Genomic DNA, 57671 nt, shown 5'->3' with positions numbered 1-57671 from the left:
GGTGCTCGAGTGCGTGGCGCCTGTGCTGGATGACATGGGTGCCCTGGTCGTCGACGGCGGGACCGCCTTTGGCGTCATGGCGGCGATGGGGCAGGCAAGGCTCAGCTGCCGTGCGCGCTTTCCGCTTATTGGCGTCGCTGCGATCGGCACGGTCGCGCCGGACAGTCGGCCACAGCAGGCGCGTTGCGCGTGCGTCCTCGGCGCGCACGCACTTGCCGCGCAGGGCGGTGCCACTCTCGATCCCAATCACAGCCATTTTCTCTTGGTGCCCGGCGAGCGGTGGGGCGATGAGTCGCCCTGGATCCAGGCCGTCGCCCAGGCGCTTGCGCTGCGGCGAGGCTCGCTGACCCTGGTCGCCGCCGGTGGTGACATCACGCGTCTGGACGTTGCCTGCTCGCTGGCCGCGGCTCGGCCCTGCGTCGTCTTGGGCGGTTCGGGCGGGACCTCGGATCTGTTGGCCGCCTGGGTGCGCGGGGAGATCGGACCGCCTGGCCCCGAGCTGGCCGATGCCGATCACAGCTTGCTGCGGATCGTCGATTTGGACGATGCCGCGGAGACCTTGCCCTGCCTGCTGCGCGACGAGCTTGAGCGGGAGGCGGGTGCCTGATGTGGTTCGGGCGGCGCAAGGTCGTGGTGTGTGGCGCCGAGCCCTTGGCCAAGGAGGTGGCCGATAGCCTGGGTGCAGCCGGAATGGGCGTGCGCCTGCTCGGCGAGGACGCGATCCTGACGCTGAAGCCGATGCGAAACGGGATCCTGGTCCTGGCCGAGCCGGCTGAGCCAAGCCGCTTGGTTGCCGAGCTGATGCGGCGCTACGCGCGCCCGCCTGGCCGGGCGCGTCGCGCTCGGACGCGCCTGCTCGTCATGCACCGCGCCGATCCGCCGCCCGAACTTCCGGTTCCCGCTGCCGACTCTGGTCTCATCGTCGAGACCTTGGGTGTCGAGGGCCGTGCAGCGCGCGCCCTCTTGACCCGCTGGCCGTTGCACCTCGCCATGGACCCGATCTTCGGCCAGGTGCCGCACCTCCTGATCGCCGGTTTGGCCCCGCCGGCTAGAGCCTATCTGCTGCAGGCCCTGAGGTTGATCCACTATGGCGAGGGGCGCCCGCGGGTGACGGTGCTCAGCGCGAGCCCGGAACAAGACGCGGCTGCCTTCACGGCCGAGTATCCCCAAGCCCGAGCCATTGCGGACCTTGAGTTCGCGTCCCTGGATGCGCTGGACCTGAAGGATAGGCCCAAGGTGACCCTGGCGTTCGTGAGTCTTGGCGCGCCGGCCGCGCATGCCTTGTCGACCGCGCAGACCCTCGCCCGGGCCATCGAGCGGACACAGCAGGCGTCTCCGCCGATCCTGGTCGAGATTGGCGAGGCCGGGCCGACTGGGCGACTTGCGGACTGGGACGGCCAGCTGATCCCGGTTTCCTATCTCGGCGAGGTCTGCCGTCCCGAGGTCTTGCTCGAGGGTGCCGGCGATGCCGTCGCCCGCACCATCCATGAGCATTACTGCGACACCATCGCGGCCCAGGGGCGCGATCCCGGCAGCGAACCCGCCGGCAAGCCATGGGAACAGCTCGCCAGCTCCTACCGTCAGGCCAATCGCCATCAGGCCGATCACCTGCGGGCCAAGCTGGCCGTGACCGACTGCCGGGCCCTGCCAGAAGAGATGGTCGAGTCTTTCAGCTTCAGCCCGCTCGAGATCGAGCGGCTGGCGGTCATCGAGCATGAGCGCTGGGCCGCCGATCGTTATCTGAACGGCTGGAGCTTCGCGCCGGAGCGCGACAATGTCCGCAAGCACCACCCGCAGCTCATCCCCTATGCGGCGCTCTCCACGGCGATGAAGGATCTGGACAGGTTCGCGGTGCGCGGCGTCCCGACCCTGCTTGCGCGCTCGGGGCTCGGCGTCGTGCGCACGCTGATCGTCGCGCTGCCCGATCCGGCCCCGGGCACACAGCTCGATCACCAGGCCAGGGGCGCGATGCCGAGGGTGCTCGAGCGCCTGCGTCTGCGGTATCCGGACCGCGCACTGGTCTTCGCGGCGACCCTGGAGCATGCGGATGTGCGGCTGATGGTTCGGCAGGCGCTGGAGCGCGCCGAGGCCGAACTCATCTGGCTGCTGACTGGCCCCATCCCCAAGCTGCTCGATCGACAAGCGGATGAGGCCGCACGGACGGATGTGCTCGACCTGGCAGCCCTGGCCTCCCGTAGGGTCATGCTGGACGGCTCGGAGCAGCTGCAGCGATGGATCGGCGAGCGGGGCGAGATCGTCCTGCAATTGGGCAGTGAGCAGCCGCTCTCAGGTCCGTCCAAGCGGATCTCCATCTCGGCGCGGAGCGCCGCGCCGACCTGGACCTTCGAGTACTGAGCGCCATGTCGAGAGCGCGCAGCAGTCGCCCCATTCCCTCGGATGCGAGGACTGCGCCCCTCTTCTCCGGGGCGACTGGCTGGATCGAGCGGATCGGGCTGGGCGGGCTGGCCCTGGTGCGCTGTCTCGGGCTCTACGGCCTTATCCTCCTCGGCAAGGCGCGTCTCGACCTGCCCGCCTTTGCCGCGTCGCTGCGACAGGCTGGGCTCTCCATCCTCCCGGCCATCACCCTGGTCACCCTGGTGGTCGGTTTGATCCTGGGGCATCAGTCGCAGAGCATCTTGGCGCGGCTGGATCTGCCCGGACTGGTCTTGGCCTCCGGCGCCTACGCGGTGGTCATGGAGTTGGTGCCCATCTTGGTCGGTATCTTGGTCGCCGGACGGGCCGGTGTGGCGCTCGCGGTCCGTCAGGCGAGCCTTGCGGTCAGCGGTGAGATCGATGGCCTGCTGATCAATGGCATCGATCCCATCCGCTTCACCCTGGGGCCGGTGCTCCTGGCCATGCTGCTCATGAGCTTCGCCTTCACGGTTTGGGGCAGCCTGGTGACGCTCGCCACCGCTGGGCTCTGGCTCTGGGGAATGGCGGGTCTCTCCCCGGCGAGTTTGCTGGGCGCCTTTGGGCGTGCGCTGGCGCCCGGAGATCTCATCGAGGCCTTGCTCAAGCCCTTGCTCTTCTCCTTGTTGGTCGCGCTCATCGCGACCGTGAATGGGACCGCGGCCGGTCGCGATCCGGAGGGTATCAGTCAGGCCGCGACCCGGACGATGATCGGTGCGGTTGCGGCCATCTTGATCGCGGATCTCCTCATCGTGCTGTTCTTGCGGTAGTCGGCGGGAATAGGCGGTGATGCAAGCGACTCCAGGCGCCATCGCCGACGAGCCGGTGCTTGAGCTGAGTGGCGTCTATCAGCACGTCAAGGGTCAGATGGCGCTGAGCGACATCGCGCTGTCGGTGCCGCGCGGCGAGTGGCTGCTGGTTACTGGCCCCAATGGCGCGGGAAAGACCCTGCTGGCGCGTCTCCTGCTGGGGCTGGATCGCCCGTCAGCGGGTAGAATCCAACTTCTCGGTCGCGCGCTGGACGGACTCGAGGGTGACGCCCTCAAGCGGCTGCGCGCCGATGTCGGCGGGGTCTTGCAGGGCGGTTCCCTCTTGGAGAGCGCGACCGTGCTCGACAATCTTCTGCTGCCGCTGCGTGATGAGCCGCTCAGCCGCAGTGCCATGGCGCGCGCAGCCCGATTGGTGATGACATTGCTGAATCTGGACGGACTCGAGAATCAGGTGCCACGGGCACTCTCGCTGGGGCAAAGGCGCTTGGTGGAGCTGGCGCGCGCGCTGATTCGCGAGCCGAAGATCCTGGTATGGGACGGTTTTTCCGAGGGGCTGGATCTCCCCGCCATGCGCGAGACCCTGGGCGTGCTGAGCAATCTGAGCCGCAATCGCGGTCTGACGCTGGTCGCGACCGACAACCGGCCGGACATCCTGGGTGATGAGCCGCACCGCATCGCCGTGCTGGCGCGCGGGCGGCTGCTCTTCACTGGGACCGCCGATGAGCTGGAAGACGCGCGCGACACCAATCTCGCGCTGCGCGCGGCGCTGGCGGGGACCATCTGAGCATGAAGGACGGCTTTTCGGGCAAGCGGCTGGATCGGCTCTATTCGCCCCCGGAGATCGGCGCGCCAGGCAAGCGGCGCGTGCGGGCGCAGCGGCGCGACCTGCTGTTGGCGGGCGGTTTCGTGCTGGCGATGGCGGCTGTGGTCCTGGTGACCCTGGCCTTTCTGATGCCGAGTCTCTTTGGCAGGGCCTATCGGCTCAACGCCTATTTCGAGGACGCGCAGGGATTGGAGGTCGGGATGCAGATCCTCCAGGCCGGCTATGTGGTCGGCTTGGTCGAGGGCGTGCAGCCGCTCTTCCGCGTGGAGGGTGGCGCCAGCGATCCCTGCGGGATCTGGGATGAGGAGTTCGGTTTCGATCCCCCGAGACGGCCCTGTTTCCGGGCGACACTGCGGATCCAGCGTGACTGGCCGATTCCGGAGGACAGTGTCGCTCAGATCGGCTCCGAAGGTCTGCTCAAGGGCGACGCCATCAAGATCCTGCCGGGCAGATCGCCGCGACTCCTCGGCGACGGCCAGATCCTGCCGGTTCAGTGCCAAGAGCCGGACATCGTCTCCCGTCTCGGTGGGCTCTCAGATTCCGTTCGGACGCTGGTCGATGAGTCCATCGCCCCCGCGGTGCAAAGCCTCCACGCCCAGATCCGGACCATCGAGTTCCTGCTTGGCTCGGGCGATGAGCAGGGCGAGAACCGCGAGCGGCTTGCCGGTGCCTTCGAGAATCTGCAAATCCTATCGCAGCGGCTCCGTGATGCGGTCGATCCCAATGCGGTCGCCGACATTCTGTCCTCGGTGAAGACGATGTCGGATAACCTGGTGGTGATGACCTCGGAGCTGCGCGGCAGCACGGGCGATATCCAGAATGCGGTGACCAACTATGGCGATCTGGCGGCGGACGTGCGGGGATTGGTCAAGGAAAACAGGCCCGCGCTGCAGGAGTCGCTGGACGACGCACAGTATCTGCTGCAAGAACTCTCGGCGGCCCTAACGCCGATCTTGACCAACATCGAGGATGCGACTCGCGACTTGTCGGCCGTGACGCGCGAGCTGCGCAAGGATCCCAAGTCGCTTCTGAAGGATCGTGAGGTCGAGGAACGGACCCCCTGGTTTCGATGAGCGGAGGCACTTTGCAACCGAGAACAGGCCCTGAGCCGCCAGTGCTTCGAGCACTGATGACCGTCCTAGTCGTCGCCTTGGTCGGCGCCTGCGGGACTGCACCGCCGCTGCCGCGTGATCGCTACTATTCGCTCGCGCCAGATGTCCAGGCGCCAGTGGCAGGCCAGCGCGTTGCGGCGATCCTGCAGGTCAACGACCTTGCGGCACGGGGCTTCTTGGGCGGGCGGCAGATCCTCTACCGCTTCAATGATCAGCCGCTCGTCGTCGAGCGCTACGAAACCTATCTTTGGGAGGAGCCTGTCCCTCGGGCCTTTGCGGCCGTGCTGGTTAGCGCCATTCGTGATGCTGGGGTCTTTCGGCATGTGTTGATCCCGGCCGACCCCGCCAAGCCGGATCTGCTGCTCGGCGGCGAGGTCGAGCGCTTCGAGCATCGTCCAACGGACGCCCCGCCGCGGGTCTCGGCGAAGCTCAGCCTGTCGTTGGTCAGGACCGACGACCGCCGCTCGCTCTGGACGCGGCAGTACAGCGGCGACGAGCCGGTCTCCGCCGATACGCCGGACGCCATGGCGGAGGCCTTCAATCGGCTTGCCGGACGTCTCGCCGCAGAGGTTACGCGCGACCTGATCAGTTTGGGCGCCAAGCTGGGGCCGCGCACGGGATCTTGATTGGTGGTCGGTGGTCGGTGGTCGGTGGTCAGTTGTCAGTTGTCGGTTGTCAGTTGTCAGTTGTCAGTTGTCAGTTGTCAGTTATCAGAGCTTAGAAAGTGACCATCAACAACTTCCCCCCTTTCGCAAAGGGGGGCCAGGGGGGATTTCGGGCGGCATCGCTCGCATCGGGAAACAATTGATGAGCGCTTTCTTACTGGTCACTGGTCACTGGTCACTGGTCACTGGCCCCCGGTCCGCAGTTGGTCTCGATATTTGGCGGCTTCTTCGATTAGGGCGAGTCGGCTGCGTTCTCGGCCCCAGTGATCGATGAGCTTTGCATCCGTGCTCGGTGCTTCGCTCCAAAGCCGCCACAGGAGGGCTGCGTTGTTCCAGTAGCCGGCGACGATGGTGTTGCCGCTGGGGCCGAAGGTCGCGCTGGTGATGCCCCCGAGATCAGCATCCATCATGAGATAGGGCTCCAGCGGCAGCTTTCGCGCACGCCGTGGGCGCTTCCAGATGGCGAGGGTGCCGTCGCGCGAGGCGGTCATGATCCACTGTCCGTCCGGGCTGAAACTGGCCGAGGTGACGCGATTCTCATGCCCGCTGAGTTCTGCTAGCAGCTCTCCTTCGATGGACCAGAGGTGAGCCTTGGCTTCGAAGGCAGCGGTCACGAACGCCTTGGCGTCCGGAGAGAACTGCACGTCATAGAGACGTCCAGCGTTCGGGTTCACGTAGCGCGGCTTGCCGCAACGCTCGTCCTCCAGCGGGATCAATGAGGCGCGTCCGTCACGGCCCGCGGCGGCAAGCCAGCGTCCATCCGTCGAGAGGCTCAGGGCATAGATGGAGGACCGATGGACGTCCAGACTGCACAGGCTCGACCAGCGCCCATTGTCGGCCAGTCTGCTGACATGGAGTCCACCATCCGCATCGCCGATCGCCATCAGCACCCCGCCCGCGGCGGTCGGTGTCAGGGCCAGGGCTCGGGCCGCGCCATGGAGGCCGGCGAAGGCCTCCGGCAGCGCCCTGCTGGCGCACTGCTCGGCATCCCAGAGCCGGACCGGCTGCTTGGCGTCGCTGGAGGCGGTGACGAGCCAGCGCTCGTCCGGCGAGAAGGCGACCTGGTAGACATCCGGGCAGTCGCCGGCCCCTGTGTTCGCGCCAGTGTCGGCGCATGCCTTGGGGTCCGATGACACTTGGAGCCGACAGCTTTCACCGGTCGCCAGCTCCCAGAGCCTTGCTGTGCCGTCCGAGCTGGCGCTGGCGAGCCACCGATGGGACGGCGAGAAGGCGAGGTGCCGCACCCGGTCTTGATGACCGTCCAGGGTGCGCTCCTTGACGGGTGCTGCGGTCCCGCGCGCATAGCCCCAGAGGTCGATGCGGCCGTCATAGGACGCGGTCGCCACCATGAGCCTGGCGCCGTCGTCCGCGTTCGAGCCGCGATCGGCGATGGCGACGGATCTGACGTGGTCATCCTGAGGGAGTCGAAACGCGAGTCCATTCTCTGGTGTGATCGACCAAAGTCGTGCCGAGCCGTCTCGGCCCGAGGCCGTGATGATGCGCTGGCCGTCACGGGTGAAACCTGCCTTGGAGATGGCGGTGTCGTGGCTCAGGACGGCAACCGGCTTGCCCGTCTCCAGCTGCCAAAGCCGCGCGGTCTTGTCCTGAGAGACGCTCAGCACCAAGTGCTCGCCGAGATGCGGGTCGATGCGCGGGCTGATGCTGAGGTCATCGATCGCGAGATCGTGCTCGCCGAGGATCTCCGCATCGCCATCGGCGAGATCCCAGCGCACCAGTTGTCCGGTTCCGTCGCCAGCGACGATGGCGCTGCCGTCCGGGCTGAAGGCGAGCGCACGGACCGAGGATTCGTGGATCCGGACGCTGCGGTCGCCGCGTTTGATGCGTCCCAGGACGCTGAGCTGGACGCCTTGTCGGTCGAAGACGCGAATCTGCTCATCAAGGGTGGCCACGGCGATGCGCTGGCCATCCTGGCTGAAGACCGCGCGTCTTACCGGTCGGTCGAAACGGCCATCCGTCGGCAGGGTGCTCAGCTGCTCGCCATCGGCAGCGTCGAGCACCAGCACGCGCCCCGCCCTGGAGGCGACCAGGATACGCTTGCCGTCCGGACTCATGGCGAGGTTCCAGATCGCGTCTTCGGGAAAGACCTTGCGCCACTTGGTGTCGCCCGGTTTGGTCAGATCCAGGAGACAGAGCGCATCCTGTTTGGCTTCGGTTTCATAGGAGATCAGCAGGTAACGCCCCTCGGTATCCATTGCTGCATCGAAGCTTTCTGGCACGCCGCAGGGCCAGGTAGGCGGCTGGTCGGCCTTGGCCGGGAGCTGCCAGATACCAGAGATGCCCAGGCCCAGCGTCTTGGCCCCATTGCCTTGACCCGCGATGCGCAGGCTGTGGATCGGCAGCTCAGGCCCGGAGAGATCATCCTCGGGTCGGTAACGTCCGGCCGTCAGACGCCAGCGCTGGGCGCCGTGCTCGCGTGAGAAGGTGACCAGGGCCTCGCCGTCGTCACGGAAGGCGGGCGCAATCGGCTTGGCCTGCGCGCCGCCCGCTGGTTGGGCCATGGCGAGGAGCCGATTGCCCGCGATGGCGTTTGCGATGCGGTCGACGGCCGCTTCTGGAAGATAGGGGCCAGCGTCCCAGGCGAGACCCATGGCCCGCGGCGTGTTACCTCGATCGATGGCGATATCGGCCTCATGCAGCTGGCTGCGCTGGACGTTGAGCTTGGCCTCGTGGCGCGCGTCCCAGAGTGCATAGGTCGCCACGCTTGCGAAGAGGAGCAGCAGGCTGAGGGTCGATCCGATGGTCAAGCGGTTGCGTCGGCGCTCGAAGTGGATGAAGGACTTGGAGTGGTCGAGAAACTCTCGCTCCAGTGGCTCGAGTTCATCGGCGAAAGACTCGGCGAAACCTTGGGCTGCCGCGAAGCCGACCTCACCGAGCAGATACTCACGGTTGCAGTCCGTGCGTTTCCAGAGCTGGGCCTGGCGTGAGATCTGGCTGCGCAGCGCGAGCCTGCGTCGATTCTCGGGGTCCTTGAGCCAGGCTTGGATGGGCTGCCACTGCTCGATCAAGGCCGGATGGGACAGCTGAGCGGTGGGCTGGTAGTCGCCCCGCTGGGTGCTATGCGGGCGATCTGTCTCGCCGTTTCGGTCAGTCGACGGCGGGGCGTCCAAGAGGGCGTCGAGTCCTTCGGTCTTGTCCTTCAGCCGGAGGCGCGCCCACCATTCGTCCCGGGTCTGGACAAGGGCGTCCCGAAAGTAGCCGAGCAAGCCAAGTTCTGGCGTCGGGCAGGGCCTTGATCTCGCGGTGTCCTCGCGCGCCTCCGCGACGACGAGACGGGCGTCGATGAGCAGCGCCAGCAGCTCGCTGCAGCCGGGATCTCGGAGCAGGGTTGCGAGGTCCGCCGCGCGGGGCCGGGGATGCGGCCCGCCCGCGCCGTCGACACCAATGAGGGCGCGGCAGAGCCTGGGCAGCGCGGCGCGGCCGTCCGCGGTCAATGTCTCCCACAGCCTATCCGCAGTGCGCACAACGGATCCGCGGAGCCCGCCCAGGCGTCGATAATCTTGCAGCTTCAAGAGCGGTGTCTGCTCGCCTTCCTTCGTGCTCGCCAGCGCGCTTTCATAGAGATCGGTCAGTGTCTGCTCCAAGAGCGGGAGCCAATGGGGCGTGACGCTGGCATCCGCCTCCAGGGCATCGGCCAATCCGGTCTTGGTCGTGCTCCCTCGCTCTTCGTATTCGATACCGGCGACGCGGGCTGGGATCTCCAAGATCTGCCGGATCCGGCTGGGCGCGGGCGGTTCGAGTCGGTAGAAGCCCTGGGTATCCAGCGCATCCAAGGCTTGAGACATCACTTGCATCCGTGGTAGCAGATCACTCCGCACGGTGGCGATGACCCAGATGCCGTCCTGCCGGGCGAGCGCGGACATTGCCCTGAACAGCGCCTCCGCCGCGCCGGCGGCTTGTCCCTCGGCGCTGAGGAGGGGGTCGAGTGGATCCAGGATGATCGCGAGCTGAGGTCCGCTGTCTGTTCCCGTGAGGACGCCGCTGTGCTCGCGCTCCGCCTGGTCCAGCGCGGCGCGGATCTGCGCCGCTCCAACCTCCGGCTCGGTCGCCAGGAGACGCGCGAGCTGCTCGGCGTCCAGTCCCAGCTTGGACAGCGCGACACCCAGGGCCTTGGGGGCTTCCAGCGCGTGCGTCAGGGCGACGATGGGGTCCACGGCTGTCTGCAGATCGACGAGGCACCAACGGCAGCTCGAGAGGCCGGAGAAGAGGAAGGGGCGCACGAGATGGGGCAGCAGTCCGGCACGCACCAAGGAGGACTTGCCCGCGCCGCTGGGCCCGGTGATCAGGAGCGGGCCTTGTCGCTGGTTTCGCATGGCGTCGAGCTTGGCGATCAGGTCGCGCGTCTCGGTCTCGCGCCCGGTGAAGATACGCTCGTCGCTGATGTCGAAGGGCCGCCCCGCCCGGAAGGGGCTGCCGCGCCAATCGCTGGTCCCGGCCGCGAAACGGCGCTCCGCACTGATGCGGCGGTTGAGGAGCTTGCGCAGCTGGGTCTCGACCAGATCGCGAAAGGCCGCGTCGCTATCGAACTGGCGGAAGGCGCGCCGGAAGCTGCCGTCCGGATTGAAGAAATGCGCGCGGAAGAAGCCTTCGAGCCGCTCGCGATCCGAGACGGCACCGCGAATGGCTTCCGGGTTGTTGATGTCGACAAAGCGCGGGGAGGTCTTCTGATAGACCAGCACTTCTGGGGAGCCGTCGCGCGCCGAGGCCTCGATCGCATCGACGAACTCCCACTCCGTCCCGGTCATGCCGCCGTAGGGATCATCGGCCAGCGGGGTGCCGAGTCGAGTCCAGAGCATGACGATGACGATCTCGCATTCGGAAGGGCGCAGCAGCCCCGCTTGGAAGCTTCGTACCGCGGTCAGTGCCTCTTCTTCCCAGAGCACGGCCTGCAAATTGAAGTAGGGCAGATACTCTTGGGCCAGGGTGTGGATGACGTCCTTGAGGAGGGCGCGCTCGTGCTCGACATCCGACGGGGAGGAGATGAAGATCCGAACATTAGGCTCTGTCATGTCTTGGGCTCTGTCATGGCTTGTGCTGTCTGCCGGTGATGCTTGTTGTGGGCTTTGTTTGGGAGATGCCTTTAGAAAGTGTCCATCAACAACTTCCCCCCTTTCGCAAAGGGGGGCTAGGGGGGATTTCGGGCGGCATCGCTCGCAGCGGGAAATAATTGATGGGCGCTCTCTTAGCTTGAAGGCTTGCTCCTGTCCAGCACCCGGCAGCGGAGCGGACGCCGCGCCTGGCTGGGTTTCGCGAAGGCGATCGCATCCCCTGCCGACACAAAGCCGGAATCGCAGGGTACAATGCAATTTGGTTGTATCAGAGGTGATAAGTGCCTCTAGGGAGACGCGAAGTGGATGCGATTTCGGTATTCGGCCGGCTCGCGATTGGCTCGCTGGGTGTTCGCGTCGCTCTGTTTTCAAAGGCTCCAAGGGCCTAAGCATGTCGGGCCATGCATGGCCTCTGTCGGCGCGGTGGTGGATGGGCGCTCACTTGGTCATGGTGAGGCGACACGAGCGGGCGTATCACAGTCTCAGCGATGCTTTCGAACCGCGTGGCAATGGAAGAATGGCGACCCTGATTCGCGGAGGTGGCCGTCCTCATCGGCAGCTTCCCACCAATGGAGGAACCTGAAATGTTCCACCAAGAGACGGCCGATGCCGAGCATTTCGAGCAGGTCATCGTAGCGGCGGTCAGAAAGATCCTGACGCGACCTGATCAAGACGCCTTCCTGGACTGGGCGCGGACAAGCATCCCCGAGACCCTCGGGCTGATGGATGCCCATCTCGATCTGCTTGAGGTCCAGCGGCTTGCGACGCTGCTCGCGACCGTGATCTGGAACGCAACGCCTCAGCCAGCCAATGCCTTCCAGCCCGTTCCCATGGATGCCCCGGCCCCCGAGGCACCCTGCTCCTGTGGTTCGGGCCTTAGCTACGCGAGCTGCTGCGGCAATGTCGATGATATGCCGGAACTCTCCAGCGAGCTGATCTGGGAGATTCTCCTCGACGAGCTGCCGGAGGGCGCACTGCGCGAAGCGCTGGCGCTGGATGCGGTGCCAGGGCCCTTGCTTGCCAAGATCGCCGATCGCTGGCTGGATGATGACCGGCCGGGGCGCGTGGTCGCGCTCCTGGAGCCGCTCTTCGCGGGTCCGCTCGATGAGCTGAACGCCCGCTTCGAGCCAGCGCTCGACATCCTCTGCGATGCCTACGACAGACTCGACCATTGGCGCAAGAAGCGCGTCTTTCTCGACCGCGTCTGCAACGAGGGCAGCCGCGATTTGCAGGCGGCGGCTTGGCAGCGTCGCAGCACCATCCATATCGATGAAGGGGATTATGCCGAGGCCGAGAGCGCCTTCACGGCCGCATTGCGCAGTAATCCGGACAATCCCAGCACGGCCCTTCTGGAGATCACCCTGCTGGCGGCGCAGCACAAGGATTGGCTGGCGCGCGAGCGGGCGCGCTTTTGGCTCCATAAGCTGCGTCGTTTGGGCTACCGCGACGAGGGCTTCATGGACTTCCTCGAGCGGGCCGTGCTCGACCCCCAGGACGCCATGGTGAGCAGCCATGCGGACGTTCTGGATCCGGCGCTCGTGGATTTCACGGATTGGATGGCGGTGATCGCGGCGAGGCCGTTGCCACACTACGCACTGGCTGCGATCAAGGCGGCATCCAAGGCGTCCGCGCGGGTCGAGCAGCCCGATCTCTTCGACATTGACGATGCTGGCGCGGCGGCTAATGTCCGCGGTGTCCCCAAGACGAACCCGGCCGATCGACCCTCGGTCGGCTCCATGATGCCGCGGGGCCTTGCCGTGGCGCTGCGACCGCCGGCAAGGTCGCGCCAATCCGAGTCTTTTTGGCGAGCCCTCTATCCGGTCGGAAAGCCTGTATCGACGCAGTTAACACTGCAAGTCGGGGCCGATATGTGGGAGGACTCGACCTGGGTGGACTACCTGCTCGGTCATCCGGAGTTGGCGGATAGCCTGGATGTGCTCGATGATCTGGCCACGGCGCTCTACGAGCATCCGGAAAGCTCCTTGCCGTGGATTTCCCACGCCTTGCTTCGGCCGCTGCTGGATCGCGCCTGGGAGATCCTGCAGGCCGCGCTACCCGCCGATGACCCGCGTTTCCTGCCATGGTCCTGTAAGGTCAATCGGCCGGCACTGCGGCTACTGTTCCGACGCTACCTCTCGCAATCTCAAGAAGGGCAGCACGCTGACGCCATCGGGACGCTCGAGACGTTGCTGCGCCTCAATCCGCAGGATAATCATGGGGCGCGAGCCGAACTCATGAACCACTATCTGCGCGATGGCGAGGACGAGCGCGCCGTGGCCTTGGCGCAACGTTTCCCGGACGATCTGCTGGCCGATCTCGCCTACGGCGAGGTGCTGGCGCTCTATCGGCTGGGTCGTCAGGACCGCGCGCGCAGCGCGCTGAAGACGGCGATTCGACGCTTACCTCGGATTCCTCAATACTTGACGCGCAAGCGCATCAAACAGCCGCGTCTGAGCCCTCTGGGCGTGGCCCCTGGTGGAGACGACCAGGCCTGGCTGTATCGGGAGGCCATGCTGGACGTTTGGGCTGCCGAGCCAGGCATTTTGGCTTGGCTGAAGCGCTGTACGGTCAGATGATGCTCCACCGACCACAGGAGACTTAACGTGGAAGCACAGTATCGAATTATCTACTCGGGCAATCTGCTGCCTGGGCAGGAGCTTTCCGAGGTCGTACCGCGCCTCGCGAAGAAATTTCGCATGAAGGAAGAAACCGCTCGCGACCTCATTCTGAAGGGGGGCGGGCGGGTGCTGAAGCAGAATCTTGGCGCCGAGGACGCCGAGCGCTATCGGGCGGCAATGACCGCTGTCGGGCTGGTGATTACGATCGAGCCGCAGAATACGGTGGCCCCCCAGGAGGCTTCGCTATTGCGACCTTATGCCGAACCGACGGAGAAGCCCAAGCCGCTGGGGTTGGCGAAGCGCACGGAGCGCAGCGCCAAGCCGAGCCCCAAGTCCGATGGCAGTTGGTCGGTCTGTCCGAAATGCGGTGCGGCCGAGGTGTCGGATCTAACCGGTGTCTGTCAGGCCTGCGGTGTCGTGGTGGAGCGCTACTTGGAGTCACACGGCCAGTCTCAAGGGGCGGAGAGCGGCGCTCAGAATCCCTATGCACCGCCTGGGGCCGATCTGACTCCGCCTCTGCTGGAGAGCGGCGGCGAGGATAGGCTCTATCCGCCGAGAGCCGTCGAGGCGGGGCGTGGCTGGGGCTGGATCGCTGAGGCATGGGAACTGTTCAAGGATGCGCCCGGCGGTTGGATCGGTGCCCTGCTGCTCTTCTACCTCATCGTGATCCTACTCAGCATCGTGCCATTCGTTGGCAGCTTGGCGACGACCATCTTGGGACCGATGCTGACCGCTGGCCTCATCATGGGTGCGCACGCCCAGCATCAGGGTGAGGGCTTCTCTGTCAGCCGTCTCTTCGCTGGGATTTCTGAGAAGCCGGGTCCGCTCGCCTTGGTGGGTGTCGTCTACCTGCTCTTCGCGTTTCTCATCGTGATCATCATCGGTGGGCTTTTTGCCGTCATGATCGGCACGTCCGGGATGATGGCGCCTGGTGCGACCATGAATCCGTCGGACCTGGAGTCCATGGCGACAGCCCCGAGCTTCCTGCTGCCGGTCCTCTTTGCGCTGCTCTTGGGTATCCCCTTGGCCATGGCGATGTTCTTCGCCCCTGCGCTTGTCGCGCTGAACGATGTGCCCGTGCTCCAGGCATTCAAGCTGAGCTTCATGGGCTGTCTGAAGAACATCCTGCCGTTTCTGGTCTACGGCCTCGTCGCCTTGGTGCTGGTCATCGTGGCTATGCTGCCCTTGATGCTCGGCCTGCTCGTCGTGATGCCGTTGCTGACCATCGCCCTCTATACGGCGTACCGCGACATCTTCTATCGATAGTTGGCTCGCAAGCGCTCCGGGCGCTGTCGTCGTGCAGAACTCGGCGGGGTTGATCGCGCTAAGGTTTCGCGCCCTTGAGGCGCGTCATCAAGAGGCGCAGAGGCGCGGTGAGACGCCAGGAGGTGGATTGACGCAGGGCGTGGACTTCCTGGTGCGCGGACTCCAGCTCCCTCGTGCACTGTTGCAGTCGAGCATGCGCCTCGGCGAGCCGTTGGCGCAGCGCCTCGGCATCACTTTGGGCATTCCGAAGTGCGGCGGTTTGCTCCTCCAGGACCACGGCTTGGCGCTGCGCCGATTGCTCGGCCGCGATTCGACGGGAGCCTTGCCAGGCGACGAGGGCGCGCATCTCGGAGGGGCTCCAGGTCGCTTGCCATTTGGCGAAGGCGGCATCGAGCGATGGATCTACGAAAGGCGCATCGAGCGAATTCGACTGAGCAGTCGCTTGCGCCTGCCGCCTGACACGAACGCTCGAATGCGCAACGGGCAGGCATGCAGTACGACGTGAGAGCTGTACGAGAAAGTCCCACTCGTACCCATGGTCGAGCGATTCGTCGAAGCGGCATTGGCCCTCGATGAGCTTGCGGGCGATCAGAAAGCGCGAGAGTGAAACCTGGGCGCCGCCCCAAAGCTCGAATCGCTCGATCAGCTGGCCAGGGCTCGGCTGCGGAAGGTTGTCCGTGGGTGCGCCGCTAGCCTCATGCACGCTCGAATACCCGCAGCCCGTGCATCCCGAGGCGGCGAGCGCCTCCACCATGACGCTGATATGGTCCGGCTCGAGCACACTGTCGTCGGTCAAGATGGCGATGAAGTCGCCGTTGGCTGCGTCCAAGGCCTGGTTGAGCCATTGTGCTGGAGTCGGTTGGTCCTGGGTGCCCAGTTGACGGACAGGAAAGCGCTTGTCCCAGATTGGCGGCTCCCCTGGCGGCATCAAGATCTCGATGTTCGAGTAGGTTTGGATTGCAATCGAATCCAGCGTATCCGTAGGATGACCGTCTTTGCTGTCGGCGACGATGATGGAGACCAAGGGGGGCGTGGCCGCTTCCCTCGATCCGTTTTGGGTGTAGTAGATTCCCGGTCGGATCGCGCGGATCGGGTCGCGACGCAGTTCGTCCTGATCGAGTATCCGATAGGCCTCTGCGGCGCGCACCTTCGATGGCAGCGTGTAGGTGCGGTAGGCATTGAGCGCCAGGATGTGCTCGTCGTAGCGCTGCTGCGCGAGCTGGCTCGCGAAGCAGGCGATGGCGGCCTCTTTACGCTCGACCAGATCCGTGATGTCGAGGAGGCGATTTGGGTGCAGGGGAACGCCGATCTCGTACATCATCAGCCGTAAGGGCCGCGAGCAGCGACGGATGGCTTCCGCCGTTGCGAGCGCCAGTACGAAGTGATCCGGATGCATCTCCCACCAAGAGGGTGCGTAAACAAGCTCCGCTCGCTGTGCCTCGATGGCGGCGAGAATCCGGCGGATCAGCGGCTCGCCGTAAGCCAGCCCGCGATCGGGCAGCTCCCAGAATTCGAGGTTGTCGTAACCCAGCACCTTGGCGGCACAACGGCTCTCATGCTGTCGGGTCCGCGTCTGATGCGCTCGGTCCTGCGCACTGCCGAAGGCGCCGTCCGTGACGATGGCGACCTGGATTGGGTCGTTTGCTGCGACGTGCCGCATAATCGCCCCCCCGCAGCCGAGCACCTCGTCGTCGGGGTGGGGCGCTAGGATGAGGGCGCTTACGCCAGGCATGGATCTCTCGGCGGTGTACGGAACGAATTCGTGTTCGCGGATTCTCATTAGCTTTTAGGTGGTTGCTTTGATCAACTATTCGGTTTCTTGGTCTTCCGCTGAGCAAACGCGCGGGAGCGTCGCTCGCGATCCGCTGCAGGAGGGGCTGCTCGCCCATCGTTCGGGGGACCTGGAGAAAGCGATCTCAGGTTACACGAATGCCCTCAAGGCGCGGTCGAATCGCGTCATTGCATCCTTCAATCTGGGTGTCGCGCTGCTCGAATCTAGCTATTTGGCTGCCTCGATTCCGCATTTCAGGCGAGCCTACGAGCAAGATCCTGCATCCGAGACGTTCGCCTCGGCCTTGCTGTTCGATTTGGTGGAGCTGGGAAGGGTCGATGAGGCCCTCGGGTTCGTTGCGTCACTCCAGGACAACGGCCGCATCGGCGATCTCGCCGCAGGTTGGCGTCCGGCCTTGGAGCGGCTGAGCTCTGGCGGCGATGCCAGCGCAAACCCTTTCGAGCCGCCAGTCACCCTGGATGCCGCTGCTGAGCTTCCAGACCGGTCTCCTGGGGGGAGTGTGGCAACGCCGCCGCAAACTTCGATGCAGGCGGAATTTGCGCAAGCCATCAAGTGCTATCAAGCGGGTCGGTTCGCTGAGCTGGTCGATGTCCTAGAGCCACAGCTGAAGCAGCACCCCGAGTGGGGGGAAGCTTACCACTTGCTGGGCTTGAGCTGGCTTTCGCGAGGTGATTTCGTGCAAGCTGCAGCATTGCTGCACCGCGCGGCTGACTTGCTCTCTGGTCGCGCGGAGGTTTGGGACCATCTCGGCGTTGCCTTGGCGCGCAAAGGGGACTCGACAGGAGCGCGCGACGCTTTCGAGCGCTCTCTCGCCCTCGACCCGCTGCGTGCGGAGACGTGGAACAACCTGGCAGACGCGGCCAGGATGCGTGGCTGTCCCAAGGAGGCGTTCGAATGTGCGCTGCGTGCGGTCAAGCTGGCTCCAACGCTGAAGCCCGCTTCCGCCTACCTGATTCAGAGTGCATACGAGGCGGATCAGGATGCGCCCGTGCACTCGGGGGCTTTGGCTAAGGGCGATCCCTTGCTGCCAGTGGCTATCCGCGAGGCGCGTGCCTTGGCTCGCCGCGGCTCGGAGCTTGTAGCCCATGTCGTCGAACTCTTGATGCAGATTGGGCACTATGCCGAGGCGAAGGAGATTCTTGAGCGAGAGATTGGGGTTGAGCGAGATCCTCCGCCCAAGCTGCTTGCCCAGTTGGTGACAGCGCAGCGTTATCTTTGCGATTGGCGTGACTTGGATGGTCGCGAAGTGAAGCTCTGCGAGCAGGTCCGCGAGGGTAATGCGTCAATCATCTCTCCTTTTTCAGCGCTTGCGGTCCGAGGGCTTAGCGCTGCCGATCTCCAGGCGGTCGCGCGAGTTTACGGTCAGAAGTATCGAGGATGGAGCGCCCGAGCGACTGAACTCGGGGATTCGGCTCCGCCGTCCAGCGCGAGACGGCTGAAAGTCGGGTACCTGTCCAACGACTTCTTTCAGCACGCGACCGCCTATCTGACAGCGGCACTCTTCGAACATCATGATCGCGACAAGCTCGAAGTTTTCGGCTATTCAACTGGGCCTGACGATGGTAGCGCGATGCGAACGCGGTTGCGCGAAGCCATCGAGCACTTCGTGGATATTTCCAGTCTGAATCATGTGCGGGCCGCTCAGCGGATTCGCGACGATGGGATCGATGTGCTGGTCGATCTGAAGGGCTATACAAGTAATAATCGCCTCGAGATCCTTGCGTTGCGTCCCTGTCCACTGCAGGTATCGTGGCTCGCGTTTCCCGGCGGGCTGGGGGTGCCCTTCATCGACTACCTGATTGCTGATCCGTTGATCGTTCCGCCCGAGCAGGCGACCTTTTATGATGAGGCGGTCGCCTACCTGCCCGATACCTACGCGCCTGTTGATCCTCACCGCTCAATCGCCGCTCAGCCGTCGCGCGAAGATGCAGGGCTTCCTGCCGATGTCTTCGTGTTCTGTTGTTTCAACGAGCCCTACAAGATTACGCCGGACGTCTTCGATCATTGGTGTAATCTCCTCCGAGCGATTCCTCAATCCGTGCTCTGGCTCTACGCGAGCCGGGAGGGTGTCAGCGAGGGTTTGCGGCGGGAGGCGGCTGCACGCGAGATTGCGCCGGAGCGACTCATCTTCGCATCGAAGCTCCCGCAGGCAGAGCACTTGGCGAGACTTGGTCTGGCAGACCTCTTTCTGGACACGCTCCCGGTTAATGCACACACAACGGCATCAGACGCGCTATCGGCAGGTGTCCCCGTGGTGACCTGTCTGGGTGGCACCTTCGCGTCACGCGTCGCGGCAAGCTTGCTCAAAGCGTCGGGCTTGGCGGAGTTGACGGTGCAGAATCTGTCGGACTATGAAATCCTCGCACGCGATTTGGCGACTGATCCGGCGCGCTTGACTGCGATCAGGCAAAAGCTCGTCGACGCTCGCGTGAAAGCCCCTTACTTCGATATTGCTCGCTTCGCGAGGAACATTGAGGGACTGTACCAGCGGATGTGGCGCAGGCAAATCGCTGGGGAGGCACCGACAATGCTTGACCCGATTGCCTGTCAAGCCGAGCGAAGTGACATCCCTGAGCGTTCCGCAGCAAATAAAGGCGGTTGTGCGAGGACTCACTGATCACAGAACATCCCAAGCACGGCGTGCTCAAGTTGGGCGCCCTTCTTAGCGATTGCGCCTTTTTATGTGCGGGTCCTGGACGTAGGCTGCTTCCAAAATGCCCCGTCAAGTTCGAGGTCGACACGCAGTATGCGCGATTATCGTATCGAAACAGCGTCCGCCGATGACGTGCCCGAGCTGATCGATCTGTTCGAGACCGTGTTCGGCGAGCGCAGAAGGCGCGAGACATGGCAGTGGAAGTTCCATGACAGCAAGGCCTTGTTGGGAGCGTTTAACGGGGCTCGATCGCTTGTCGCGCGGGACGCGTTGGGGCAGATCGTCGCGCACGCCGGGGCAGTCACTCTGCCAGGTGTTCATCGCGGCCGAATCATCCCTTTTGTTCAGGTTTGCGACGTCATGGTGCATCCCGCGCATCGCGGTGGGATCGGGCGGGCCAATCTGTTCACGCGCTTGCTGCGAGAGCTTTTGTCCCGCGCGGAGGCGGATCTACCGGGGTCGTTTCGCTATGGCTATCCAGGGCGGGGTCCATATCTGGTGGGTGAGCGGGCCGGTGTGTACGCGCAGATCGAAGTTGCCATGGAATCGGAGGTCGTTCCTCGAAAGTCGCGTTTCCACTTGTGGCGCGTCGCGCCGTTGCGTTGGGATGATGGCCGACTCGACAATTTTTGGCGCGCTAGAAACGCCGATTTGCCCTTGAGTCTGGTGCGTGATCGCCAATATCTCCAATGGCGGTATGCTTCATGTCCGCTTCGGACCTATCAACTTCTGGGAGTCTATCGCTTCGGCCGGCTCGTGGGATGGGTCGTCGCACGGTCCGATGGGGAGCGTTTTCTGCTGATAGATATTCTCTTACCGCAGTCTCTGCTGACCAAGGCGCTGCAAGCCGTGGCCTGGCATGTGCTCGACGGAGCGGCCGGCGGGGATGCTCGTGTCTGGCTGCCTCTGGGGTGGCGCGAGTGTTTCGACGCCGAGTTTAAGCAAACCCCGGTCGTGGCCGCACATATGTGCTGGGAGAGTGAATTCGAGACGCCGTATGCGAGAAGTACTCTCTACTACACCATGGGCGATGTTGATATCTTTTGACCCCCCGCGTCCGCTCGACGGCGAGTCCCCACGCGTCGCGCTCCTCCCATCCCGGGTGGGGCACGAGTTCAGGGCTCCCGCAGACCGGCATCCGGTGTGGCGACTTTTATGTCAACTGTTGCGTTGTTGCGACAATTGACTTGGTGGTCCGACTAGGAAACCGCAGTTGCAGGGTTTCGTCAGTGTTTTTACGGGCTTCGTCGCCTGCCTGAGCGTGGCGCGACGTCGCTTTTAATCGATCCTTGTGGGTTGACAACAACAATTTGTGGTGTAGACTCCTGATCGAGCCGCGAGCTAGCGTGGCATGCGTTTCAGATGTAGCGATGCGGCCTTGCTTTGCTACCGCCATTTCGGGTAGAGGTCAAAAATCCGAAATACGTTCAAAAACTCTAGTAGCTTATAGCGTGTGAATCACAGGAGAAATTCAGCAATGTTTGCAAAATCCACACTCGCATCCGCGGTTGCGGCGGCCATCGGCGCCTCGGCAGTCGGCATCCAAACCGCTCAGGCGGACAGCGTCTTCTTCCCGTATCTCGCGCTGAGCGAAACCGTTGCCTCGGTCGTGAGCGTCGTGAATACCGGACAGGCTGCTAACGAGCTGCACTACCGTCTCTACTACAAGAGCAAGGCCGCCGCCGAAGACAAGGCTGCTCCCTGCGTCGAGTTCGACGTGCGTCGTCCCACCAGCCCGAATGACATCCAGACGTTCGACGTCAGCGGCAAGTTCGGCTCCGAGACTCAGGGCGTACTGTTTAACGACCCGGGCATCAACAACGACTGGGGGACCGCTACCTTTGCTTTCGCCGCCACTCAGCTGCCGGCTCGCGCCTACCTCCTGGTTGACGACAACGACAGCAGCACCGGCGAAGACACCCTCAGCGGCGAAGTCTTCGTGTTCGAGTACGGCAGTGGCGCTGCGTGGGGCTACCAGGCCTATTCCAACGATGCGACTAATTACAACTACTCCGGCTACGCGTCCGAGTACGGCGCTCAGGTCAACCTGCTGCCGTTCGACGAATTCGAGACGGCATTCTTCGTAACTCCGGTCGGCGTCGACATGGCACCGAATGGTACTAGCAGCCTGGAAGCCACCATCTGGCTGGGCAGCGCCGGAACCACAGAGGTCTATGATCGCGACGAGAACCCGATCTCGGGTGCGCTGCCGGTCAACGTCGTCTGCGTTGGTCGCGTCGATGTCGAAGATCTGCTCAGCCCGATCACCTACGATACCCTGGAGCCGACCGGTGGTTGGGCGCAGGTTTATAACGAAGGTTCGGCTGCTGCTGGCGGAACCGGCGCTGTGGTTATCAAGCTCGAGTACAACATGGGTGATACCTTCAACGGTGAGCCCGTTGGCGGTACCTACAACAATGCCGAGATGATCGCGCCTATGTAAGAACGACCTCTTTGGTCGTCACTTCAGAGTTAGCGAAGAAGGCTTTGTGCTGATTCGCTGACTCGACGGTCATGATGCGATTCGAGGCCGCCTTCGGGCGGCCTCTTCTGTTGCACTTCCTGTCTTGGCCAGACCTGATTTCAAGGATGCTTGGTCGTCTTTTTTATTGCGGGGGACCTGCGTGAACATTCTAGGTTGGAGTACGAAGCACATGGCACGCCCGTTGTGCCTAGTCGGTAGTTTGGCCATTGCCTTTGCCGTCCAGGCCGCCGAGCCGGTCGAAGCCTTAACCGCGCATCCGCTGGGCGCTAAGAGTCAATGGGACTATCGTGTCGACGAAGGTGGTCGACTTTGGCTGGCCTACTACGACGCGAATCGCCGGCTTAGGCTCCGCTACCCGGATGGGCGCGAGCAGTCCTTCCAGCCGGAGGAGAGGGGGCAGGCGCCCTCGGGCCTCGGGCTAGAGGCGATGGGAGGTGGTGTCGATCTGCTTTGGCGCGACAAGATGCCGAAGAAGGGGCTCTATCTTGTTGACTCGACCCTTCCTGATATGTCGCCTCTCGAAATCGGAGCGGGTACGGAGCCTCTCGCCCGTATCCGGGCCGAAGCGGATGGAGCCGGTCTTCTTCACCTGCTCTGGTACGGTGAGGAGACGGGGGAGCCGACCGGCTCACCCTACAATCTTTACCATCGGACGTGGCATCGGTCGAGCGAAAGCCTCTCGCCTACGGAGCTCGTCATGCCGGGCATCTATCCGTCCATGGTGACGGATGAGACTGGCGGTGTCATGGTGTTTAGCTGGCTGCGAGACGCATCGCCTAAGCGTATCGTCGCGCGCTACCGGCCTGCGTCCGGCGGTGGTGAGGCGGATCAGGCGGGCTTTGGCCCGGCAGTGACCATCTCCGAAATAGCGACCATCGCCCCATTGCTCGAGTCGTTTCGCAGCGGGTCGCGGTGGTTTGTCCTTTGGGTTGGGCAATCTGGCGAGGAGCGAGCGGACTATCGACTGGAAGGTGCTTACTCGGACGACACCGGGAAGAGCTGGACTCGTTTTGGCTTCGAAGGACTTGAGGCTATGTCCATCGCTAGCCTGCAGCGTGCCGCGGACGGCTCGGGTCACATCATCCTCGCGATCTCGGCCCTTGAGCGAAAGGATGGCGTGAAATCGAAACGCGACGTCTTCCTTCTCCGCTCCGAGGACAATGGCACAACCTGGTCCAAGCCGGAACCTTTGCGTCGGCCAGCCCCGGCCGATGCAGGTGCGACGACTGACGGCAGCGTCGACCTTCGGGCGTTCCACGCCAAGGATCCTTCGGTCGCTTTTGGCTCCGAGCCCGGCCAAGTTGTGGTGGTTTGGGAAGATTGGCGCAATATTCGCGGATCACTCTACGCGAGCTTGTCCAAGGATTACGGTCGGACTTGGGCTGCTAGTAACGTGCGGTTGCCCGTTGATCCCGGCAAGAACTTTGGCATGGATGGCAAGCTGAACGGCATCTACAAGGACGGTAGTCACTTCGCAGTGCTTGCCGGTCGCTACGAGAATGACACCCTGAGCACTCGACAGATCGTGCGCGTTGGCCTCTCGTGGCCAGAACTGGCCGATTACACCGAGCCAGAGCCCGCCGATCTACCGACCAAAGCTGAGCGAGTCGAGGCGGTGCGCAAGCGTGCGCAAGCGTTCTGGACCGCCGTCATGAACGACGACTACAAGGATGCCTATGCCCTTCAGGATCCGTTTTTCAGGGCGCGTATGTCGATGCGGGACTATCTGACGAAGACCGGAATGATCAAGTACGAATCCGCAAAGATAGATAGCATCGATATCAATGGCGCAAGGGCGGAGCTGCAGGTGAAGCTGCGCGCATCCATCCCTTCGTACAAGCTTCCGACAACCGGTGAGGTCGTCAGCAAGCCGGAGAAAGAGGTAACGGTGAGCAGCGTGTGGCTGTGGGTCGATGGTGACTGGTACAAGGAGTTTCGTATCGAGTCCAAAGACATCGTCTTTACCGTCTACTAGCGCAATCGTACGGGCCGGGCTGCCAATGGGGCCCGGACATCTCCGCACTAGGCGATCTTGTGCTGACTGCATTGGTGGCCTGCAGGCTCCAGCGACCAACGTCTGCTGAGGATCTCGGTCGTCAGGCCCTGCGCGCCATCCTTCCTTGCTTTCCAGCGAGCCCGGTCGTCAGCAACCTTGGCGTGTCTCCTGTCTCCTGGTCTTGCTGCATGACCCGTTATCTGGCGGCCCCAGAATGCGTCTCTTGATCTTTCATCTGGCATCGGTATTCGGCGGTGCCGAGCGCACGACGCAGAATCTCCTGAGACATCTGGACCGGGATGTCGTCAACCACGTCACCGTCGCTGCGCCTGCGGCGCTGCGTGACCTACTCGCGTCGCCCATGGATTCCTTCGTCGATACGGGCCCGTCTATCAAAAGGGGCTGGTATTCGACTCCCAGCGACCTCCTAGAAGACGTTCGTGCAAGCGCGCGGCTAATAGATCAATCACAGCCGGATCTAATCCTCGGCATGATGCACTACTCCGCGGCACTTGCTGTCTTGGGGGCTCGGGCCGCGAGCGTATCGACCAAGACCGTGGCGAGCTACCGTGGGCCGGTCTTCGAGCACATGCGTCGCTACGAGTCTGGACTGCGCCGCAATGTATTCCTCCGCTTCGCGGTCGGCGGTACGGCTCGGCTGGCGAATCGTGTGGTTGTGCCGTCGGAGGGGACCGCGCGGGAGCTGTCTCGTCGGTTCTTTGGCTCGCGCAGACGGACTGTCGTGATTGCGAATGGGATCGACAGCGATGCTGTCCGGACCGCAGCTCGAGAGTTGGCGCCAGAGCTTGAGCGACTTCCTCGGGGTCTGCCGCGCCTATGTGTTGCAGCGAGGCTGGCCCCCGAGAAAGACCTGTGGGTCCTATTGAGAGCCTTCAAACTCCTGCAAGAGCGGCAGCCAGCGGCCTTGATCGTGGTCGGCGAAGGTCCTGATCGGGATGCAATGGAGTCGCAAGTCGAGGAGTGGGGGTTGGCGGGGCGTGTCGTGTTCGTGGGCCATCGCTACAACGTCTACCCGTACATCGGGCGCGCACAACTCTATGTGCACACCTGTCAGTTCGAAGGGTTTGGCTATACGATGCTCGAAGCCATGGCTTGCGGGACTCCGGTGATTGCGACGGACTGTCCCTATGGACCTAGGGAAGTCATTGGCCAGAACCATTTTGGCGTCTTGACCCCGCCTGGCGATGTGTCCGCTCTCGCGGACGCGATCGCGACATTGCTGGCGGATCCGGCGAAGCTGCAGAGGCTCTCGATGCTTGGGCGAGACCGCGCCGAGCAGTTGTCCATTTCGCGTATGGTTAGATCATATGAATCGGTTTTCACCTCGCTACACCCTGGGCACGCTTAACGAGTCAGACTCGATCTGGCTTATGTGGTCAGCGTCTTAGCTTCGGCCAAGGAGATTCACGTGGCCCTGCTCGCTCGTCGAATATTGGGAAGGTGGCGCCTGCCATTGAGCCTTCTTGTCGCGGTGCTCGGCGCCGGGCTCTGTCTGCTCGCATTTCTGTGGCTCGTCCAGCTCTCGACCGCTGCTCCGGTCTTGGTCCTCGCGGGCGGCGATCTTCAACTCGTTGCGGGAAAAGGTCGCGACAGCGCCAATGGCGTAACCGTCTTTGCGGCTTCCCCAAACAGAATCGTCACCGTCCAAGCGGCCGTGCGCCCATTTTCCGCTGACCAGTACGATCAGCTCAGCTGGAAGATCCAAGGTTTGCAGCATGGTCAAGAGCTTCGGCTGATTTGGTCGACCGCTGCGAGTCCGAAGCAAGTCCAGGATCGCCTACTCGCTGCAGAAGAACGCTCCAGCAGTCAGATCGACTTGAAGGCCGACCCTGATTGGTGCGGAAAGATTGTGGCGATTGGCCTCGTTATCGTGGGTGAGCTGAAAGGCCCGCTTGAAGTCGAGCGCTTGGAGCTGTCGCGCGATTCTGCACAGGATGTGCGTGACTTGTTTAAGCGCATCGAAAATGATTGGAGCCGCGACCCTGGTTGGACCAGCCGATCGATCAACTTCGCGTCCACCGGTACGCCATTTACGGGGTTTTCTCCCGTGGTGCTCGTTGCTCTCTGGTCTGGCTTTGCGAGCCTCGTCTTTTTCGGGTTGAATCCCTCGTGGCGCAGGCGCACGAGTTTGGCGCCCTATTTGATGATTTGGCTGGCGGGCTGGGCGCTCTTAGATCTCCGCTGGCAAGGCATGCTTTGGGATCGGCTGGCTCACGCCCAAACGCTCTACGCAGACAAGACGCAGCCGGAGCGATGGATGTCGAGCCGGGACCGGGCGTTCTATCCCTTTGTGGAATCTATCCGAGGATGTCTCCCGGATGATCCTGCCAGGATTCTGATGCTCTCCTCCGAGGCGGACGCCTATGGGCCGAGTCGGCTCAAGTATCATCTTCTGCCTCACAATGTTTGGCTGGGTGAGACACCTGACCCGAGCGCCAGGCTCGCAGAGGGTGACTACCTTCTGATCTTGCGTCCAGCGGTATCAAGTCAGAAGGATTTGCGAGGAGCAATCAGCCGGCTGCTTTCGGGGCAATTGAATGCCCGTCGTGTCTGCGCGGATCCGCGCTTCGGTGATCTGTTTGCGATCGAGAGGAGGTCGTGACGATGGGGTGGGGTGGTGTGGTTCTGGCGATACTGATCCCGTGGCTCAGCGGTATCGTCTGGATGCGCCTCTTTCTCGGAGCCGGACGGGCTGCCGTTTGGCCGATCTCCCTTGGGTATGGCTATTTCCTGGCAGCATTTGTCAGTGTGGTCTTGCTCCGATTGCTCTCCCCACTAGGCCTGCCGGTGGCCTTCTGGTCATCAATGATGGCGCTTGGGCTGCTCGCTCTGCTCGGCGTGCGACGACTTTGGCGTGGCTGGCCTGTTGGCTTCGGTGCGCTGCCACGTCCAAAAGCGCTGTCCTGGCAAGGCTTTGTCTACATCGGCCTACTCGCCTGGCTCCTCGCGCGCTTTGGTGCCCTGGCGTTGGAGATTTGGTGGGAGCCGCTGACGCCATGGGATGCGTGGACGACTTGGGCGCTCCGGGCCAAAGCGTGGTCAGAGATCGGGTGGCTAGCTCCTTTTGTATCGCCAGCGGATTGGCTCCAAGATCCATCGGGCCATTCTTATACGATTGCCGCTTGGCGATATCCCGACACGATCTCACTGCTGGCGCTTTGGCCGACACTTGGTTACGGGAGCTGGAGCGAAACGGCGGCGAACTTGCCCTGGCTGGGCTGCATTTTGGCCCTTGGTCTTGGCTTTTATGGCCAGGCTCGCGCATGGGGAGCCGAACCGCTGCCTAGTTTGGTTGCGACATGGACGCTTCTCTCGTTGCCGTTGCTGGATACTCAAGTCGCGCTGGCAGGCTATGCCGATATCTGGATGGCGAGCGTATTCGGTCTGGGGGCGATCGCACTTTTTCAGTGGGTGCGGAGTGGGGATTCCCGTCAGGCAATCCTGGCGCTGGGCTTTGCGCTCTTCAGTCCGCTGCTCAAGGCTGAGGGCCTTGTTTGGGCAATCCTTCTTGTTCCGGCGCTTCTTGCAGCCACGCTGAGCGCGCGCTCGGCTGCTCTCTTGGCTGTTGCGGCGACAATCGGCCCTGTGTTGGTCGTCGCTGCGGGGGGGCTCGCGCTGACGCTCCCTTGGATTGGATCCATCGAGCTATCGTCGAGCCAGATCAAAATCTCTATGCTCGGCCAGTTCGAGCTTGGCTTCCACGATAGCTGGGCGCCAACGGCAAACAGCCTACTGGTCTACGGAAATTGGCATCTGCTTGGATATCTGCTGTTTCCCGCGATTGCCGTTGGCATGTTCACGCTCGCCAAAAACCTGGGTAAGCGCTGGCTATGGGCGCAGCTGGCGCTTGTGCTCGGAAGCGTGATTGCTCTCTTCTTTCTGTTTTTCATGACAGATGCCTACCGCTGGGCAGAGCAAGGAACCAGCATTGGCCGGTTGCTTTTGCACTTCATGCCGGTCTACGTATTCTATTTCCTTTGTCTATGGCTGGCTTGGGGTCAGGTTGGCGCTGAGCGAGAAACTGCCGACTCCCGCCAAACAAGCGTGGTGCACTCGGGATAAGCTCAAAGCCCGTCATGCCTTGCGCTTGGGCCAAGCATCTCTCGATAGAGGGCCGAAAATTTCTTGAGCGACCCGCGCGATTCCCAGCCTATCCATCAGCGCGGCCCGTCCCGTTGAGCCCAGCTCGCCTCGCCATGGTTGGTATCCCCGCAGCCTACTGACCGCAGCCGCAAGCGCGCCGGCATCGCCTGGTTCGATCAGGAGGCCATTGCCGGCATAGCGGGCCATCCAGCCCATGCCGGAGCCAGGGATGTCGCTGATCACTGTAGGCCTCGCAAAGCGCATGGCTTCTAATTTAACGAGTCCGAAAGCTCTGTTCGCTCTATTGAAGGCAGGCAGACGACGTCGCACGTCCTCTGCAGCGCGCTAAGCCGAAGTTTTACTGATGCGAAGCGTTATGTGATTGATCCTGGTGGTGTTTCGATAGAATCTGGGCGTATGCGTCTGACTAGAGGCGGATCTGCTGGATCAGATCGAGTGCTTGAGCCTGGTTGGCGTTGGGGGTGGTATCGGTTGGCGGGACTGTGAAACCACTTGTCCATGCTCAGGCTCTGGAGAAAGTGAAGCTGGAATTCCTGCCCGCTCTCGGTGCCGTGGTCGATAGTCCGGCATTGTGCGATCGGGGAGCATCCCACGCTCGATGACGAAATCCATGACGGCCTCGCTGCCTTCCCCTGTCTTCAGATTGGTGAAGACGAAAGGCCGCTCCCCGCGCATCCGGCGGCTGTCCTGCTCCATCACCTCCAGCGAGGCGCCGACGTGTGGTGCGAGGTCGATTTTGTTGATGACCAGGAGATCCGAGCGGGTGATGCCGGGTCCGCCTTTGCGCGGGATCTTCTCGCCCTCGGCGACGTCGATCACGTAGATGGTCAGGTCCGCCAGCTCCGGGCTGAACGTTGCGCTGAGGTTGTCGCCGCCGCTCTCGACGAAGACGACATCCAGGTTGGGGAACTGCTGCTGGAGGTCCTCGACCGCGGCCAGGTTCATCGAGGCGTCCTCGCGAATCGCGGTGTGCGGACAGCCGCCGGTCTCGACACCGACGATGCGCTCGGCCGGCAGCGCCTGGCTGCGGATCAGGAATTCGGCGTCCTCGCGCGTATAGATGTCGTTGGTCACCACGGCGATCTCAAAGCGGTCGCGCAGGCGTTTGCAGAGCAGGTCGAGCAGGGCGGTCTTGCCCGAGCCGACTGGACCGCCGACGCCGACGCGCAATGGGGTTTGACTCATCTGGGGCTCCTCATGATCGGAAGAGTCGGGTGTATTGGGTCTCATGCAGACTGCTGGCGATCGCGAGCGCGGGCGAGCTGGCGCCGATGGTGTCGTCGTCCAGTGCCAGTGCCGTCTCGACCGCTTTCGGAATACGTGCGAGCAGCCGTGACAGGGCCTGCTGGCCCTGGGTCTGGCCCAGTGGAATGCTCTTGACCGCCGCTAGGACCAGATTCTCCATCCAGCTCCAGCCGTAACCGAGCAGGGCCTGCCGCTGGTCGATGCCCCACTGGGCCGCGGCGTAGGCGAAGCCGGTGACTTGGGTGCGGGCGAGCAAGGGCTTGCGCTCGGCGGCGCCAGCCACGGCCAGGGAGACGAGCAGGTCGGCCAGGGCGCGACCGCGGTTGGTCTCTTCGCACCTGAGTTCATGGGTTTCGCGACTCGCCAGCAGCAGGGCGGACCAACTGCCCAGGGCCGCGTCATCCTGGCGGATGGAAGCGTCGTGCAGCCGGGCGAGCAGCGGCAGATCGACACCCGTCAGGGTGGTTTGAACCTGGTCGCCCAGCCAGTTCTCCAGCTCGGCGACGCTCGTCAGCCAGCCGTGCTCGACGGCCCATTCGAGACTCTGCGAATAGGTGAAAGCGCCAGTCGGCAGCGAGGGGCTGGCGAGATGCAGGAGCCGCAAGAGCGCCAGATCAGTCGCCATGCTGATGGTGGCCATGACCCGTATGACCGCCGTCATAGGCGCCTGGCTCGGGCTCGAAGGGTACCTGCTCCAGAGCGACGGTCAGGCCGAGACCGCGCAGCATCTCGTCTAGCACATGGTCGTGCTGGTAGCGGAGCATTCCAGGCTGAATCTGCAAGGCGACGTGGCGGTTGCCCAGGTGATAGCAGGCCCGCGCCAGCAAGAGCGGATCCTCGCAGCGGACCGAGGAGAGGGCCTCGGCTCCCGCCCTGACGCGTACCACGAGACCCTCGTCGGACACCAGACAGTCGCCATCACGCAGGGTGGAACTCCGTTCCAGCAGGATGCCCGCCTCTCGCCCGTCGTCGAGGTCGACGCGCAATCGACTCCGGACCCGTTGGTCGAGTGTCAGCGTGACGCTGACCTCGCTTTCGAGTGGCTGGTCGCTTTTTTGGACGAGACGGATCATGGATGTCCGCCCCTCCGCCGTGCTGGGCCAAGTCCAAGCGCCAGGCGTTGCCGGTCAGCGACTTGGGGGCTAGCATGCCCGCATGCCCTGCCTGGGTCGATTCGGATCTCCGCGCTACCGACGATTCGGCCCCAAGCGGATGCTTCCCGAACTCCTCCCGCGCCTCGGCTATCGATCACGCCCTGCCCGGCCAGGGTTGCGCGCGGTTTCTCGATCCCAATCACGGGGCAATCACGATGGCCAATCCGGTGCTCGACGACATCCTGGAGCGCTTGCGCGCGACTCAACGTGAACTCGACCAGGAACTCGACCGTCTGGTCGAGGAGGGTCGCGAGCGGTTTCGCTACAGCCTGCGGCGTGGCAAGGTCGTCTTCGAGCGCAACATGCGTAGCCTGCATCGCCAGCAGCGGATCAGTCTCTGGCGCTACCTGAGGCGGGCGCCCCTCGCCTACATCCTGACGGCTCCGCTGATCTACGGCGTGGCGCTTCCCATGTTGATTTTGGATTTCTCGCTCACCCTCTATCAGCAGGTGTGTTTTCGCGTCTATGGCATCCCCAGGGTCCGCCGCGCCGACTTTTTCGTGATCGACCGGCATCGCCTCGCCTATCTCAACCCCATCGAGAAGCTGAACTGCGTCTACTGCGGATACGGGAACCAGCTCATCGAATATGCCCGGGAAGTGGCGGGCCGCACCGAGCAGTACTGGTGTCCGATCAAGCACGCCCAACGGACCATGGATCCCCATGCCCGAGTCCAGTGTTTCTTCGGCTATGGCGACGCCGATGCCTATCGCCAGGAACTCAAGGCGCTGCGTCGGGATTGGGACGCGCATGGCAAAGACGTCTGATTTTCCGTTCATCAGCGTTCGGCTTCAGAAGAGGAAATACCGCTGCGCCATCGGCAGCACGGTGGCCGGCTCGCACACCAGCAGCTCGCCGTCCGCGCGGACCTGGTAGGTCTGTGGGTCGACTTCGATCTTTGGCAGATAATCGTTAAGCACCATGTCCTTCTTACCGAGATGGCGGCAGCCCTTGACCACGCCGATGTGGCTCTGCAGCCCGATGCTGTCCTGAACGCCAGCCGCGATGGCCGACTGCGACAGGAAGGTCATGCGGGTCGCCGTTCGCGCGCCGCCGAGCGCCCCGAACATGGGCCGGTAGTGGACCGGCTGTGGCGTCGGGATGGAGGCGTTGGGATCGCCCATGGGCGCAGCCACGATCATGCCGCCCTTGATGATAAGGCTCGGCTTGGCGCCGAAGAAGGCCGGCTTCCAGAGCACCAGGTCCGCCAGCTTGCCGACCTCGACCGAGCCGACCTCGTGGGCGATGCCGTGGGCGATGGCCGGGTTGATGCTGTATTTGGCGATATAGCGCCGGGCGCGCAGGTTGTCGTGCTCGGCCGGATCGCCCGCGAGGCTGCCGCGCTGGACCTTCATCTTGTGCGCGGTCTGCCAGGTGCGGGTGATGACCTCGCCGACGCGGCCCATCGCCTGGGAGTCGGAGGCGATCATCGAGAAGGCGCCAAGGTCGTGCAGGATGTCCTCGGCGGCGATGGTCTCGCGGCGGATGCGCGATTCGGCGAAGGCCACGTCCTCGGCGATGCTCGGGTCCAGGTGATGGCAGACCATGAGCATGTCCAGATGCTCGTCGACCGTGTTGACCGTATAGGGTCGGGTCGGATTGGTCGAGGAGGGCAGCACGTTGGGCTCGCCGCAGGCCTTGATGATGTCCGGCGCATGGCCGCCGCCGGCACCCTCGGTGTGGTAGGTGTGGATGGTCCGGCCCTTGAAGGCAGCCATGCTGTGCTCGACGAAGCCCGACTCGTTGAGCGTATCCGTGTGGATGGCGACCTGGACGTCCATCCGCTCGGCGACGTCCAGACAGCAGTCGATGGCGGCTGGTGTCGTGCCCCAGTCCTCGTGCAGCTTGAGCCCGATCGCTCCGGCTCGGACCTGTTCCTCCAGCGCCTGCGGCAGACTGGCGTTGCCCTTGCCGAGGAAGCCCAGGTTCATCGGCAGCGCATCGGCGGCCTGGAGCATGCGGTGGATGTTCCAGGGGCCCGGCGTGCAGGTGGTGGCGTTGGTGCCGGTCGCGGGACCCGTGCCTCCGCCGAGCATGGTGGTGACGCCGGACATGAGGGCGTCCTCGACCTGCTGCGGACAGATGAAATGGATGTGCGAGTCGATCCCGCCCGCGGTGAGGATCTGGCCCTCGCCGGCGATCGCCTCGGTGCCCGGTCCGACGACGATGTTCACGCCCGCCTGGGTATCCGGGTTCCCCGCCTTGCCGATGCCCGCGATGCGCCCGTCCTTGATGCCGATATCGGCCTTGACCACGCCCCAATGATCCAGAATCAGCGCGTTGGTGATGACGACATCGACCACCTCGGCGGCGACCCGTTGGGACTGTCCCATGCCGTCGCGGATGACCTTGCCGCCGCCGAACTTGACCTCGTCCCCATAGACCGTGTGGTCGCGCTCGACCTGGATCCACAGGTCAGAGTCTGCGAGCCGCACCCGGTCGCCCGTGGTCGGACCGTACATCTCCGCATAGGCCTGCCGGCCGATCTTTGCCATCGCTCAGTCTCCAGATGGGTTCGGAGCGAGCGCGAGCCCACTCCGAGAATCCGTGAAATCCGCATGCACGCCGTGCGACGAGGGGTGATCTCGATCGAGCTGCCAAAGGCGTTGCATCGAGTCGAGCCGCCAGGCGCTCAGCGACTGGTTGACGAACGCTCCTGCGCATGCAAACGCTCATGCACCCATCGCAAGACCAGATCGGTTTCGGAAACCTGCTCGCGCCGAGCCTCTGCCCGAAGCGCTGAGGCGTCTTCAGCCGACAGGGGAATGGAGACTTGCTCGGCACGCTGGAAGAGAGGTTCGCTGATCTCTGTCAGCTCATCTTCGAAATCTGTCAGGTCGTGGGTTTGCCAAAATTCGGCAAGCTCCGAAATCGAATCGGTTCTTGGCAGGTTGGTCATCGTCTTCTCCACTGCTGGTAACGCTGTTTCTCGCGGTTTGTCATTGGGCGGGCCGTCACCGGATAGCCGTTGCCATCAGGAAAGTGAATTACGATACAGAGAAGGTGCCTTCGACTATGCGTTTCCCCAAGAACATGATAGACCCGGTTAGGTCCCTCGGACTTGGCTCGCAGCACCAGCGACGGGCCGAAGCACACCTCTTCGAACTCATCAGGGCTGACGTCGTGTCTGGCGGTGTGATCGATTCGATCCTCCGGCCAGAGAAGCGCCGTGATCATTGAGCTGATGCGCCTTGCATCCACAACGACATGCGCTGGCTTGTGCGACAGGCAACTGGAGAAGGTCCCTTGTCGCTCATTGCGCGTCCCCGCTCACAGCGCACCCATCACCTTGGCATTGAAGCCATACACCTTGCGCGCCCCGGCATAGGCCACCAGCTCCACCTCGCGGCCCTGGCCGGGCTCGAAGCGCACGGCGGTGCCGGCGGGGATATTGAGCCGATAGCCGCGCGCCGTCTCGCGCTCGAACTGGAGCGCCGGGTTGGTCTCGTAGAAGTGGTAGTGGGAGCCGACCTGGATCGGCCGGTCGCCGGTGTTCTCGACGCGCAGGGTGAGGGTGTCGCGTCCAGCGTTGATCTCGATCTCGCCGGGGGCGGCGATGACTTCGCCTGGAATCATGGGTGACCTCCGCTAGTCGTTGTCAGACGATCGGTTCGTGCACGGTCACCAGCTTGGTGCCGTCCGGGAAGGTCGCCTCGACCTGGACCTCCGAGATCATCTCGGGCACGCCTTCCATCACGTCCTCGCGCGTCAGCAGGGTGCGGCCGTGGTCCATCAGCTCGGCGACGCTCCTGCCATCGCGGGCGCCCTCCAGGATGGCCGCGCTGATGAAGGCCATGGCCTCCGGATAATTGAGCTTGACGCCCCTGTCCTTGCGGCGCTCGGCCAACAGGGCGGCGGTGAACAGCAGCAGCTTGTCTTTTTCGCGGGGTGTGAGCTCCATGGCGGATCCTCGGACGGTCTCAGGTGGCCCAGATGCGGGGCGGGGTCGCGGGGCGGCCCAGCAACGCTGGACGAATACTAGCCCAGATTGCGGTCAGCTTGGCACGGACCTGGTCGGTTGTCTGGCCCAGGGCGCGGGCGACGAGCAGGTCGTCGATGCGGGTGATGCCGAGCAGGGTTCGGTCGTCGGGCGTGGCGGCCGAGCGGGCAAGCTGCAAGGTTTCTTCATCGGCGCCCGTCGCGATCAGCGTGCCGACGACCGGCATGCCGCGCAGACTGCTCGATCCGTCCAGGTCATCCGCGCCCTGGACGCGCAGGCGGTCCCACAGGAGCGGCTCGCCATCGCGGTCGATGCGGAGCTGGAGATCGGCTCGGCCGGACTCGAAGCGCTGCCTGTTGGCGGGGAGGCCGAGGCAACTGATCTCCCAGCCGATGAATCGGGCTGTAGCGCTCAGGTCGATCTGCGTGCTCAGCAGGGCATTGGCTCCCGGGAACAGGATGTTCTCCTGCGGGAGCCATTCGAGGCTCGCCCTGTCGGAGATGCGCAGAACCTGATGCTGCTCGGCGCTCGGCCCCAGACTGCGATAGAACTTGGCCGCACCCGGTGTCGTGAGCATGGCGGCGGCACCTTCCTCGACCTCCACCTTGATATGCAGCCGATCCCCGCCGACCAGGCCGCCTGGCGGGTGCAGCAGATAGAGGTGGCAGACATCGCCCTCGGGATAGAAGGGGCGCTGTACCTTCAGCGGGCCGCGGTGCCGTCGCTCGACCAGGCTGGTGCGCGAGCCGCGGCGGGCGAATCGGAGGGCGAGATTGGCTTCCCAGCCGTCTTGGGTGCCCTCTGAGTAGAGCGACGAGCTTGCTAGCTGCATTGCGAGTGTCAATGGATGCGGGGACTTGCGTGACTTCGCTTCATTGGTCGCTTCAATGGTTTGACACTCGCCGAGCACATCGAGTGTAGTAACATATCTACTTTAATCCGATTTGAGGTATCCGTCGTCATGATCACCACCATATCAAGCCGCGAGTTCAATCAGCATGCGAGCGACGCCAAGAAAGCCGCCACGAAGGGGCCTGTCTTCATTACGGACCGGGGCCGGCCCGCTCACGTGCTGCTCAGCATCGAAGATTACCAGCGCTTGGCTGGCGGTCAGGTGACCCTCGCCGCTGCCTTGGCGCAGAAAGACGCTCCTGATCTCGATTTCGAGCCGCCGCGCCTCGGCGATCTCTACCGTGCGGCTGATCTCAGCTGATGTTCGTCCTCGACACCAATGTCATTTCCGAGCTGCGCCGGCCCGACAAGGCGGACGCTCGCGTTCTGGCTTGGGCCTCATCGCAGCCTCTGACGGGATTCTTCATCTCCTCGATTACCCTTTTGGAGATCGAGCTTGGCGCGCCTTTGCTGGAGAGGCGTGACAAGGCCCAGGGTGCCGTGCTGCGCGCCTGGATCGATCGGCAGGTCTTGCCCAGCTTCGAGGGGCGCGTCTTGCCGATCGACATCGCCGTCGCGCAAGCCTGCGCGCAACTGCATGTGCCGGACCCGCGTCCCGATCGCGATGCGCTCATCGCTGCAACCGCCTTGGTGCACGGCATGACTGTCGTCACCCGAAATGTCTCGGATTTCGAGCCCATGGGCGTTCCGACGGTCAATCCTTGGGCGTGCGGCTGAAGCCACTACCTGCTCGGCTCGTCACACCGTCAGATACTCCCGAACCAGCCCCTCATCCAGCTCATCCATCTCCCCATTCGCGACCGCTCGGCCGCGATCCAGGATGCAAAACCGATCCGCCACCCGCCGTGCGAACGGCAGCTTCTGCTCCACCAGAATGACCGTCAGCCCCAGCTCTCGGTTGAGCTTGCGGATGATGTCGCCGATCTCCTGCACGATGTTGGGCTGAATGCCCTCCGTCGGCTCGTCGAGGATGAGGAGCTTGGGGTCGATGCCAAGCGCGCGGCCGATGGCGAGCTGCTGCTGCTGACCGCCGGAGAGGTCGCCGCCGCGCCGGCCGAGCATTTCCTTGAGCACGGGAAAGAGCTCGAAGATGAAGGGCGGGATCTCGCGCTTGCGGTCCGGACGCGCGGGCAGCCCGATGCGCAGGTTTTCTTCCACCGTCAGCAGCGGGAAGATCTGCCGGCCCTGGGGGACATAGCCGATTCCTAGGCCGGCGCGCTTCTCGGCCGATTGCCGCAGCAGGTCGACGTCACGATAGAACAGGCTCCCAGATGCCACGGGCAGCAGGCCCATGACGCACTGCAGCAGCGTGGTCTTGCCCACGCCGTTGCGCCCCATGATGCAGGTGCACTGGCCCTCGGGGACGTCCAGGTCGAGGTCCCAGAGTGTGTGGCTCTCGCCGTAGAATTGGTTGAGCCCCGCGATCTTCAGCATCTGCTCAGTGCCCATCGCCGCCTCCCAGATAGACCTCGATCACCCGCGGATCATTCTGCACCTCGTCCATGGTCCCCTCGGCGAGCACGCTGCCCTGGTGCAGCACCGTGACCTTGTTGGCGATGGAGCGGACGAAGTCCATGTCGTGCTCGACGACCACCACCGTATGCCGTCCGGCGAGCGACTTCAGCAGCTCGGCGGTACGGTCCATCTCTTGATGGGTCATCCCGGCGACCGGCTCGTCGACCAGCAGCAGGTGCGGGTCCTGCATCAGCAGCATGCCGATCTCCAGCCACTGCTTCTGGCCGTGGGACAGGGCGCCGGCGCGGCGAGCGCGATGCTCCTGCAGACCGATGGTCTCCAATACCCCATCAATGCGCTCATGCTGCTCGGGCGTCAGGCGGGCGAGCAGGGTTGGCCAGACGCGCTTGTCCGCGGCCATGGCCAGCTCCAGGTTTTCCATGACCGAGTGATGCTCGAAAACCGTGGGTTTCTGAAATTTGCGCCCAATGCCGAGGCTGGCGATCTCCGGCTCGCTCAGGCGCAACAGGTCGATGGACTGCCCGAACCAGGCGGTGCCGGTATCGGGCCGGGTCTTGCCGGTGATGATGTCCATCATGGTCGTCTTGCCGGCGCCGTTCGGCCCGATGATGCAGCGCAGCTCGCCCGCGTCGATGTAGAGGTTGAGGTGATTGATGGCACGGAAGCCATCGAAGGTCACCGAGATGTCCTCCAGGTAGAGGATGGTGCCGTGGCTGATGTCCAGCTCCAGCCCGGTCTTGGGGACCATGATCTCCCAGACCTGATCGCGGCGCATGGTGGTGCGCAGGGTGTCCAACGTCTTCATGCCGTCGCCTCCTTGCGGCGCAGCAGGCCGGCGATGCCCTGGGGCAGTAGCAGCGTCACCAGCACGAAGAGCCCACCCAGGGCGAACAGCCAGGCATCTGGCATGACGCCGGTGAGATAGGTCTTGCCGTAGTTCACCAGCAGCGCGCCGAGGACCGCGCCGTAGAGGGTCGCACGCCCGCCGATGGCCACCCAGACGACGATCTCGATCGAGTTGATGGGCGAGAACTCGCCCGGGTTGATGATGCCGACCTGAGGTACATAGAGCGCCCCGGCGATACCCGCCAGCACGGCCGAGAAGGTGAAGACCCAGAGCTTGAACCGCTCCACCCGATAGCCGATGAAGCGCGTCCGGCTCTCGGCGTCACGGATGGCGACGGTCACCCGCCCCAGCTTGGAGGTCACGATATAACGGCACGCCAGATAACCACCGACCACGGCCAGGGCGCTGGCGATGAAGAGCCCGACGCGCGTGGCGTCCGACTGAAGATCGAAGCCGAGCAGGTCCTTGAAGTCCGTCAGGCCGTTGTTGCCGCCGAAGCCCATCTCGTTGCGGAAGAAGGCCAGCATCAGGGCGTAGGTCAGCGCCTGGGTGATGATCGACAGATAGACCCCGGTCACGCGCGAGCGGAAGGCCAGCCAGCCGAAGACGAAGGCCAGCACCCCAGGCACCAGCATCACCATCAGCGCCGCGAACCAGAAGATGTCGAAACCCTGCCAGAACCAGGGCAACTCCTGCCAGTTGAGGAAGACCATGAAGTCTGGCAGCTCGGGGTTGCCGTAGACGCCGCGGTCGCCGATCTGGCGCATCAGGTACATACCCATGGCGTAGCCGCCGAGGGCGAAGAAGGCGCCGTGGCCCAGGCTTAGGATGCCCAGATAGCCCCACACCAGATCGACGGCGATGGCCAGCAGTGCATAGGTCAGATACTTGCCGAGCAACGTCACCGTGAAGGTCGAGACATGCAGCGGACTGTCCGCCGGGACGGCCAGATTGAGCACTGGCACCAGCAGGGTGGTGAGGGCGAGCAGCAGCAGGAAGATCTGCCCGCCGCGATCGAGATGGAGTGTGCCGAGTCGCATGGCTGATCAGCCCTCCGCCGCCCGGCCCTTTTGCGGGAAGAGTCCGCGCGGCCGCTTTTGGATGAAGAGGATGATGAAGATTAGGACCAGGATCTTCGCTAGCACGGCGCCGGCCCAGGGCTCCAGGATCTTGTTGACCACGCCGAGCGACATGCCCGCCACCAGGGTCCCCCAGAGATTCCCCACGCCCCCGAAGACCACGACCATGAAGGAGTCGATGATATAGGCTTGCCCCAGGTTGGGGCCGACATTGGTGAGCTGGCTCAGCGCCACGCCCGCAACGCCGGCGATCCCGGAGCCTAGCCCAAACGTCAGGGCATCGACCCGCGCGGAGCGCACCCCCATGGCGCGCGCCATGGCGCGGTTCTGGGAGACGGCCCGCACCTGCAATCCGAGCGAGGTCTTGCGCATCACCAGATAAAGCGCGGTGAAGACGATGAGGCAGAAGGCGATGATATACATGCGGTTCATGGTCAGCGACAGCACGCTGTTGATCTGCCAGGAGCCTGACATCCAATCCGGATTGGCGACTGGCACGTTTTGCGGCGAGATGAGGGTGCGCACCAGCTGCTGCAGGATGAGGCTGATACCGAAGGTCGCCAGCAGCGTCTCCAGCGGGCGTCCATAGAGGAAGCGGATCACGCCCCGCTCGATGAGGATGCCGACCGCGCCCGAGACCAGGAAGGCCGCCGGGATCGCCAGGAAGAGCGCGAGCCCGATGTGCCCGGGCATCAGCTGCTGGACGATATAGGCGGTATAGGCGCCGAGCATGATGAGTTCGCCGTGGGCCATGTTGATGACGCCCATGACGCCGAAGGTGATGGCCAGCCCGATGGCCGCCAGCACCAGGACCGAGCCGAGGCTCAGGCCGAAGAAGAGGGTCTCTGCGAAGCCGTAGAGGTCGCGTTTGAATTGGATGGCTTCCAGCACATGCTCGGCGGCGGCGCGGACCTCCGCATCCTGCTCTTGGCTCAGCAGGCGCTGGATGCCGCCCTGAACCGCCGGGTGCAGGTTGCCCTCCAACTGATCCAGTGCCTCGATGCGCCGCGCCGGCTCCTCCGCCTCGAGGTCGGCTAGCGCGATGGCGGCGGTCATGCCCTCGCGCACCTGGGCGTTCTTCTCCTCGCCGGCCAGGTCTCGCAGCAAGGCCAGGCTGTCCGCGTCCAGGCGGTCGAGCATCTCGTTCACCGCAGTGAGGCGCACGACGGCATCCGGGTGAGTCAGATTGAGCGTCGCGACGGCTGTGCGGAGCTGAGAACGCAGCCGATTATTGATGCGGATGCGCTTGAGGTCACGCTGTCCGGCGACTCCCGCCGCTGCCTGGGTCAAGGGATCGATCAGGTCGTAACCGGCGTCGCTGCGGGTCGCGATGAAGAGCCGGCCGTCTGCCTTGCGGAGGTAGAGGTCGGAATCCTGGAGCGCCGCGAGCAGGCCGACGGCGCGCGGGTCGCGGCTGCTGGCGACCAGGGTGACCCCTTCTTCGACCTGATCGTACTTATTCGTCTTGATCAGCTCGATGCCCTGCTCGAACTCGGCCGAGCCGGCCAGGGCGGCTTGGGCGAAAGCGCAGAGCGTGAGCGCTATGAGGAGCCAGAGACGCAGCGCCGACAGTGGGCTGCGAAGCAATCGGGTTGGCATACCGGAACCTCGAGCCGCAGGAGTTAGGAATGCGGCCCTGCTGGAGTTGGGTGACTGAGTGACCGGGACTCGTCGTGATAGGGGGGCGCCGCAAGTCGCTGCGGCGCCTTGCCGAGTGGCCTGGTAGCGTCAGCGGTCGTCAGTGAGTGCGTGCGTCAACGTCGTGAAGCAGGGCCTCGTCACCAGATGGACGCACCATCCTGACCACCGACCACCGACCACCGACCACCGACCACCGACCACTCAGTAATTCTGCCCCGAGCACTTCTTGGTGACGGTGTTGTAGTTGCCGCAGGAGATCGGCGGCGTCCAGTCGGCGATGATGTCCTTGCTGCCGGGCAGGAAGTCGGACCAGGCGTCGCCCGGGACCTCCTTTTCCGTCTCCCAGACCACGGCGAACTGACCGTCGTCCTGGATCTCGCCGATCAGCACCGGCTTGGTGATGTGATGGTTCTTGAGCATCACCGCCTTGCCGCCGGTGAGATTCGGGGTTTCGAGCCCGATGATGGCCTCGATCACCTTGTCGGTGTCCGTGCTGCCCGCCTTCTCGACCGCCTGGACCCAGAGATTGAAGCCGATGTAATGGGCCTCCATGGGATCGTTGGTCACGCGCTTGTCATCCTTGATGAAGCTGTGCCAGGAGTCGATGAAGGTCTCGTTTTCGGGTGTGTCGACGCTCATGAAGTAGTTCCAGGCCGCGAGGTGGCCGACCAGCGGCTTGGTGTCGATGCCGGAGAGTTCTTCCTCACCCACGGAGAAGGCGACGACCGGGATGTCCTCGGAGGAGATACCCTGGTTGCCAAGCTCCTTGTAGAAGGGCACGTTGGCGTCGCCGTTGATGGTCGAGACTACGGCGGTCTTCTTGCCTGCGGAGCCGAACTTCTTGATGTCGGAGACGATGCTCTGCCAGTCGGAGTGTCCGAAGGGCGTGTAGTTGATCATGATGTCCTCGTCCGCCACGCCCTTGGCCTTCAGGTAGGCCTCGAGGATCTTGTTGGTGGTGCGCGGATAGACGTAGTCGGTGCCCGCCAGGACCCAGCGCTTCACGCCCAGGTCGTCCATCAGATAGTCGACGGCCGGGATGGCCTGCTGGTTGGGCGCGGCGCCCGTGTAGAAAACGTTCTTGGACGACTCCTCGCCCTCGTACTGCACCGGATAGAAGAGCAGGCCGTTCAGCTCCTCGAAGACAGGCAGGACGGACTTGCGCGAGACCGAGGTCCAGCAGCCGAAGACGGCCGCCACCTTGTCCTTCTCGATCAGCTCGCGCGCCTTCTCGGCGAACAGCGGCCAGTTGGAGGCCGGGTCGACGACCACGGCTTCGAGCTGTTTGCCGAGCAGGCCGCCCTTCTTGTTCTGCTCGTCGATGAGCATCAGCATGGTGTCCTTCAGCGTGGTCTCGCTGATCGCCATGGTGCCGGAGAGCGAATGGAGGATGCCGACCTTGATGGTGTCGGCGGCGTTGGCGAGGGACGTGATACCGAATGACAGAGCGGCAGCCAGGGTGGCCGCCGACGCGATACGCTTAGTCTTGGTCATGTGTGCGAAGGACTCCCGAGACGTGGTTGAGGGGATCGATCGGGTTGTCGATAAGCAATTTATGTGCCATATAAGTTCACGGCGAGCACTGGTCTGGCGGCAGCGCCTCCGAATCTGTGAACAGGGTCGCAAATCTTGGAAGTCGTGCACCGATTTGGTGCTCATCGCCCACTGCCGCGCGCGGCAGTGGTGCGTGACCTGAGCGGGAGGTCCCGAAAGGGGCTTGGATGTGCTCTCTAATGCCGGCTGAGACAGAAGCGGCGGACCCTCTCGTGCCTCTCCGACAGTCGCTATAACCGCTCGGCGGAGAAGGTATCGCAGGCCGAGAGTTCTCCGGACTGCAGTCCTCGCTTGAACCAGCGCAGGCGTTGGGCGGAACTGCCGTGGGTGAAGCTGTCCGGCGTGACCGTACCGCGACTCTGGCGCTGGAGGCGGTCGTCACCGATCGCGGAGGCCGCGTTCAGCCCCTCCTCGACATCGCCTTGCTCCAAGATGTTGCGCGCCTTGTGCGCCCGGTTGGCCCAGAGTCCGGCGAAACAGTCGGCCTGCAGTTCGAGCCGCACGGAGAGCGCGTTCGCCTCGACCTTGCTGGAGCGCCGGCTCAGGGACTGAACCTGATCGGAAATGCCGAGCAGGTTCTGCACGTGGTGCCCGACCTCGTGCGCAATCACATAGGCCTGCGCGAAGTCGCCGGGTGCACCGAACTGGCTGCGCAGTTCGTCATAGAAGGCGAGGTCGATGTAGACCTTTTGATCTCCAGGGCAGTAGAAGGGCCCCATGGCCGCCTCTCCCAGGCCGCAGGCCGAGCGGGTCGCGCCGCTGAAGAGGACCAGGCGCGGATCGCTGTAGCCTTTGCCGTGCTCGCGGAAGATCTGGGTCCAGGTGTCTTCCGTGTCGGCCAGCACGACCGAGACGAATTCGGCGAGCTGGTCCTGGCCGGCCGGATGGTCACTGGCATAGGGTGTCGTCTGATGACTGCTCGGCGTGCTGTCCATGGGTGGTTGCTCGAGCTGCGACAGCAGGAGGCTAGGGTCGACGCCGAGTAGGAGCAGGACCACGACTACTAATACGCCGCCGACCCCTCCGCGAATGCCGATCCGTGGTCCGAAGCCCCTGGGTCGGCCGCTGAAGCCCTCGCCCCGGCGGTCCTCGATGTTGTCGCTCCGACGACCGTCTTTCCAGCGCATTGGATGACCTATTCGATGGGTTGTGATCGGCGCCGTCTAGCTGAATGCCAGCCAGCGCTTCAGGCGCCCCTTGAGGCCATCTAGCATGCCAGCCGACCCGAGATCGGTCGAGATGCCCGATCTGTCTCCTGGGGATTCTCCGAGAGATCCGATTTCCTTGGTCGCCTTCAGCCGAACGCTCAGTGCGCCCAGCAGGTGTTTGTGATCCTCTGGGGTCGCAGCCCGTCGCGGGAAGGCGCAGCTCGGGCACAGCGGATGCGCGTAGCGTCTGATCATGATTTCCTCGCGGGTGAGTTCGAGATAAGGGCCGATCTCGAGCGCCGGGTAGTTGGGGTTGGCGCAGCAGAGCGAGACCATGCCGTTGGCGTCCACCGCGACCGTCTCCATGATCAGCGGGCAGACCTCGCCGTCGTGCATCTGAAGCCTGGCCGGTGAATAGTCCCGCAGCCGCTCCAAGTAACCCTCTTGGTGGGCGTAGTTGCTGATAGGGTTGTCGACCATTCCGACGCCCTGGAGCGGTTCGAAGGCGAATCCCAGTTGGCGCGCATAGTCCGCGACCAAGGGCTCCTCTCCCTGGTTGTGATCGAATCGCAGGAAGCGCAACAGGATCTGGGTCTTGATTGGTTCCCGGGCCATGAGTTGGGCCATGTGTTCCAGGTTGGCCTTCACCATCGCGAGATTGCCGCCTCGGTGGTTGATCTGGTGGAGTTCCTGGGTGAAGCCGGAGACCGAGACGATCAGCCTGTTCAACCCGGCCCTCAGTGACTCCTCGATCAGCGCGGTGCGTCCGCGAAAGGAGAGGGTGGTGGAGACCTCGCAATTGAGGTCGAGTGATTTGACCACCCGGATGTAGTCGGCGATCCGGGCGTTGAGAAAGGGTTCTGTCCAGTTGTAGAGACCGACGTTTTCGTAGCCCTCGTGCTTGGCCTTCGCGACGATGCGCTCGAATTGCGCCATCGGGATCCGGCGCGAGCTGTTCGGCAGCAATCGGGTGCCCCGGACGCAGGTGGGGCATTTCATGTGGCAGGCGTCGATCAGATCGACATAGATGATAGACATGGGCATCCTCCTGATGTGCTGAGTGCCTGGGCAATGCCTCTCCGACAGGCTGCCAGGCTTCCGGTTCGATCGAGCCTTGCCGTCGTGCGCGGTTTCAGCGCGGGCGCAGGCAGAGCCGCTGAATCAGCGATTGTAGGATGCCGAGCATGGGGTCGATGCGGTCGAGCGCCAGGTATTCGTTCGGCTGGTGGGCCTGGGCAATGTCGCCCGGTCCGAGCACCAGAGTCTCCATGCCGAGCTGATTGAAGAAGGGCGCCTCGGTGCCGAAGTTGACGGCCTCCGCGGCATGTCCAGTGAGTTCCTCGCAGACGCGGACGATGGCGGACTCGGCCGGCGTTTCCGCCGGCGGGATGGCCTCGAACAGGGGGCTGACGGACCACTGCAGCCCACGTCGTTCGCCGACCTCGGCCACGTGTCGGGTCAGCTCCGAGCGCAGTTCCTCGGCCGTCAGTCCCGGCAGCAGGCGCATGTCGAGGTGCAGCTCACAGTCGCCGCAGATGCGGTTCGGATTGTCGCCGCCGTGGATGTGGCCGAGGTTGAGGGTCGGGTAGGGGATGTGGAAGGCCGGGTGATGGTGTCTCTGCTTCAGCTCCTCGCGCCAGGCGAGTAGGGCGCCGATCGCCTCGTGCATGCCTTCTAGCGCGTTGTTCCCCAGGCTGGGGTCGCTGGCGTGACCGCTGCGTCCGATCAGACGAATCGCCTCGCCCATCACACCCTTATGCAGTCGCACCGGCCTGAGCCCGGTCGGCTCGCCGATCACCGCATAGCGGCCCAAGGGACGACCGGCATTCGCCAGGGCGCGCGCGCCATGCATCGCGGACTCCTCGTCCGCTGTCGCCAGGATCATGAGCGGACACTTCAGGTCGGCCGCCGCAAGCCCGCGCGCCGCTTCGATGGCGAAGGCGAAGAAGGACTTCATGTCGGAGGTGCCCAGGCCATAGTAGCGGCCGTCCGCCTCCGTCAGCTTGAGCGGATCATAGTCCCAGAGTGGTGCGTTGAAGGGCACCGTGTCCGTGTGTCCGGCGAGCACCAGCCCGCCCGGACCGCTGCCTAGGGTCGCGAGCAGATTGCATTTGTCCGGATGACCTGGGATCTCCAGGATCTCCACCTGGAAGCCGGCAGGCTCCAGCCAGCCCGCGAGCAGCTCGACGAGTGGGCGGTTGCTGTGGTCGAAATCGGGCGTCACGCTGCTGACCGACAGGGTGCCGATCAAGCCTTCGAGCATGGTCTGGAGAGAGGGAGCCTGAGCGGGCATGAAGTCGTCCTAAATGTGCGGGGTGGAGGCCGGATCGCGGTCATCCTATGTCCGGGCGGGCGCGCGACACAATCACCGGCGGCGAACTGCGCAGGGTCTGCAGCACGACACAGTAGCGCTCGGTCACGGCGATGACCTTGTCCAGCGTCTCCGCGTCGGCGTCCGCATCCAGCTCGAAGCGCATGCGGATCTCGCGAAAGCCGACCGGGCAGTCCTTGGCGAGTCCGAGGGTGCCGCGGAAGTCGAGATCGCCCTCGGCGATGACCTTGCCGGATCTGACCTCGACGCCGAAGGCCGTGGCGACGGCTTGCAGTGTGACCCCGGCGCAGGCCGCCAGCGCCTGCAGCAGCATGTCGCCCGAGCACGCCTGTGCTCCGCTGCCGCCGGTGGCGGGGTGGAGTCCCGCCTCGACCAGGGCACGCCCGGTGTCGACGGCGCAAGCGAGGTTCTCGCCGAGCTGTCCCTCCGCTTTAAGGGTCACCAGGGCGGCCTCGGGGCTCTCGCCATAGCGCGCTTTCAGGGGCGCCTGCAGCGCCCTCAGCTCATCGGATCTCATCGCCATCATCCTCTCGGTCTTGTCATGGTGGTCGATGAGGATGGATGCGGGCGAAACCCCCGTGATCAACGCCACCGCGATTGCGGGGGCGTCGCCGTCGACTCGACCGCGCCATCTCCCACCGAGCGAGCGCTTGGCTGGACGGAGGGCCAAGGCCGCCTCGGGCGTCAATGACCTTGCTTTTTCCCCGTGCTGCAGTAGATTCTTGCCACTCTTCGATTTCAGGCCACCCTTGTTGCCGACCCCTTCCCTCAAGCCGACTCCGAGCGTCCTCGAGACATCCTCATCGCGCATTCGTCCCGCGGTCGTCAGTGACCTGAGCGCCTTGCTGCGGCTGGAGGAGGCGTCGTTCCAAACGGATCGCATCAATCGCCGCCAATTTCGCTATCTGCTGACACGCGGGCGGGCTCGGGTGCTGGTCGCGGAAGACGTTGGTACGCTGCTCGGCTACGTCTTGGTGCTCTTCAGCCGCGCGACCTCGGTGGCTCGGCTCTACTCGATCGCCGTCTCTGAGCAGGCGCGCGGGCGCGGCCTGGGGCAGCGCTTGGTGGAGGCGGCGGAGCAGGTGGCCTGGGAGGAGGACCGTGCCTACATGCGCTTGGAGATCCGTCGCGACAATGTGGCGTCCCAGACGCTGTTCGAGCGTGCGGGTTACCGGCGCTTTGGTGTGCTCTCGGACTACTACGAAGACCACATGGAGGCGCTGCGCTACGAGAAGCTGATCGCGCCCGAACTCAAGCCGGAACTCAAGCGTGTGCCCTTCTACGAGCAGACCCTGGATTTCACCTGCGGCCCCTCGTCGCTGATGATGGCCATGCAGGCCCTGCGGCCGAGCCTGGAACTCAATCGGACCCTGGAGCTGCGCGTCTGGCGCGAATCCACCACCATCTTCATGACCTCCGGGCATGGTGGCTGCGGGCCGCTCGGGCTGGCGCTCGCGGCGCACCGGCGCGGGTTCGAGGTCGAGGTCTTCGTCAATGACACCGGCGTCTTGCTCGTCGACTCGGTGCGGAGTCCGGAGAAGAAGGAGGTGATGCGCCTGGTCCACGAGGACATGCTCGCCGAGGCCGAGCAACGCGGCATTCCGATCCACTACGAGACGCTGAGCATTGCCGACCTGCAGGCGCGCTGGGACGCGGGCGTCGTGCCCCTGGTCCTGATCAGCTCCTATCGCATCTATCAGGAAAAATTCCCTCACTGGGTCGTGATCACCGGCTTCGACGAGCACTTCGTCTACGTCCACGACCCCTACGTCGACTACGACAACGGAGAGACGACACTGGATTCCATCGACATGCCGATTCAACGCGACGAACTCCGCCGCATGGCCCGCTATGGCCGGGTTGGGCTGCAGGCCGTCGTCCTGGTGTCCGAGCCGGGCGGGCTGCGCGCCCATGGCTGAGCATCTGCTGCTGGTCGAGCAGCATGGCGATTGGAAGCCCGGCTATCCGCGCCTGCCGGTGGTCACGGCGCGGGATTACCTCGCCGGCGGCGACTTGGCGGCCAAGCGCGACTTGCGGGTCATCAATCTCTGCCGCAGCTACCGCTACCTCTCCTTGGGCTACTACTGCTCCCTGCTCGCCGAGGCGCGGGGCCACAAGGTCATTCCGACGGTGCGGACCATCCAAGAACTCTCCAGCCGGGACATCTATGGTCTGGCGACCGAGGAACTCAATGCCCTGGCGCAGCGCCTGCTCGGTCGTCGCAAGACGACCGCCTTGACCCCGACCGCCTATGAGCTGACCATCTGTTTCGGCCAGTGCGACGTCAAGGAACTGCAGCCGCTTGCGCGTCTCATCTTCGAGACCTTTCGCTGCCCCATCCTCAAGGTCGAGTTTCGCCTGCAGGGCAGTTGGCGGATTGGGGCCATCAAGGCCTTGCCCATCACCTCGGTCGGGGACGATGCCGACAGTCCCTTGTTCACGGCCTTGGAGGGCTATCTCTCCAAGCGCTGGCGCCAGCCGCGCGCCCGACTCTCCTACCGCTATGACCTTGCCATCCTGCATGATCCCAACGAGGAGCTGCCGCCCTCGGATGCCAAGGCCCTGGCGCGCTTCGTCAAGGCCGGCAAGGCACAAGGGGTGAACGTCGAACTCATCCAGCGCAAGGACTACGGCCGGCTCGCCGAGTATGACGCCCTCTTCATCCGCGAGACGACGCGGATCGGCCATCACACCTTCCGCTTCGCCAAGAAGGCGGACAGCGAGGGTATGGTCGTGATCGACGATCCGGACTCCATCCTGCGCTGCACCAACAAGGTCTACCTGGCGGAGCTGCTGGCGGCGCACCGCATCCCCCGGCCCAAGACCCTGGTGCTGCGCAAGGAGAGTCTGCTGGATGCGGAGGAGCAGATCGGCTACCCGATCGTGCTCAAGATCCCGGAAGGCTCCTTCTCGCGCGGCGTCTTCAAAGCGGAGGACCGCGGCGGTCTGACCCGGATCGCGGCGAAGCTCTTCAAGGAATCGGATCTCATCCTGGCGCAGGAATTTCTCTATACCTCCTTCGATTGGCGTATCGGCGTCCTTGGTCGCAAGCCCTTCTATGCCTGCAAGTACCTCATGAGCCGCGATCACTGGCAGATCGTCAAGCACGAGGTCGATGGTCGGCACGAGGAGGGCGGCTATGAGACCCTGGCCGTCGAGGAGGTTCCGCCAGCGGTGATCAAGATGGCGCTGCGGGCCGCCGATCTCATCGGCGACGGCCTCTATGGGGTCGATCTCAAGGAGACGCCCTCGGGGCCCGTGGTCATCGAGGTCAACGACAACCCCAGCTTGGACGCGGACGTCGAGGACAAGGTACTCGGCGATCAACTCTATACGCGTCTGATCGGCGAACTCGTCGAACGGTTGAATCGGCGCCGAATCAGGAAGGCCTGAACTCATGACAGAACGGACGGGCCGCGGCAACGCGGCCTCAGTGAACGCCCCCGCCGAGATTTCGGCTTCACCCCTCGCCCGCTATCGGGAGTTGGTCGACGATTGGGATGCCTTCGCCGCGGCCTTATGCCGCCCGCTGCCCGGCTGCGTCTGGGCCAACCCGGCGCGGATCGGCGTCGAGGATCTGGCCGCGCTGCTTGTCGAGCAAGGCGTGAGTGTGCAGCCCGTGCCGGGTCTGCCGCGGGCGCTCGCCGTGCCGGCGAGCTTTCGCACCGGTCAGCAATGGTGGTACTGCATCGGCTTGGCGCATGCTCAGGAGGTCGTTTCCCAGCTTCCGGCGACGCTGATGGATCTCGAGCCCGGCCAGCGGGTGCTGGATATGTGCGCGGCGCCTGGCGGCAAGACGGCGCAGATCGCCTTCGCGCTCGATAACCGCGGCACCCTGGTCGCCAACGACATCTCCTTCATGCGTATCAAGGCACTGCAGGGCAACCTGGACCGGCTAGGCGTCGTCAATGTGACCACGACCTGCAGCGACGCCGCCAACTGGCCGACCGCGAGCGGACAGTTCGACCGTATCCTGGTCGATGCGCCCTGCTCGAGCGAAGGCACGCTGCGGCGCAACGTCTCACTGCTGCAGCGGCTCGATCCCGCCAATTCCGAGCGTCTCGGGCCGCGTCAGCGCGCCCTGCTGCGCAAGGCGGTGCAGCGCTGCCGTCCGGGTGGTCGGATCCTCTATTCGACCTGCACCTTCGCGCCGGAAGAGAATGAGCTGGTGGTGGCTGACATCCTGGCCGAGTTTCCCGATGACCTGCGTCTGATCCAGGTGAGCGTCCCGGGCTTTCGGACGCGGCCCGGCATTACCGAGTGGTGCGGTAGGACGCTGCCCCCGGAGCTGGCGCTCTGCCACCGCTTCTGGCCCCATCACAACGACAGCGGCGGCTTCTTCATCGCCGTGCTGGAGAAGCGCGCCGATCTGCCCGCCGAGCCCGAGCCGAGGCGCGCCACCGGCAGCGAGGACGGCAATGATGACTGGCTCGCCGGTCTGGATGCCAAGTATGGCTTCGCGGACGGCTACTGGGACCGCTATCGCGTCAATCGCCAGACCCGTCGCGGTCTGCACCTGATGGCGGCGGATCATGTCCCGCCGGCCGTGCCGAAGGCCGAAGGCAGTGGTCTCTTCTTCCATCGCACCAATGCCAAGCCACCCAAGCCGACGACCGCTGGGGCGCTGCTGCTCGGGCGCGATGCCGCGCGCTTCCGGCTCGAGCTGACCGAGGACCAACGCGACGCCTACATGCGCCGCGAGACCTTCGCGCCGACGGACGAGCAAAAGGGTCTGAATGAGGTCGGGCAGGTGATCGTGAGCTACCGTGGTCACGTCCTGGGGGTAGCGATCTTTCACCGCTCGGGGGTCATCGAAAGCCAGTTCCCGAGGCGATGGAGCGGCTGCGCACCTGGACCTCGGCAGGCGCTCGACACCGCGATCCCGGATTGAAATGCCCAAGCGGGACCCGTATGCCTGAACTGGCGGCGCGCAATTCGGGGCGTCACGCGCGAGAGGCGGCAGCCTTGCGCGCCCCTGATTCCGGCTCGATTCGAGCCGCTTTGAATGCACTAGACTCAGGGCAATTTCACTGCCGATTGTGCGGCGTTGCCATTGTCTGAATCGAGTTCAGGAGGTTGTACATGAGACGATACAAGCTTACCGACTGTTTGGCCCTAACGCTTGCGGTCTCTGTTTACGGATCGACGCTTTGGGCGGAGTCGGGAGCGATGAAGCCCGAGCCCAAACGGCCTGAGGGCGTCCAGACCCAGTGGGCCATCGCGCCGGAAGGGGGCGAGGCCCCTACCACTGCCTACCCCGAGGGTACCCTGCTGCAGAAAGACATCACGCTGCCCGCCGGAACCCTGCTGCCGGGCGGCGCCGTGCTGCCGCAATCGCCCGCCGAGGCCGCGCCGACCGATGCCCCGATGTCCAGGAGCGCCGTCGACCTCGATGCCGCGACGGGTGTTCCCTACATCAGCGGGGGCATCGGTGTCTCCGGCCGCGAGGAGATGGAAGGGGTCAAGTCCAAGTTCAACCTTCGCCTCCTGTTCGCGGTCAAGGGGTCTGGCGCCTACCTGGCCGACGTCAAGGTCCGCATCGACGACGCGGCCGGCCCGACGCTGCTTACCGCCGTCGCTCAGGGGCCCTGGTTCTATGCGGATCTCGCCCCTGGCTCCTATGTGCTCACCGTCGACAACGCCGGACAGACCCAATCGCGGGACATCCAGGTGCCCGCAACCGGCGCGGTCGAGCAGTCCTTCTACTGGACGGATTGAGCTTGGGAGGCGAGCGCCAGCCGGCCGCTCGGCCGGTTGGTGGGAGCGGCGCCTCGCCGCGATGATCCCGCGCGCCGAGGCTGCCTTGCCTTGGCGATGTGCCTGCCTGGACGCTGAGCGAAGCCCCTCCACCTCAACACCTATCGGTTTTATGTAGCCAGGGCTTCCAGCCCTGGCAAACCAGGCCAGGATGGCCTGGCTACGCAGGCTTGGAGCGGCTGTTCCGGTTGATTTCGGGAAACCGATAGGTGGTGAGGCCCCTCCACATCGCCGATTGACCCATGATCAAAGCCCGGCTGACGCCGAAAGCGTCTAGACGAAGGTTTGCAGCGCTTTCCGCAGCAAGGGGGCGAGGGCGTCGCGGTCTAGCTCTGGATGATTGACGAAGCGTGCGTAGAGACCGTCGAACAGGGTGATCATGATCTCTGTCTCGGCGGCCTTCTCCGTCGGTTCCCCGCCGCGCTCGCGGCTCGCCCGCCGCATCAGCTCACCGAGCCGCTCGCGTTTGACCTTGTCCGCCGCGCGCACGCTGGCCGCGACCCTGGGGTTGCGGGCCGCCTCCGCCAGGATCTCCAACTCCAGCGCGGCGTTCTCCAGATCCGTTCTCTCCTGTAGACCGATGTCCACGCGGTCGAGCATGGCTTGGAAGGCGTCTTCCGCGTCTTCGAACTGCCTCACCATGTCTAGAGATTGCTCGAGCTTGTGCTCGATCAGCGCGGTAATGATCGCCTCCTTGTTCGGGAAGAAGTGATAGATGTGCCCAGGGCTCATGCCGCACGCCTGCGACAGCTTGGCGATACTGGTGCCGTGAAAACCGTGCTGCGCGAAGCAGCTTGCGGCCGCCTCCAGAATCTGGCCGCGTCTTGCCTGGCCACGTGTTGATTCGCAGGTCGGCTGATCTGTCATAGGTGGCTCCTCGTCTTGTCGTGGCGCTGGCGTCTGGTGTTGCGTTCGCGCTGTGCCGAGTTCTGGGTCGCGCTGACGCTCGGGCCGGGAGTGCATGCTTGACACTTGACCTCGGCCGTCTTGATCACTAGATTGAGCATTCATTCTAGAATGAACGTTCAGTCGAGTTTTTTCCAGCCCGAGGTGATCATGATTGCAGACGCTCGTCGGCCATTGATGGCCGCGCTATTCCCGCTGACCGCTGCATTGCTCCTCGCGGGCTGTGACAAGCCCGACCAGGCCGCGGGGCCGGGCGCTGGCGGGGCGCCCACGCCCGAGGTGGGCACGGTGACCGTCCAGGCCCGTGCCACGACCCTGACCACGGAGCTGCCCGGCCGCACGACCTCATACCGCATTGCGGAGGTTCGGCCGCAGGTCGGTGGGATCATCCAAGAGCGTCTGTTCAAGGAGGGTGGTCAGATCGCGGTCGGTCAGGTGCTCTATCAAATCGACCCGGCGGTCTACCAAGCCACCTTCGACAGCGCCAAGGCGGCACTGGCGCGCTCCAAGGCGACCCTGGCCCGTGCCCAGCTGAAGGCGGATCGCTACGCCGGGCTGGTCAAGGCGAACGCCGTGAGCCAGGAGGACTATGACGACGCCGAGGCCGCGCTCAAGGAGGCGGCCGCAAGCGTCGCGGTCGACGAGGCCGACCTGGCCACGGCACGCATCAACCTGGAGTACACCCGCGTCACCTCGCCCATCGCCGGCCGCATCGGCCGCTCGACCGTGACCCAAGGCGCCTTGGTGACCGCCAATCAAGAGCTGGCGCTGGCCACCGTGCAGCAGCTCGATCCCATCTACGTCGACCTGACCCAGTCGAGCGCCCAGCTCTTGCGGCTGCGGCGCGCGCTCGAGGACGGTCGTCTGCAACGGCCGGACGGCGATCAGCCCAAGGTCAGCTTGCGGCTGGAAGACGGGAGTCGCTATCCCTTGGAAGGGCGCCTGGAATTCTCCGAGGTCACGGTGGATCGGGGCACGGGGGCCGTGACCCTGCGTGCCAGCTTCCCCAATCCGGATGATGTCCTACTACCGGGCATGTTCGTACGTGCGAGCGTCGAGGAGGGCATTCGGCCCGATGCCATCCTGGTGCCGCAGCAGGGCGTTCAGCGTGACCGTCGCGGCAACCCCATTGCCTTGGTCCTGACCGCGTCGGGAGAGGTCGAGCAGCGGACCCTGAAGACGGATCGTGCCATGGGGAACCAGTGGCTGGTCGACTCGGGGCTGGCCCCGGGTGACACCTTGATCGTCGAGGGCACGCAGAAGGTGCGCGCCGGAGCCAAGGCGCAAGGCGTCGACGTGAGTGAAAAGCTCGCGGAGGCGGTCGCCTCGACGCAGCCTTGATGGCTCGGCTTGTCGCCTGAGCCCAGACCGCTCGCTGGGGGCGATCAGGCTGCTGTTGCGCCATAAGAATCCTTGAAGGCGCAAAATGCTTGCAGATGAGTCAAATTTCGATGAAGCGTCCGACCATCCAAAGCCGTCAGTATCGGTATCGGTATCGGTATCGGTATCGAACCGACGATAGCGATCCCGATTCCGATAGCGATCCCGATGGCATGACTCGTCGGTCTGAGGCGAAGCCTCGCTAGCGAGTCGATTTCCCGGTGCCCTCTCGGGCGCCGGACTCATTCTAGGACCCGAGGATCCTCATCCATGGCCCGTTTTCGATGAAGCGTCCGACCATCCAAAGCCGTCAGTATCGGTATCGGTATCGGGATCGGTATCGGGATCGGTGTCGGTATCGGTATCGAACCGACGATAGCGATCCCGATTCCGATAGCGATCCCGATGGCATGACTCGTCGGTCTGAGGCGAAGCCTCGCTAGCGAGTCGATTTCCCGGTGCCCTCTCGGGCGCCGGACTCATTCTAGGACCCGAGGATCCTCATCCATGGCCCGTTTCTTCATCGACCGCCCCGTCTTCGCCTGGGTGATTGCCATCGTCATCATGCTGGCGGGCGTCCTGTCCATCCTGTCGCTGCCGGTGTCCCAATACCCGAGCATCGCGCCGCCGGCCATCTCGATCACGGCGACCTATCCGGGCGCCTCCGCTCAGACCGTGCAGGATTCGGTCACCCAGGTCATCGAGCAGCAGATGAACGGGCTGGATGGGCTGAGATACATGTCCTCGACCAGTGAGTCGAACGGCGTCGCGACCGTCACCCTGACCTTCAACAATGGCGTGGATCCCGACGTCGCGCAGATGCAGGTGCAGAACAAGCTGCAGCTTGCCACCGCAGTCTTGCCCGCCGCGGTCCAGCAGCAGGGGCTTCAGGTCGCCAAATCCGTGAGGAACTTCCTCATGGTGGTGGCCTTCGTCTCGCGCGATGGCAGCCTGGGCAGTGCCGACCTGGGCGACTATGCCGCCAGCCTGGTGAAGGATCCGCTCAGCCGCGTGCCCGGCGTCGGCGAGATCACGTTGTTCGAGGCCCAGTATGCGATGCGGATCTGGCTGGACCCGAATCGCCTCAACCAATACGGGCTCACGCCAGCGGACGTGACGGCTGCCATCGAGGCCGAGAATGCCCAGGTCTCCGCGGGGCAGCTCGGGGCGATTCCGGCGGTGCAGGGGCAGCGTCTGACCGCGACGGTCAATGTTCAGAGCCGGCTCAACACGCCGGATGCCTTCGGCGCCATTCGTTTGCGCACCGATGCCGACGGTTCGACCGTGCTCCTGCGCGACGTCGCGCGCATCGCGCTGGGCAGCGAGAGCTACACCAAGACGGCCCGCCACAATGGCAAGCCCGCCGCCGGCATGGCGATCCGGCTCGCGACTGGGGCGAACGCGCTGGAGACCGCGGACGCGGTGAAGCTGAAGGTGGAGGAATTGTCCGCCTTCTTCCCGCAAGGCATGGAGGCCGTCTACCCCTATGACACCACGCCCTTCGTGCGTATCTCTATCACCGAGGTGATCAAGACGCTGCTGGAGGCGGTCGTCCTGGTCTTCCTGGTGATGTACCTCTTTCTGCAGAACTTTCGCGCGACGCTCATCCCGACCATCGCCGTCCCCGTGGTCCTGCTCGGGACCTTCGGCGTGCTGGCGGCCTTCGGCTTCTCCATCAATACCCTGACCCTCTTCGCCATGGTGCTGGCGATCGGCCTCTTGGTGGACGACGCCATCGTCGTCGTCGAGAACGTCGAGCGCGTGATGCGCGAGGAGCAGCTGCCGCCCAAGGAGGCGACGCGGCGCTCCATGGACCAGATCACCAGCGCCTTGGTCGGCATCGCCTTGGTGCTCTCCGCCGTGTTCATCCCCATGGCGTTCTTCGGCGGCTCGACCGGCGTCATCTATCGCCAGTTCTCCATCACCATCGTCTCGGCCATGCTGCTCTCGGTCGTGGTGGCGCTGACACTGAGTCCGGCCTTGGCCGCAACCCTGCTCAAGCCCATCCCGCACGGCCCCCGGCGCGGCTTCTTCGGCTGGTTCAACCGTAACTTCCAGCGCTCGGTGAATCTCTATGAGAAGAGCGTCGCCGGCATCGTCAAGCGGCGCTGGAGCTTCGTCGGCGTCTACCTGGTGCTGGTCGCCGTCATGTGGGGGCTGCACGAGCGCATGCCGACCTCCTTCCTGCCGGAAGAGGATCAGGGGATCTTGATCCTCCAGGTCATGTTGCCCTCGGGCGCGACCCGCGAGCGCACCATCCAAGTGCTGGAGCAGGTCGAGGACTACTTTCGCGAGAATGAGCAAGAGACGGTTCAGGAGCTGATCACGGTCGCCGGTTTCAGCTTCGCCGGCCAAGGTCAGAACATGGCGATCGGCTTCGTGCGCTTGAAGGACTGGAGTCTGCGTGATCGTCCGGACCTCAGGGCCCAAGCCATCGCCGGTCGTGCGATGCGTGCCCTGTCCCAGATCCGTGATGCCCGCGTCTTTGCCCTTTCGCCGCCCGCAGTCATCGAACTCGGGACCGCGTCCGGATGGGACGTGCAGCTCCAGGATCGTGCCGGTCTTGGGCACGAGGCCCTGACGGCCGCACGCGGCCAGCTCCTCGGCATGGCCATGCAGCATCCCAAGCTGGTCGGGGTGCGCCCCAATGGACGCGAGGACGAGCCGCAATTTCAGGTCGAGGTCGATCGCACCAAGGCCGGTGCGCTCGGGCTTTCCCTCGATGACATCAACAGGACCCTTTCTGTCGCCTGGGGCAGCGCCTATGTCGATGACTTCGTCCACGAGGGGCGCGTCAAGAAGGTCTACCTGCAGGCGGATGCGCCCTACCGCATGTTGCCCGAGGACCTCGACGCCTGGTACGTGCGCAATGCGGCCGGCGACATGGTGCCCTTTTCGGCCTTTGCCGCAGGGGATTGGACCTTCGGTTCGCCGCGTTTGGAGCGCTACAACGGCTTGCCGTCGTCGGAGATCCTGGGGCAGGCGGCGCCCGGCGTGAGTTCGGGCGAGGCCATGAATGTCGTGCAGGAGCTGGCCGCCAAGCTGCCCAAGGGCTTGGGGCTGGAGTGGACCGGACTCTCCTTCGAGGAGCGCGCGGCGGGTGCTCAGGCCCCGGCGCTCTACGCCCTCTCGGCACTGGTGGTCTTCCTGGCGTTGGCCGCTTTGTATGAGAGCTGGTCGGTGCCCTTCTCAGTCATGTTGGTGGTGCCCTTGGGCGTCTTGGGCGCGGTCGTCGCCGCGAGCGCGCGCGGGCTGCCGAGCGACATCTACTTTCAGGTGGGGCTGCTGGCGACCATCGGCCTCTCGGCCAAGAATGCCATCCTGATCGTCGAGTTCGCCAAGACACTGCAGGAGCAGGGTAAAGATGCCCTGTCCGCCGCCTTGCAGGCGGCCCGCATGCGAATCCGTCCCATCGTCATGACCTCGCTCGCCTTCGGGTTCGGCGTGCTGCCGCTCGCCATCAGCACGGGTGCCGGCTCGGGGGGGCGGAACGCCATTGGCACCGGCGTGCTCGGCGGCGTGGTCGCGGCCAGCATGCTCGGCGTGCTCTTCGTGCCGCTCTTCTTCGTGCTCATTCGCGGGCGGATGAAGCGCCCAGCGGCGGCAGGGGAGGGCACGTCGGTCGGAGCGGTCCAAGCTGACGCATGAGCCGCCGCGATGTTCGCCGGGAGGGTGACACTCCCAGCATGCTGCCCGCACGGTTGCGCCAGGTCACAAAAGCGTTGTCCTGCCGCCGAGCGACGCTATCCTCTTATCGTCGTAACGTGTAGTAAGTCAATGTTTGGCTGCGTCCTTCCATCTCTAATCGAGGGAAGTGCTGCGGTTGCTAGAGACCACGAGGAGTCGAAGGATGGAAATCTTTATTGGAAACCTTCCCGGACAGGCGACGCTCGTCGAGCTGACCAGCTTTTTGGAAGGCGTCGCGATCAAGTCGGACTGCCGTTTTTACGAGGGCCGCGGCATAGACAACCGCAACTACCACTACGTCGTTGCCCGCGCGCCGAGCCGCGCCGATGGTCTGGCTCTCATCGCTAGATTGAATGGACAGCTATTTGGCGGACGTCCGATCGTCGCTCGCGAATATCGCCGACGCGCGCCGCGCTCGCAGTGGCAGGGCGCGGACAGGCGCGTCAACGCGATCTAAGGCGATTTACGCGAAAGAACTTACCCGCAGTTTGGTCGGATGAGGATATCCCATTTGGGCAAAGTGGAACTGCGCTCCAATCGTGCTTCGATCTCTTTCATGGCCCCTTTGGTTAGGGTGATGCCTTTCGCATAGACCTTGCGGCTGAGCTCCACGATGGGATGGATTCCTTTCCAGGTCATGCTCTTGGCCCATTCCAGTACGGTGGTGACATCCACCAGTTGCGTGCCGTTCCAATGTTGCTCCAGAATGCCCCAGCAGCGCTCGATCGGATTGTATTTGCTGTGATAAGGCGGGTAGTAGAGGAGTTGGATTGGTTTGCCGATGGCATCGGCAAAGGCCACCAGACGGTGGAGAAACTGCGTGCGTCTGCCAC

Annotated in this window: 46 protein-coding genes and 1 pseudogene (1 of these 47 running past the window's edge); 24 read left to right on the top strand and 23 right to left on the bottom strand. The window is 64.1% G+C overall.

The window, feature by feature from the left end; genetic code table 11:
* The 6 genes in view from G3480_RS02795 to G3480_RS02770 are tightly spaced (at most 56 nt apart) and all read left to right on the top strand, a layout consistent with a single transcriptional unit that may run on beyond the window.
* A protein-coding gene (locus G3480_RS02795; RefSeq protein WP_164652145.1) for a hypothetical protein crosses the window boundary here: on the top strand, window positions 1-607 show its 3' portion. 161 nt of this gene lie to the left of the window's left edge; the window shows 607 of its 768 coding nt (coding positions 162-768); the start codon falls outside the window, past its left edge; the stop codon is at window positions 605-607.
* Window positions 607-2355 (top strand): RyR domain-containing protein, encoded by a 1749-nt coding sequence (locus G3480_RS02790; RefSeq protein ID WP_164652144.1) that lies wholly within the window; start codon window positions 607-609, stop codon window positions 2353-2355. The genes G3480_RS02795 and G3480_RS02790 overlap by 1 nt, the downstream gene beginning before the upstream one ends.
* Before the next feature lie 5 nt (window positions 2356-2360).
* The gene (locus G3480_RS02785) at window positions 2361-3179 is read left to right on the top strand and encodes an MlaE family ABC transporter permease (protein ID WP_164652143.1); all 819 of its coding nucleotides are present in this window, start codon (window positions 2361-2363) and stop codon (window positions 3177-3179) included.
* Window positions 3180-3198: 19 nt separating this feature from the next.
* Window positions 3199-3963 carry an ATP-binding cassette domain-containing protein gene (locus tag G3480_RS02780; protein ID WP_164652142.1) on the top strand — a complete coding sequence of 255 codons (765 nt, stop codon included), beginning with the start codon at window positions 3199-3201 and terminating at the stop codon, window positions 3961-3963.
* A gap of 2 nt (window positions 3964-3965) precedes the next feature.
* Entirely contained in the window at window positions 3966-5075 is a 1110-nt protein-coding gene (locus G3480_RS02775; RefSeq protein ID WP_240905541.1) for an MlaD family protein, read from the top strand.
* 56 nt (window positions 5076-5131) lie between these two features.
* Window positions 5132-5740 carry an ABC-type transport auxiliary lipoprotein family protein gene (locus G3480_RS02770; RefSeq protein WP_240905540.1) on the top strand — a complete coding sequence of 203 codons (609 nt, stop codon included), beginning with the start codon at window positions 5132-5134 and terminating at the stop codon, window positions 5738-5740.
* 221 nt (window positions 5741-5961) lie between these two features.
* On the opposite strand, the gene G3480_RS02765 is transcribed toward G3480_RS02770, so the two are convergent.
* On the bottom strand, window positions 5962-10806 hold the full coding sequence (locus G3480_RS02765) for an nSTAND1 domain-containing NTPase (protein WP_164652140.1): 4845 nt from the start codon (window positions 10804-10806) through the stop codon (window positions 5962-5964).
* A gap of 623 nt (window positions 10807-11429) precedes the next feature.
* Here G3480_RS02765 and G3480_RS02760 point away from each other — a divergent pair.
* Window positions 11430-13421 (top strand): tetratricopeptide repeat protein, encoded by a 1992-nt coding sequence (locus tag G3480_RS02760; protein WP_164652139.1) that lies wholly within the window; start codon window positions 11430-11432, stop codon window positions 13419-13421.
* 27 nt (window positions 13422-13448) lie between these two features.
* Window positions 13449-14729, top strand: coding sequence for a BPSS1780 family membrane protein (locus G3480_RS02755; RefSeq protein WP_164652138.1), 1281 nt, complete (start codon window positions 13449-13451; stop codon window positions 14727-14729).
* Window positions 14730-14787: 58 nt separating this feature from the next.
* Here G3480_RS02755 and G3480_RS02750 read toward each other — a convergent pair whose 3' ends face one another.
* Window positions 14788-16461 carry a PIG-L family deacetylase gene (locus tag G3480_RS02750; protein WP_164652137.1) on the bottom strand — a complete coding sequence of 558 codons (1674 nt, stop codon included), beginning with the start codon at window positions 16459-16461 and terminating at the stop codon, window positions 14788-14790.
* 67 nt (window positions 16462-16528) lie between these two features.
* On the opposite strand from G3480_RS02750, the gene G3480_RS02745 reads away from it, so the two are divergent.
* From G3480_RS02745 to G3480_RS02725, 5 genes are all read left to right on the top strand, one after another.
* On the top strand, window positions 16529-19138 hold the full coding sequence (locus G3480_RS02745; RefSeq protein WP_164652136.1) for a tetratricopeptide repeat protein: 2610 nt from the start codon (window positions 16529-16531) through the stop codon (window positions 19136-19138).
* Window positions 19139-19267: 129 nt separating this feature from the next.
* Entirely contained in the window at window positions 19268-20221 is a 954-nt protein-coding gene (locus tag G3480_RS02740) for a GNAT family N-acetyltransferase (protein WP_164652135.1), read from the top strand.
* Window positions 20222-20651: 430 nt separating this feature from the next.
* Window positions 20652-21617, top strand: a complete 966-nt coding sequence (locus tag G3480_RS02735; RefSeq protein ID WP_164652134.1) for a hypothetical protein — start codon at window positions 20652-20654, stop codon at window positions 21615-21617.
* Between the two features lie 211 nt (window positions 21618-21828).
* The gene (locus G3480_RS02730) at window positions 21829-23634 is read left to right on the top strand and encodes a sialidase family protein (RefSeq protein WP_164652133.1); all 1806 of its coding nucleotides are present in this window, start codon (window positions 21829-21831) and stop codon (window positions 23632-23634) included.
* Between the two features lie 235 nt (window positions 23635-23869).
* Entirely contained in the window at window positions 23870-25024 is a 1155-nt protein-coding gene (locus G3480_RS02725) for a glycosyltransferase (RefSeq protein WP_164652132.1), read from the top strand.
* A 36-nt stretch (window positions 25025-25060) separates the two neighbouring features.
* Here G3480_RS02725 and G3480_RS02720 read toward each other — a convergent pair whose 3' ends face one another.
* Entirely contained in the window at window positions 25061-25393 is a 333-nt protein-coding gene (locus G3480_RS02720; RefSeq protein ID WP_164652131.1) for a hypothetical protein, read from the bottom strand.
* An 887-nt stretch (window positions 25394-26280) separates the two neighbouring features.
* Here G3480_RS02720 and G3480_RS02715 point away from each other — a divergent pair.
* Window positions 26281-27738, top strand: a complete 1458-nt coding sequence (locus G3480_RS02715; RefSeq protein ID WP_164652130.1) for a hypothetical protein — start codon at window positions 26281-26283, stop codon at window positions 27736-27738.
* 12 nt (window positions 27739-27750) lie between these two features.
* On the opposite strand, the gene G3480_RS02710 is transcribed toward G3480_RS02715, so the two are convergent.
* The 4 genes and pseudogenes from G3480_RS02710 to ureE form a co-directional block, all read right to left on the bottom strand.
* The gene (locus G3480_RS02710; RefSeq protein ID WP_240905539.1) at window positions 27751-28023 is read right to left on the bottom strand and encodes a glycosyltransferase; all 273 of its coding nucleotides are present in this window, start codon (window positions 28021-28023) and stop codon (window positions 27751-27753) included.
* Between the two features lie 339 nt (window positions 28024-28362).
* Window positions 28363-28965, bottom strand: a pseudogene (gene ureG / locus G3480_RS02705) (urease accessory protein UreG); the annotation flags it as partial.
* Window positions 28966-28975: 10 nt separating this feature from the next.
* Entirely contained in the window at window positions 28976-29686 is a 711-nt protein-coding gene (locus tag G3480_RS02700) for an urease accessory protein UreF (RefSeq protein ID WP_206171460.1), read from the bottom strand.
* Window positions 29640-30098: an urease accessory protein UreE gene (gene ureE / locus G3480_RS02695; protein ID WP_164652129.1), complete on the bottom strand. Its 459-nt coding sequence runs from the start codon at window positions 30096-30098 to the stop codon at window positions 29640-29642. Before ureE ends, G3480_RS02700 begins: the two co-directional genes overlap by 47 nt.
* A 236-nt stretch (window positions 30099-30334) precedes the next feature.
* Here ureE and G3480_RS02690 point away from each other — a divergent pair, with 236 nt between their 5' ends.
* Window positions 30335-30946, top strand: a complete 612-nt coding sequence (locus G3480_RS02690; protein ID WP_164652128.1) for a hypothetical protein — start codon at window positions 30335-30337, stop codon at window positions 30944-30946.
* Window positions 30947-30970: 24 nt separating this feature from the next.
* Here the strand turns inward: G3480_RS02690 and ureC are convergent, their stop codons facing one another.
* The 5 genes from ureC to G3480_RS02665 all read right to left on the bottom strand — a co-directional run bounded on the left by ureC (window position 30971) and on the right by G3480_RS02665 (window position 34951).
* A complete protein-coding gene (gene ureC, locus G3480_RS02685) occupies window positions 30971-32674 on the bottom strand; it encodes an urease subunit alpha (RefSeq protein WP_164652127.1) in 1704 nt (567 codons plus the stop codon).
* Window positions 32675-32811: 137 nt separating this feature from the next.
* Window positions 32812-33078, bottom strand: a complete 267-nt coding sequence (locus G3480_RS02680) for a CopG family antitoxin (RefSeq protein WP_206171459.1) — start codon at window positions 33076-33078, stop codon at window positions 32812-32814.
* A 371-nt stretch (window positions 33079-33449) separates the two neighbouring features.
* Entirely contained in the window at window positions 33450-33755 is a 306-nt protein-coding gene (locus G3480_RS02675; protein WP_164456372.1) for an urease subunit beta, read from the bottom strand.
* A gap of 22 nt (window positions 33756-33777) precedes the next feature.
* On the bottom strand, window positions 33778-34080 hold the full coding sequence (gene ureA, locus G3480_RS02670; RefSeq protein ID WP_164652125.1) for an urease subunit gamma: 303 nt from the start codon (window positions 34078-34080) through the stop codon (window positions 33778-33780).
* Window positions 34081-34099: 19 nt separating this feature from the next.
* Window positions 34100-34951 (bottom strand): urease accessory protein UreD, encoded by an 852-nt coding sequence (locus tag G3480_RS02665; RefSeq protein ID WP_164652124.1) that lies wholly within the window; start codon window positions 34949-34951, stop codon window positions 34100-34102.
* A gap of 129 nt (window positions 34952-35080) precedes the next feature.
* Between G3480_RS02665 and G3480_RS02660 the strand changes: the two genes are divergently transcribed.
* Entirely contained in the window at window positions 35081-35332 is a 252-nt protein-coding gene (locus tag G3480_RS02660) for a type II toxin-antitoxin system Phd/YefM family antitoxin (RefSeq protein WP_164652123.1), read from the top strand.
* A complete protein-coding gene (locus G3480_RS02655) occupies window positions 35332-35748 on the top strand; it encodes a type II toxin-antitoxin system VapC family toxin (RefSeq protein WP_164652122.1) in 417 nt (138 codons plus the stop codon). The genes G3480_RS02660 and G3480_RS02655 overlap by 1 nt, the downstream gene beginning before the upstream one ends.
* A 21-nt stretch (window positions 35749-35769) precedes the next feature.
* Here the strand turns inward: G3480_RS02655 and urtE are convergent, their stop codons facing one another.
* The 9 genes from urtE to G3480_RS02610 all read right to left on the bottom strand — a co-directional run bounded on the left by urtE (window position 35770) and on the right by G3480_RS02610 (window position 45778).
* Window positions 35770-36465: an urea ABC transporter ATP-binding subunit UrtE gene (gene urtE / locus G3480_RS02650; protein WP_164652172.1), complete on the bottom strand. Its 696-nt coding sequence runs from the start codon at window positions 36463-36465 to the stop codon at window positions 35770-35772.
* A gap of 4 nt (window positions 36466-36469) precedes the next feature.
* The gene (gene urtD / locus G3480_RS02645; RefSeq protein ID WP_164652121.1) at window positions 36470-37312 is read right to left on the bottom strand and encodes an urea ABC transporter ATP-binding protein UrtD; all 843 of its coding nucleotides are present in this window, start codon (window positions 37310-37312) and stop codon (window positions 36470-36472) included.
* The gene (gene urtC, locus G3480_RS02640) at window positions 37309-38394 is read right to left on the bottom strand and encodes an urea ABC transporter permease subunit UrtC (RefSeq protein WP_164652120.1); all 1086 of its coding nucleotides are present in this window, start codon (window positions 38392-38394) and stop codon (window positions 37309-37311) included. The genes urtD and urtC overlap by 4 nt, the downstream gene beginning before the upstream one ends.
* Before the next feature lie 6 nt (window positions 38395-38400).
* Complete coding sequence (gene urtB, locus G3480_RS02635) at window positions 38401-40032, bottom strand: urea ABC transporter permease subunit UrtB (RefSeq protein WP_164652119.1); 1632 nt, start codon at window positions 40030-40032, stop codon at window positions 38401-38403.
* A 243-nt stretch (window positions 40033-40275) separates the two neighbouring features.
* Complete coding sequence (gene urtA, locus G3480_RS02630; protein WP_164652118.1) at window positions 40276-41568, bottom strand: urea ABC transporter substrate-binding protein; 1293 nt, start codon at window positions 41566-41568, stop codon at window positions 40276-40278.
* Window positions 41569-41858: 290 nt separating this feature from the next.
* Window positions 41859-42755 carry a KPN_02809 family neutral zinc metallopeptidase gene (gene ypfJ, locus G3480_RS02625; protein WP_164652117.1) on the bottom strand — a complete coding sequence of 299 codons (897 nt, stop codon included), beginning with the start codon at window positions 42753-42755 and terminating at the stop codon, window positions 41859-41861.
* 36 nt (window positions 42756-42791) lie between these two features.
* Window positions 42792-43814, bottom strand: coding sequence for a radical SAM protein (locus G3480_RS02620; protein ID WP_164652116.1), 1023 nt, complete (start codon window positions 43812-43814; stop codon window positions 42792-42794).
* A 94-nt stretch (window positions 43815-43908) separates the two neighbouring features.
* Window positions 43909-45069, bottom strand: coding sequence for an acetylornithine deacetylase (argE, locus tag G3480_RS02615; RefSeq protein WP_164652115.1), 1161 nt, complete (start codon window positions 45067-45069; stop codon window positions 43909-43911).
* A 40-nt stretch (window positions 45070-45109) separates the two neighbouring features.
* Window positions 45110-45778, bottom strand: a complete 669-nt coding sequence (locus G3480_RS02610; RefSeq protein WP_240905538.1) for an OsmC family protein — start codon at window positions 45776-45778, stop codon at window positions 45110-45112.
* Between the two features lie 163 nt (window positions 45779-45941).
* Between G3480_RS02610 and G3480_RS02605 the strand changes: the two genes are divergently transcribed.
* The 4 genes from G3480_RS02605 to G3480_RS02590 all read left to right on the top strand — a co-directional run bounded on the left by G3480_RS02605 (window position 45942) and on the right by G3480_RS02590 (window position 50826).
* Entirely contained in the window at window positions 45942-47027 is a 1086-nt protein-coding gene (locus tag G3480_RS02605; RefSeq protein WP_206171462.1) for a GNAT family N-acetyltransferase/peptidase C39 family protein, read from the top strand.
* Entirely contained in the window at window positions 47020-48501 is a 1482-nt protein-coding gene (locus G3480_RS02600) for a RimK family protein (RefSeq protein ID WP_164652114.1), read from the top strand. Before G3480_RS02605 ends, G3480_RS02600 begins: the two co-directional genes overlap by 8 nt.
* Window positions 48502-48505: 4 nt before the next feature.
* Complete coding sequence (locus G3480_RS02595) at window positions 48506-49999, top strand: RsmB/NOP family class I SAM-dependent RNA methyltransferase (RefSeq protein ID WP_164652113.1); 1494 nt, start codon at window positions 48506-48508, stop codon at window positions 49997-49999.
* A 191-nt stretch (window positions 50000-50190) separates the two neighbouring features.
* A complete protein-coding gene (locus G3480_RS02590; RefSeq protein ID WP_240905537.1) occupies window positions 50191-50826 on the top strand; it encodes a carboxypeptidase regulatory-like domain-containing protein in 636 nt (211 codons plus the stop codon).
* A 312-nt stretch (window positions 50827-51138) separates the two neighbouring features.
* Here G3480_RS02590 and G3480_RS02585 read toward each other — a convergent pair whose 3' ends face one another.
* A complete protein-coding gene (locus G3480_RS02585; RefSeq protein ID WP_164652112.1) occupies window positions 51139-51732 on the bottom strand; it encodes a TetR/AcrR family transcriptional regulator in 594 nt (197 codons plus the stop codon).
* 189 nt (window positions 51733-51921) lie between these two features.
* Between G3480_RS02585 and G3480_RS02580 the strand changes: the two genes are divergently transcribed.
* The 3 genes from G3480_RS02580 (at window position 51922) to G3480_RS02570 (ending at window position 57295) form a co-directional block, all read left to right on the top strand.
* Complete coding sequence (locus G3480_RS02580; protein WP_164652111.1) at window positions 51922-53112, top strand: efflux RND transporter periplasmic adaptor subunit; 1191 nt, start codon at window positions 51922-51924, stop codon at window positions 53110-53112.
* Window positions 53113-53658: 546 nt separating this feature from the next.
* The gene (locus G3480_RS02575; protein ID WP_164652110.1) at window positions 53659-56799 is read left to right on the top strand and encodes an efflux RND transporter permease subunit; all 3141 of its coding nucleotides are present in this window, start codon (window positions 53659-53661) and stop codon (window positions 56797-56799) included.
* Window positions 56800-57001: 202 nt separating this feature from the next.
* A complete protein-coding gene (locus tag G3480_RS02570; RefSeq protein ID WP_164652109.1) occupies window positions 57002-57295 on the top strand; it encodes an RNA-binding protein in 294 nt (97 codons plus the stop codon).
* 20 nt (window positions 57296-57315) lie between these two features.
* Here G3480_RS02570 and G3480_RS02565 read toward each other — a convergent pair.
* Window positions 57316-57671 (bottom strand): ISAzo13-like element transposase-related protein (locus tag G3480_RS02565; RefSeq protein ID WP_206171458.1); only part of this gene is annotated, 356 nt, incomplete at its 5' end.

Source organism: Thiorhodococcus mannitoliphagus, from assembly GCF_010915725.1.
GTDB lineage: Bacteria > Pseudomonadota > Gammaproteobacteria > Chromatiales > Chromatiaceae > Thiorhodococcus > Thiorhodococcus mannitoliphagus.
Note: the sequence above shows the minus strand (reverse complement) of the source record. Positions and strands in the feature narration are given on the sequence as shown.

Excerpts from the sequence above, each read along its gene's own strand:
- urtB (WP_164652119.1), bottom strand. The coding sequence starts at position 40,032 with ATGCCAACCCGATTGCTTCGCAGCCCACTGTCGGCGCTGCGTCTCTGG.
- ypfJ (WP_164652117.1), bottom strand. The coding sequence starts at position 42,755 with ATGCGCTGGAAAGACGGTCGTCGGAGCGACAACATCGAGGACCGCCGG.
- G3480_RS02620 (WP_164652116.1), bottom strand. The coding sequence starts at position 43,814 with ATGTCTATCATCTATGTCGATCTGATCGACGCCTGCCACATGAAATGC.
- G3480_RS02655 (WP_164652122.1), top strand. The coding sequence starts at position 35,332 with ATGTTCGTCCTCGACACCAATGTCATTTCCGAGCTGCGCCGGCCCGAC.
- G3480_RS02765 (WP_164652140.1), bottom strand. The coding sequence starts at position 10,806 with ATGACAGAGCCTAATGTTCGGATCTTCATCTCCTCCCCGTCGGATGTC.
- G3480_RS02725 (WP_164652132.1), top strand. The coding sequence starts at position 23,870 with ATGCGTCTCTTGATCTTTCATCTGGCATCGGTATTCGGCGGTGCCGAG.
- G3480_RS02575 (WP_164652110.1), top strand. The coding sequence starts at position 53,659 with ATGGCCCGTTTCTTCATCGACCGCCCCGTCTTCGCCTGGGTGATTGCC.
- urtA (WP_164652118.1), bottom strand. The coding sequence starts at position 41,568 with ATGACCAAGACTAAGCGTATCGCGTCGGCGGCCACCCTGGCTGCCGCT.
- urtC (WP_164652120.1), bottom strand. The coding sequence starts at position 38,394 with ATGCGACTCGGCACACTCCATCTCGATCGCGGCGGGCAGATCTTCCTG.
- G3480_RS02710 (WP_240905539.1), bottom strand. The coding sequence starts at position 28,023 with ATGCGCTTTGCGAGGCCTACAGTGATCAGCGACATCCCTGGCTCCGGC.
- ureA (WP_164652125.1), bottom strand. The coding sequence starts at position 34,080 with ATGGAGCTCACACCCCGCGAAAAAGACAAGCTGCTGCTGTTCACCGCC.
- G3480_RS02740 (WP_164652135.1), top strand. The coding sequence starts at position 19,268 with ATGCGCGATTATCGTATCGAAACAGCGTCCGCCGATGACGTGCCCGAG.
- G3480_RS02760 (WP_164652139.1), top strand. The coding sequence starts at position 11,430 with ATGTTCCACCAAGAGACGGCCGATGCCGAGCATTTCGAGCAGGTCATC.
- ureE (WP_164652129.1), bottom strand. The coding sequence starts at position 30,098 with ATGATCCGTCTCGTCCAAAAAAGCGACCAGCCACTCGAAAGCGAGGTC.
- G3480_RS02715 (WP_164652130.1), top strand. The coding sequence starts at position 26,281 with ATGGGGTGGGGTGGTGTGGTTCTGGCGATACTGATCCCGTGGCTCAGC.
- urtE (WP_164652172.1), bottom strand. The coding sequence starts at position 36,465 with ATGCTGAAGATCGCGGGGCTCAACCAATTCTACGGCGAGAGCCACACA.
- G3480_RS02660 (WP_164652123.1), top strand. The coding sequence starts at position 35,081 with ATGATCACCACCATATCAAGCCGCGAGTTCAATCAGCATGCGAGCGAC.
- G3480_RS02785 (WP_164652143.1), top strand. The coding sequence starts at position 2,361 with ATGTCGAGAGCGCGCAGCAGTCGCCCCATTCCCTCGGATGCGAGGACT.
- G3480_RS02775 (WP_240905541.1), top strand. The coding sequence starts at position 3,966 with ATGAAGGACGGCTTTTCGGGCAAGCGGCTGGATCGGCTCTATTCGCCC.
- G3480_RS02595 (WP_164652113.1), top strand. The coding sequence starts at position 48,506 with ATGACAGAACGGACGGGCCGCGGCAACGCGGCCTCAGTGAACGCCCCC.
- G3480_RS02780 (WP_164652142.1), top strand. The coding sequence starts at position 3,199 with ATGCAAGCGACTCCAGGCGCCATCGCCGACGAGCCGGTGCTTGAGCTG.
- G3480_RS02585 (WP_164652112.1), bottom strand. The coding sequence starts at position 51,732 with ATGACAGATCAGCCGACCTGCGAATCAACACGTGGCCAGGCAAGACGC.
- G3480_RS02680 (WP_206171459.1), bottom strand. The coding sequence starts at position 33,078 with ATGACCAACCTGCCAAGAACCGATTCGATTTCGGAGCTTGCCGAATTT.
- argE (WP_164652115.1), bottom strand. The coding sequence starts at position 45,069 with ATGCCCGCTCAGGCTCCCTCTCTCCAGACCATGCTCGAAGGCTTGATC.
- G3480_RS02730 (WP_164652133.1), top strand. The coding sequence starts at position 21,829 with ATGGCACGCCCGTTGTGCCTAGTCGGTAGTTTGGCCATTGCCTTTGCC.
- G3480_RS02735 (WP_164652134.1), top strand. The coding sequence starts at position 20,652 with ATGTTTGCAAAATCCACACTCGCATCCGCGGTTGCGGCGGCCATCGGC.
- G3480_RS02790 (WP_164652144.1), top strand. The coding sequence starts at position 607 with ATGTGGTTCGGGCGGCGCAAGGTCGTGGTGTGTGGCGCCGAGCCCTTG.
- G3480_RS02675 (WP_164456372.1), bottom strand. The coding sequence starts at position 33,755 with ATGATTCCAGGCGAAGTCATCGCCGCCCCCGGCGAGATCGAGATCAAC.
- G3480_RS02600 (WP_164652114.1), top strand. The coding sequence starts at position 47,020 with ATGGCTGAGCATCTGCTGCTGGTCGAGCAGCATGGCGATTGGAAGCCC.
- G3480_RS02665 (WP_164652124.1), bottom strand. The coding sequence starts at position 34,951 with ATGCAGCTAGCAAGCTCGTCGCTCTACTCAGAGGGCACCCAAGACGGC.
- G3480_RS02570 (WP_164652109.1), top strand. The coding sequence starts at position 57,002 with ATGGAAATCTTTATTGGAAACCTTCCCGGACAGGCGACGCTCGTCGAG.
- G3480_RS02580 (WP_164652111.1), top strand. The coding sequence starts at position 51,922 with ATGATTGCAGACGCTCGTCGGCCATTGATGGCCGCGCTATTCCCGCTG.
- G3480_RS02590 (WP_240905537.1), top strand. The coding sequence starts at position 50,191 with ATGAGACGATACAAGCTTACCGACTGTTTGGCCCTAACGCTTGCGGTC.
- G3480_RS02750 (WP_164652137.1), bottom strand. The coding sequence starts at position 16,461 with ATGCCTGGCGTAAGCGCCCTCATCCTAGCGCCCCACCCCGACGACGAG.
- ureC (WP_164652127.1), bottom strand. The coding sequence starts at position 32,674 with ATGGCAAAGATCGGCCGGCAGGCCTATGCGGAGATGTACGGTCCGACC.
- urtD (WP_164652121.1), bottom strand. The coding sequence starts at position 37,312 with ATGAAGACGTTGGACACCCTGCGCACCACCATGCGCCGCGATCAGGTC.
- G3480_RS02770 (WP_240905540.1), top strand. The coding sequence starts at position 5,132 with ATGACCGTCCTAGTCGTCGCCTTGGTCGGCGCCTGCGGGACTGCACCG.
- G3480_RS02720 (WP_164652131.1), bottom strand. The coding sequence starts at position 25,393 with ATGCTGCAAACCTTGGATCTTCCAGCTGAGCTGATCGTACTGGTCAGC.
- G3480_RS02700 (WP_206171460.1), bottom strand. The coding sequence starts at position 29,686 with ATGACGGCGGTCATACGGGTCATGGCCACCATCAGCATGGCGACTGAT.
- G3480_RS02690 (WP_164652128.1), top strand. The coding sequence starts at position 30,335 with ATGGCCAATCCGGTGCTCGACGACATCCTGGAGCGCTTGCGCGCGACT.